Origin of the sequence: Aquibacillus sediminis, from assembly GCF_005870085.1 — a bacterium.
Lineage (GTDB): Bacteria > Bacillota > Bacilli > Bacillales > Amphibacillaceae > Aquibacillus_E > Aquibacillus_E sediminis.
Genome location: NZ_SZNM01000019.1, coordinates 1 through 57671, shown reverse-complemented (window position 1 = coordinate 57671; position 57671 = coordinate 1). Strand labels below are relative to the sequence as shown.

Annotated in this window: 51 protein-coding genes and 1 tRNA gene (1 of these 52 running past the window's edge); 46 read left to right on the top strand and 6 right to left on the bottom strand. The window is 36.6% G+C overall.

Going from position 1 to position 57671, the window contains the following annotated elements:
* From FCI53_RS15770 to FCI53_RS15645, 26 genes are all read left to right on the top strand, one after another.
* A protein-coding gene (locus FCI53_RS15770; protein ID WP_138420014.1) for a resuscitation-promoting factor crosses the window boundary here: on the top strand, nucleotides 1-1032 show its 3' portion. It extends 159 nt beyond the left edge of the window; the window shows 1032 of its 1191 coding nt (coding positions 160-1191); its start codon lies beyond the left edge, outside the window; its stop codon occupies nucleotides 1030-1032.
* A gap of 778 nt (nucleotides 1033-1810) precedes the next feature.
* Complete coding sequence (gene rnmV, locus FCI53_RS15765) at nucleotides 1811-2368, top strand: ribonuclease M5 (RefSeq protein ID WP_138420013.1); 558 nt, start codon at nucleotides 1811-1813, stop codon at nucleotides 2366-2368.
* Nucleotides 2365-3243, top strand: a complete 879-nt coding sequence (gene rsmA, locus FCI53_RS15760; protein ID WP_138420012.1) for a 16S rRNA (adenine(1518)-N(6)/adenine(1519)-N(6))-dimethyltransferase RsmA — start codon at nucleotides 2365-2367, stop codon at nucleotides 3241-3243. Before rnmV ends, rsmA begins: the two co-directional genes overlap by 4 nt.
* A 122-nt stretch (nucleotides 3244-3365) precedes the next feature.
* Complete coding sequence (yabG, locus tag FCI53_RS15755) at nucleotides 3366-4238, top strand: sporulation peptidase YabG (RefSeq protein WP_138420011.1); 873 nt, start codon at nucleotides 3366-3368, stop codon at nucleotides 4236-4238.
* Nucleotides 4239-4582: 344 nt separating this feature from the next.
* On the top strand, nucleotides 4583-4837 hold the full coding sequence (veg, locus tag FCI53_RS15750) for a biofilm formation stimulator Veg (RefSeq protein WP_138420010.1): 255 nt from the start codon (nucleotides 4583-4585) through the stop codon (nucleotides 4835-4837).
* Between the two features lie 153 nt (nucleotides 4838-4990).
* Nucleotides 4991-5170 (top strand): small, acid-soluble spore protein, alpha/beta type, encoded by a 180-nt coding sequence (locus tag FCI53_RS15745; protein ID WP_138420027.1) that lies wholly within the window; start codon nucleotides 4991-4993, stop codon nucleotides 5168-5170.
* 130 nt (nucleotides 5171-5300) lie between these two features.
* A complete protein-coding gene (gene ispE / locus FCI53_RS15740) occupies nucleotides 5301-6170 on the top strand; it encodes a 4-(cytidine 5'-diphospho)-2-C-methyl-D-erythritol kinase (RefSeq protein ID WP_138420009.1) in 870 nt (289 codons plus the stop codon).
* Nucleotides 6171-6225: 55 nt separating this feature from the next.
* Nucleotides 6226-7038, top strand: a complete 813-nt coding sequence (gene purR / locus FCI53_RS15735; protein WP_138420008.1) for a pur operon repressor — start codon at nucleotides 6226-6228, stop codon at nucleotides 7036-7038.
* Between the two features lie 736 nt (nucleotides 7039-7774).
* On the top strand, nucleotides 7775-8059 hold the full coding sequence (gene spoVG / locus FCI53_RS15730) for a septation regulator SpoVG (protein ID WP_138420007.1): 285 nt from the start codon (nucleotides 7775-7777) through the stop codon (nucleotides 8057-8059).
* A gap of 360 nt (nucleotides 8060-8419) precedes the next feature.
* On the top strand, nucleotides 8420-9799 hold the full coding sequence (glmU, locus tag FCI53_RS15725; RefSeq protein ID WP_138420006.1) for a bifunctional UDP-N-acetylglucosamine diphosphorylase/glucosamine-1-phosphate N-acetyltransferase GlmU: 1380 nt from the start codon (nucleotides 8420-8422) through the stop codon (nucleotides 9797-9799).
* Between the two features lie 15 nt (nucleotides 9800-9814).
* Nucleotides 9815-10768, top strand: a complete 954-nt coding sequence (locus FCI53_RS15720; RefSeq protein WP_138420005.1) for a ribose-phosphate diphosphokinase — start codon at nucleotides 9815-9817, stop codon at nucleotides 10766-10768.
* Nucleotides 10769-10846: 78 nt separating this feature from the next.
* The gene (locus tag FCI53_RS15715) at nucleotides 10847-11485 is read left to right on the top strand and encodes a 50S ribosomal protein L25/general stress protein Ctc (protein ID WP_138420004.1); all 639 of its coding nucleotides are present in this window, start codon (nucleotides 10847-10849) and stop codon (nucleotides 11483-11485) included.
* Between the two features lie 943 nt (nucleotides 11486-12428).
* Complete coding sequence (pth, locus tag FCI53_RS15710; RefSeq protein ID WP_138420003.1) at nucleotides 12429-12989, top strand: aminoacyl-tRNA hydrolase; 561 nt, start codon at nucleotides 12429-12431, stop codon at nucleotides 12987-12989.
* A 70-nt stretch (nucleotides 12990-13059) separates the two neighbouring features.
* Nucleotides 13060-13290: an anti-sigma-F factor Fin gene (gene fin / locus FCI53_RS15705; protein ID WP_138420002.1), complete on the top strand. Its 231-nt coding sequence runs from the start codon at nucleotides 13060-13062 to the stop codon at nucleotides 13288-13290.
* Between the two features lie 98 nt (nucleotides 13291-13388).
* On the top strand, nucleotides 13389-16916 hold the full coding sequence (mfd, locus tag FCI53_RS15700; RefSeq protein WP_138420001.1) for a transcription-repair coupling factor: 3528 nt from the start codon (nucleotides 13389-13391) through the stop codon (nucleotides 16914-16916).
* 875 nt (nucleotides 16917-17791) lie between these two features.
* Nucleotides 17792-18328 (top strand): stage V sporulation protein T, encoded by a 537-nt coding sequence (gene spoVT, locus FCI53_RS15695; protein WP_138420000.1) that lies wholly within the window; start codon nucleotides 17792-17794, stop codon nucleotides 18326-18328.
* 201 nt (nucleotides 18329-18529) lie between these two features.
* Nucleotides 18530-19372 (top strand): glucose PTS transporter transcription antiterminator GlcT, encoded by an 843-nt coding sequence (gene glcT / locus FCI53_RS15690; protein WP_138419999.1) that lies wholly within the window; start codon nucleotides 18530-18532, stop codon nucleotides 19370-19372.
* Between the two features lie 159 nt (nucleotides 19373-19531).
* Entirely contained in the window at nucleotides 19532-21475 is a 1944-nt protein-coding gene (gene ptsG, locus FCI53_RS15685) for a glucose-specific PTS transporter subunit IIBC (RefSeq protein WP_138419998.1), read from the top strand.
* 420 nt (nucleotides 21476-21895) lie between these two features.
* Nucleotides 21896-23470, top strand: a complete 1575-nt coding sequence (locus FCI53_RS15680; protein WP_138419997.1) for a putative polysaccharide biosynthesis protein — start codon at nucleotides 21896-21898, stop codon at nucleotides 23468-23470.
* A 55-nt stretch (nucleotides 23471-23525) separates the two neighbouring features.
* Entirely contained in the window at nucleotides 23526-24983 is a 1458-nt protein-coding gene (gene yabN / locus FCI53_RS15675) for a bifunctional methyltransferase/pyrophosphohydrolase YabN (protein WP_138419996.1), read from the top strand.
* 17 nt (nucleotides 24984-25000) lie between these two features.
* Nucleotides 25001-25258, top strand: coding sequence for an RNA-binding S4 domain-containing protein (locus FCI53_RS15670; protein ID WP_138419995.1), 258 nt, complete (start codon nucleotides 25001-25003; stop codon nucleotides 25256-25258).
* An 87-nt stretch (nucleotides 25259-25345) separates the two neighbouring features.
* A complete protein-coding gene (yabP, locus tag FCI53_RS15665; RefSeq protein ID WP_138419994.1) occupies nucleotides 25346-25651 on the top strand; it encodes a sporulation protein YabP in 306 nt (101 codons plus the stop codon).
* On the top strand, nucleotides 25648-26247 hold the full coding sequence (gene yabQ / locus FCI53_RS15660; protein ID WP_138419993.1) for a spore cortex biosynthesis protein YabQ: 600 nt from the start codon (nucleotides 25648-25650) through the stop codon (nucleotides 26245-26247). The genes yabP and yabQ overlap by 4 nt, the downstream gene beginning before the upstream one ends.
* 10 nt (nucleotides 26248-26257) lie before the next feature.
* On the top strand, nucleotides 26258-26635 hold the full coding sequence (locus tag FCI53_RS15655) for an FtsB family cell division protein (RefSeq protein ID WP_425457188.1): 378 nt from the start codon (nucleotides 26258-26260) through the stop codon (nucleotides 26633-26635).
* A 75-nt stretch (nucleotides 26636-26710) separates the two neighbouring features.
* Nucleotides 26711-27118, top strand: coding sequence for a S1 domain-containing RNA-binding protein (locus FCI53_RS15650; RefSeq protein WP_138419991.1), 408 nt, complete (start codon nucleotides 26711-26713; stop codon nucleotides 27116-27118).
* 890 nt (nucleotides 27119-28008) lie between these two features.
* Nucleotides 28009-28545, top strand: coding sequence for a hypothetical protein (locus FCI53_RS15645; RefSeq protein WP_138419990.1), 537 nt, complete (start codon nucleotides 28009-28011; stop codon nucleotides 28543-28545).
* Between the two features lie 274 nt (nucleotides 28546-28819).
* On the opposite strand, the gene FCI53_RS15640 is transcribed toward FCI53_RS15645, so the two are convergent.
* The 5 genes from FCI53_RS15640 to FCI53_RS15620 form a co-directional block, all read right to left on the bottom strand.
* Nucleotides 28820-29599, bottom strand: a complete 780-nt coding sequence (locus tag FCI53_RS15640) for a glycine betaine ABC transporter substrate-binding protein (protein WP_246050130.1) — start codon at nucleotides 29597-29599, stop codon at nucleotides 28820-28822.
* A gap of 395 nt (nucleotides 29600-29994) precedes the next feature.
* Nucleotides 29995-30975, bottom strand: a complete 981-nt coding sequence (locus FCI53_RS15635; protein WP_138419989.1) for a polyprenyl synthetase family protein — start codon at nucleotides 30973-30975, stop codon at nucleotides 29995-29997.
* A gap of 26 nt (nucleotides 30976-31001) precedes the next feature.
* Nucleotides 31002-31532, bottom strand: a complete 531-nt coding sequence (locus FCI53_RS15630) for a Gx transporter family protein (RefSeq protein ID WP_138419988.1) — start codon at nucleotides 31530-31532, stop codon at nucleotides 31002-31004.
* A gap of 147 nt (nucleotides 31533-31679) precedes the next feature.
* On the bottom strand, nucleotides 31680-32096 hold the full coding sequence (locus FCI53_RS15625) for a NusG domain II-containing protein (protein WP_138419987.1): 417 nt from the start codon (nucleotides 32094-32096) through the stop codon (nucleotides 31680-31682).
* 26 nt (nucleotides 32097-32122) lie between these two features.
* Nucleotides 32123-34042 (bottom strand): FAD-dependent oxidoreductase, encoded by a 1920-nt coding sequence (locus FCI53_RS15620; protein WP_138419986.1) that lies wholly within the window; start codon nucleotides 34040-34042, stop codon nucleotides 32123-32125.
* A gap of 465 nt (nucleotides 34043-34507) precedes the next feature.
* Between FCI53_RS15620 and FCI53_RS15615 the strand changes: the two genes are divergently transcribed.
* From FCI53_RS15615 to FCI53_RS15595, 5 genes are read left to right on the top strand one after another with little or no spacing between them, the layout of a single operon-like run.
* Entirely contained in the window at nucleotides 34508-35569 is a 1062-nt protein-coding gene (locus FCI53_RS15615; RefSeq protein WP_138419985.1) for an FAD:protein FMN transferase, read from the top strand.
* A gap of 16 nt (nucleotides 35570-35585) precedes the next feature.
* Nucleotides 35586-36536: a 1,4-dihydroxy-2-naphthoate polyprenyltransferase gene (gene menA / locus FCI53_RS15610; RefSeq protein ID WP_138419984.1), complete on the top strand. Its 951-nt coding sequence runs from the start codon at nucleotides 35586-35588 to the stop codon at nucleotides 36534-36536.
* A 56-nt stretch (nucleotides 36537-36592) separates the two neighbouring features.
* The gene (locus FCI53_RS15605; protein WP_138419983.1) at nucleotides 36593-37405 is read left to right on the top strand and encodes an energy-coupling factor transporter ATPase; all 813 of its coding nucleotides are present in this window, start codon (nucleotides 36593-36595) and stop codon (nucleotides 37403-37405) included.
* A complete protein-coding gene (locus tag FCI53_RS15600) occupies nucleotides 37396-38253 on the top strand; it encodes an energy-coupling factor transporter ATPase (protein ID WP_138419982.1) in 858 nt (285 codons plus the stop codon). Before FCI53_RS15605 ends, FCI53_RS15600 begins: the two co-directional genes overlap by 10 nt.
* Nucleotides 38250-39062 (top strand): energy-coupling factor transporter transmembrane component T family protein, encoded by an 813-nt coding sequence (locus FCI53_RS15595; protein WP_138419981.1) that lies wholly within the window; start codon nucleotides 38250-38252, stop codon nucleotides 39060-39062. The genes FCI53_RS15600 and FCI53_RS15595 overlap by 4 nt, the downstream gene beginning before the upstream one ends.
* Nucleotides 39063-39121: 59 nt before the next feature.
* Here the strand turns inward: FCI53_RS15595 and FCI53_RS15590 are convergent.
* Nucleotides 39122-39194, bottom strand: a tRNA-Met gene (locus FCI53_RS15590).
* A 784-nt stretch (nucleotides 39195-39978) separates the two neighbouring features.
* Here FCI53_RS15590 and spoIIE point away from each other — a divergent pair.
* From spoIIE to lysS, 15 genes are all read left to right on the top strand, one after another.
* The gene (spoIIE, locus tag FCI53_RS15585) at nucleotides 39979-42426 is read left to right on the top strand and encodes a stage II sporulation protein E (protein WP_138420026.1); all 2448 of its coding nucleotides are present in this window, start codon (nucleotides 39979-39981) and stop codon (nucleotides 42424-42426) included.
* Between the two features lie 272 nt (nucleotides 42427-42698).
* Nucleotides 42699-43439, top strand: coding sequence for a vWA domain-containing protein (locus tag FCI53_RS15580; RefSeq protein ID WP_138419980.1), 741 nt, complete (start codon nucleotides 42699-42701; stop codon nucleotides 43437-43439).
* The gene (locus tag FCI53_RS15575; RefSeq protein ID WP_138419979.1) at nucleotides 43408-44382 is read left to right on the top strand and encodes a serine/threonine protein kinase; all 975 of its coding nucleotides are present in this window, start codon (nucleotides 43408-43410) and stop codon (nucleotides 44380-44382) included. The genes FCI53_RS15580 and FCI53_RS15575 overlap by 32 nt, the downstream gene beginning before the upstream one ends.
* Nucleotides 44383-44622: 240 nt before the next feature.
* A complete protein-coding gene (tilS, locus tag FCI53_RS15570) occupies nucleotides 44623-46017 on the top strand; it encodes a tRNA lysidine(34) synthetase TilS (protein ID WP_138419978.1) in 1395 nt (464 codons plus the stop codon).
* A 12-nt stretch (nucleotides 46018-46029) separates the two neighbouring features.
* Complete coding sequence (gene hpt / locus FCI53_RS15565; RefSeq protein WP_138419977.1) at nucleotides 46030-46575, top strand: hypoxanthine phosphoribosyltransferase; 546 nt, start codon at nucleotides 46030-46032, stop codon at nucleotides 46573-46575.
* A 133-nt stretch (nucleotides 46576-46708) separates the two neighbouring features.
* Nucleotides 46709-48658, top strand: coding sequence for an ATP-dependent zinc metalloprotease FtsH (ftsH, locus tag FCI53_RS15560; protein ID WP_138419976.1), 1950 nt, complete (start codon nucleotides 46709-46711; stop codon nucleotides 48656-48658).
* 660 nt (nucleotides 48659-49318) lie between these two features.
* Complete coding sequence (locus FCI53_RS15555; protein ID WP_138419975.1) at nucleotides 49319-50098, top strand: type III pantothenate kinase; 780 nt, start codon at nucleotides 49319-49321, stop codon at nucleotides 50096-50098.
* A gap of 16 nt (nucleotides 50099-50114) precedes the next feature.
* Nucleotides 50115-50984: an Hsp33 family molecular chaperone HslO gene (gene hslO / locus FCI53_RS15550; protein ID WP_138419974.1), complete on the top strand. Its 870-nt coding sequence runs from the start codon at nucleotides 50115-50117 to the stop codon at nucleotides 50982-50984.
* 13 nt (nucleotides 50985-50997) lie between these two features.
* Nucleotides 50998-51900, top strand: a complete 903-nt coding sequence (locus FCI53_RS15545) for a peptidylprolyl isomerase (protein ID WP_138419973.1) — start codon at nucleotides 50998-51000, stop codon at nucleotides 51898-51900.
* Nucleotides 51901-52101: 201 nt separating this feature from the next.
* Nucleotides 52102-53025, top strand: a complete 924-nt coding sequence (gene cysK / locus FCI53_RS15540; protein WP_138419972.1) for a cysteine synthase A — start codon at nucleotides 52102-52104, stop codon at nucleotides 53023-53025.
* Nucleotides 53026-53302: 277 nt separating this feature from the next.
* Entirely contained in the window at nucleotides 53303-54136 is an 834-nt protein-coding gene (gene folP, locus FCI53_RS15535; protein WP_425457187.1) for a dihydropteroate synthase, read from the top strand.
* Complete coding sequence (gene folB / locus FCI53_RS15530) at nucleotides 54137-54511, top strand: dihydroneopterin aldolase (protein ID WP_138419970.1); 375 nt, start codon at nucleotides 54137-54139, stop codon at nucleotides 54509-54511.
* Nucleotides 54504-55016: a 2-amino-4-hydroxy-6-hydroxymethyldihydropteridine diphosphokinase gene (gene folK, locus FCI53_RS15525; RefSeq protein WP_138419969.1), complete on the top strand. Its 513-nt coding sequence runs from the start codon at nucleotides 54504-54506 to the stop codon at nucleotides 55014-55016. Before folB ends, folK begins: the two co-directional genes overlap by 8 nt.
* Nucleotides 54986-55198, top strand: a complete 213-nt coding sequence (locus tag FCI53_RS15520) for a helix-turn-helix domain-containing protein (RefSeq protein ID WP_138419968.1) — start codon at nucleotides 54986-54988, stop codon at nucleotides 55196-55198. Before folK ends, FCI53_RS15520 begins: the two co-directional genes overlap by 31 nt.
* A 468-nt stretch (nucleotides 55199-55666) precedes the next feature.
* A complete protein-coding gene (gene lysS / locus FCI53_RS15515; RefSeq protein WP_138419967.1) occupies nucleotides 55667-57148 on the top strand; it encodes a lysine--tRNA ligase in 1482 nt (493 codons plus the stop codon).
* The last annotated feature ends 523 nt before the right edge of the window (nucleotides 57149-57671 follow it).

The following is a 57671-nucleotide window of genomic DNA, read 5'->3' as shown; positions in this document are numbered from 1 at the left end:
ACACATGCAGATACGGTCGAAGAAGTACTTACTGAACTAGATATAGAAGTAAATGAACATGATGATTTATCACACGCATTAGATGACTCGATTTCATCAGGAATGGAAATAAACTATAAACAAGCAAATAATGTAACAGTTTCAAGAAATGGTGAAACTAAAGAATATTATACGACCAAAGAGACTGTACAACAATTTTTAGATGAGGTTGATATTCAAGTAACAGAACACGACGACTTATCTGTTGATCAAGATACAGCAATTACAGCGGGATTATCCATTAATTTAGATAAAGCGTATCAAGTGGATATTAACGACGGTGGCGATGTGAAAACGGCTTGGACTACTGGTGGAACTGTTGAAGATGTATTAGAGGAGCAGGAAGTATCTTTAGGAGAGCTAGATCGCATAGAGCCAGAACAGTCTGAACAGGTCACCGAGGAGACATCAATTAATATTACAAGAGTTGAGAAAGTAACAGATATTGTTGAAGATACGAAAAGTTATTCTGTTGTGAAAAAGAATGACAACTCGCTTGCTAAAGGAGAAGAGAAAGTTATATCTTCTGGTCAAGAAGGTTTAGTTGCAAAACACTATGAAGTTACATTAGAAAATGGTGAGGAAGTAAACCGTGAGTTAGTAAATGAAGAAGTAAAACGTGAGAGCGAACAGCGCGTTGTAGCAGTAGGTACCAAAGATGTTGATTACAACGTTTCTCGTGGTGATGATGGAGAAGAAGTGAAAGAATACGTAATGACTGCAACCACATATACGGAAAAATGTAATGGTTGTAGTGGCGTCACCTATACTGGGCGGGACCTTAGAAATGATCGTGATGCAAAAGTCGTTGCTGTTGATCCAAATGTAATTCCATTAGGCTCACGTGTATGGGTAGAAGGATATGGCTATGCTACTGCTGCAGATATTGGTGGTGCAATTAAAGGAAACAAAATTGATCTATTCCAACACTCTAGTAACTATAATGGTGGATATGGCCATAAGAAGGTAAAAGTAAAAGTATTTTCAAATTAATATAAAACCCTTTGCCTAACCAGGTGAAGGGTTTTTTGTTGCCCTCCATTGCGCATTTGCTATATTATACGCAATAACCTTTTTAATTTTGCTTTCTTCTATTCTGATTGAAATAAATGTATTATATCATCGCTACGGCAGAATACTCCGCTTTCCATGGGCACGGCCTCAGCCTCCTCGTGAAGACCGCACTGCGGGGTCTTCGGACGCGTGCTGTTCCCATAGGAGTCTCCGTATTTTGCCTTCGCTGGTATCATTTTTCTGATTAATAGTAAGTGTTTGCCAATTAAAATCAACACTTTGTGGTGTTTCTTCGCCATGAACAGAAAGCTTATAAGTTTTTCTGTAACATTTTAGCTGCGTATATTAAGCAAAAAATAACTTTTCTCATAAATGCGAATTTGCTTTAACCAAGTAATAAATCGTACAAAATTCAATGCACTCTAACAGCGTAGGAAATACACGGAGACTCCTATGGGACTAGTGGCATCGGTGAGACCCCACAGTGAGGGACGAACGAGGAGGCTCACCAGCCCCCCATGGAAAGCGCAGTGTATTTCCGAAGCGACCTATTAGCACTCACTTTATAAAGGACAGTAGAGGTTATTGCGTATAATATAGCTTATATGCAGTAATAACAACTTTAAAAATATCTTATGGTTTTATGTATAAAAAAGAAAGGTTAATGGGTTGCTTTGTTTGCTATACTATTAGATAGTGAATTATTGGTGCATGGTAACTTATTGCTTTGCTAATGATAATGATGGAGGAGTAGAACTTGAAAATAAAAGAAGTAATTGTGGTTGAGGGAAGAGATGATACCTCAAAAATAAAACAAGCAGTTGATGCAGATACCATTGAAACAAATGGATCTGCTATAAATGATGAGATACTTAGACAAATCAGACATGCAAAAGAAAAAAGAGGAGTTATTGTTTTTACAGACCCTGATTATCCTGGACAAAGAATTCGGTCCATTATTGATCAACATATACCAGGTTGTAAGCACGCCTTTTTATCTAAAAATGAAGCAAAGGCTAAACATAACAAAGGTATTGGAATTGAACATGCCTCATTTGAAACCATTCAAAGAGCATTAGCAAGTGTTTACGAGCTAGAGAATGAATTTGATAGTATGATTTCACGGGAAGATTTATTAGCATATGGATTGTTAGGTGGACCGAAGGCAAAGGCTAGAAGAGAGCAATTAGGATTAAGATTAAGAATTGGTTATACAAATGCAAAGCAATTACTAAAGAGATTAAATATGTTTCAGATATCAAGAGAGACATTCATAGAAACAATGAATATGATTATACAGGAGGAAAAATCGTGACGGATCAAAAGGCAATTGCAAGTCCTAAAAAAACAAAAGAGATCTTAAATAAATATGGTTTTTCATTTAAAAAAAGTCTAGGACAGAACTTTTTAATTGATGTAAATATATTAGAAAAAATTATGCATTTTGCTGGTATTGATAAAGAAACAGGTACAATCGAAGTAGGACCGGGGATGGGGGCACTGACAGAGCAATTAGCAATTCATTCCGATAAAGTGGTTGCATTTGAAATTGATCAACGGTTAGTTCCAATTTTACAAGATACATTGTCAGCATACTCCAATATAGAAATAGTAAATAAAGATGTGCTAAAAGCAGATATTCATCAGGTGATTACTTCCCAATTTAAGCCTGACCAAGAAATTATAGTAGTTGCTAATTTGCCTTATTACATAACAACCCCAATTTTAATGAAATTATTAATGGATCGTTTACCTGTATCAAGTTATACGGTAATGATTCAAAAGGAAGTAGCAGAACGAATGGCAGCAGAACCAAATAGTAAAAGTTATGGATCCTTAAGTCTTGCCGTTCAATATTATACAAAGGCTAGTATTGTCATGAATGTTCCAAAAACAGTCTTTATGCCACAACCAAATGTTGATTCGAGCGTCTTGCATTTGGAAATGAGAGAAACACCACCTGTTACGGTGGAAGATGAGCATTTCTTCTTTGATGTTGTACAAGCAAGTTTTGGGCAACGGCGAAAGACACTTCGAAATAATTTATCAAGACATTTTAAAGATAAGTTGAATAAAGAAACAATTGAACAATATTTGAATCAAGCAGGGATTGATGGGACAAGAAGGGGTGAATCCTTATCAATGGAGGAATTTGCTAACTTAGCTAATACTTTTTGTAAGGCTATTTAAAAGTTATTAAAGAGCTAAAAGTAAGCTTATCACAGTAAACTGACACATTTTCCACACAATTTCATAGGCTATAACGGTAAATCAATTTAGATTATGGAACCGGCCAAGTGAGAGGTGGAAATATGGAATTTCATACTGGTGATTTAGTGACACGCTCCTCTTATAATAACGATATTTTGTTTCGAGTTGTTAATATTATAAACAAGGATACCGTAATTCTTCATGGTGAGGATATTCGGTTGGAAGCAGATGCTACATTAGATGATTTAGTTAAGGTAGAAGATCGAGAACTGGAAACTAGAAGAAAGAAGATAAAAGAGAAGGAAGATTATTCTTTTCGTTTATTTCGTCAAGATTATCAGTTGATGAAGGAAAAGCGAGAGTATGAATCAACAGCTGGTTACCATCAACCTGCAAATTACTTTCAAATTCCAGCTCGTGTCCTGCATATGGATGGCGATCGTCTTTATTTAAAGAAGTGTATCGATTTGTACCAACGGATTGGCTTGCAGGTTCATGGTGTCCATGTAAATGAAAAAGAGATGCCAAACGAAATCGGTTCGTTAGTAAAAAAAATTCAACCTGATATTATTGTGATAACTGGACATGATGCTTTTTCAAGAAATAAAGGAAGTAAATCAGATATTCGAGCATATCGTCACTCGAGATATTTTGTCGAAACTGTTCGAGAAGCAAGGAAGGTTGTCCCCAACTTGGACCAATTAGTTATTTTTGCTGGTGCATGTCAATCACATTTTGAATCATTAGTGCGAGCGGGCTCAAATTTTGCTAGTTCTCCTGCTAGAATAAACATTCATGCCCTTGATCCAGTATACATTGCAGCAAAAATAGCATTCACCCCATTTATGGAAAAAGTAGGGGTTTATGATGCGCTTAGAAACACATTGACCGGTGAAAAAGGATTAGGTGGTATTGAAACAAAAGGATTATTAAGAACAGGAATGCCGTATATCGAAGACCAGAATGATTTTTAAGATATATAAAAGGTGCTTATCAAACATCGATAAGCACTTTTTAATTATACCTCTGTGAATTCCCATGTCGACATATCTAGACACATCCGCTCCAGTATTCAACGACTAGTGCAACTTTCCTCACTCGCTCTGTCCAAACCACATGCTTTGAGCCTTTGTTCTTACCACATGTATCACAAAATTTCAATTATATTGCAGAAATAATACATAATTTTAATGGATAGGGAGAAAATACTAGTAAATAGCTTTTTATTTATTGACATCAAATTTGCTATACTGTTATAATATCATGTTTGACTATTATAAGATATTGTGGTATAGTGAACATAGTGAGGTGGAGTGTATTGGCTAAAACATTAGTGGAAATTAAACAAGGTCTTGATGATCAAATTGGTAAACGCTTGAAGCTAAAGGCTAATGGCGGAAGAAGAAAAACCGTTGAACGTTTTGGGACACTTGCTGAAACGTATCCCTCTGTTTTTATTGTTGAGTTAGATCAGCAAGAAAATGCGTTTGAACGTGTTTCCTATAGCTATGCTGACATTCTAACAGAAACGGTTGAATTAAATTTTATCGATGATATAAGTAAAGTAATGTAATACTTAGGGAGCAGTGAACAACAATGGTTTGCTGCTTTTGCTTTTTCGTCCTATAGTATTTCCTTTTTAGCTAAACTTTAACACTTATTATTTACGATGTATGACAAATAATAAGTGTGTCGTAAAAGCTAATAAGGAAAGGGGTTGTTCTTTCTGGGTAGACGAAGAGGAATGATGTCGAACCATATGAAAGAAGAAATTGCGAAGGAGTTAGGTTTTTACGACACAGTGCAGAAAGATGGCTGGGGCGGAATACGATCGCGTGATGCTGGTAATATGGTGAAAAAGGCTGTTGAAATGGCTCAACAGCAGTTAAACAGGGAAAAATCCTAACATAGTTAGGTTTTTTCCCTGTTTTTTGTTTTTTGTCAATCATATGGTAATATTTAAACTAGTCATTAGAAAACGGTAGATTTCATCGGTTCAATTTAATGGAGATAATGTTAAAAGTAGGTGACACGGCATGTACGTATTGGAAAAAGCTCCAGCAAAAATTAATTTAAGTTTAGATGTGCTATACAAGAGACCTGATGATTATCATGAAGTATCTATGGTTATGACAACCATTGATTTAGCAGATCGAATAGAGCTACGTCATTTAAATTCTGATCAAATTATTATAGATTCAGAAAGTCGCTTTGTTCCAAATGATGAACGGAATTTAGCCTATCGAGCAGCAAAACTTGTTAAGGATACATATGGCCTATCAAATGGGGTGAAAATTTTTATTGAAAAGCAAATACCTGTTGCTGCTGGTCTTGCGGGCGGAAGTAGTGATGCGGCAGCGACTTTAAGAGGCTTAAATCGCCTATGGTCTTTAGGGCTATCTATTGAAGAGTTAGCTGCTTTAGGGGCTAAAATTGGATCAGATGTTTCTTTTTGTGTGTATAATACTACTGCCCTTGCTCAAGGAAGAGGTGAACGTATAACTGAATTACCACCACCACCTTCTTGTTGGGTGGTATTAGCTAAGCCATCCATTGGCGTTTCAACACAAACGATCTATCAAAACCTTCAACTTGATCATGCAGAGCATCCAAATACAAAGGCAATGATCGAGGCAATTAAAGAAAATAAATATAATCGCATGTGTCATAACGTTGGTAACATTTTGGAGTCGGTAACTATTTCTAAGTATCCACTCGTTAAGCAGATAAAAGAACAAATGGAACAATCAGGTGCAGATGCTGTTCTTATGAGTGGTAGTGGCCCTACTGTTTTTTCTCTTGTTCAAAAGGAAACGAGAGCGAATCGAATTTACAATAGTTTACGCGGTTTTTGTGATCAAGTATACATGGTTAGAATGTTAGGCTACCATTCCCCACTTGATTAAACACGTATAAAATGTTATGTTTAGTTAAATATTATTCGGATTTTGAGGTGCGGACATGAAAAGAAGTGATCGACTAGTAGCGATAACGAACTATTTAGTGGATAATCCAATGGAATTAACATCATTACCATTTTTCTCCAGTACTTATAATGCAGCAAAGTCTTCGATTAGCGAGGATTTGACGATTATAAATAAAATGCTTCAACAAGAAGGGATTGGCTATTTAGAATCAACTTCAGGAGCCTCTGGAGGAGTGAAATATGTTCCATCCTATTCAAAAGAGAATAGTGAACGGTTTATTCAACGACTTCGTACACAACTAGAGGATCCTAACCGTCTTTTACCAGGTGGTTATTTATTCATGAGTGATTTACTCGGAGAACCGAGTACTGTTCGTGCTATTGGACGGTTATTTGCTACAGCATTTTCAGATATGGAGATTGAAGTCGTTGTTACTGTTGCTACAAAGGGGATACCAATAGCATATGCAGTAGCTTCTTTTTTGAATGTTCCTGTTGTTATTGTAAGAAGAGACCCGAAAGTGACGGAAGGTTCGTCTGTTAGCATCAATTATGTTTCTGGGTCTTCGAGAAAAATACAAACCATGGTACTACCGAAGAGAAGTTTGCAAGAAGGTGCAAAAGTTTGTATTGTAGATGACTTTATGAAGGCTGGAGGAACGATTAACGGGATAAGGGATCTCTTAAGTGAATTTAATGCTGAAGTAAAAGCAATTGGTGTGTTAGCAGAAGCGGAAGATGAGGAAGAGGAAAGAGTTGTTGAACAATATACGTCATTAGTGAAAATATCAAATGTAGACGTAAAAAATAAACACATTGAGGTTAGTAAAGGTAACTTGTTCGAATAAGATCTTTACTAACCTATTTATAAAGTTTTTTAAGTTATGCTGTTATTGCAAGTCTTGCACATTAGCTATTATGCGACATAACTAGGCTCTATCTAATTTCTTACATTCTGATTGAAATAAGTGCTTTATCATCTTTATGGCAGAATACTGCGCTTCCCATGGGCACGGCCTCGGGCCAACAGGATATTGGACACGCAGGCGTTGCTCGCGTGTCCGTGGCGACCTTATCCTGTGTTCCTTTATTCACTGTGGGATCTTCAGCTCGTGCTGTTCCCATAGGACAAAGAGGGATTTCCACAGCGACCTATTAGCACTCATTCTTTAGAGGAAGTTGCAAGTGATGTCGTATAATACAGCTTTTGTGCATTAACAAAAATGTTAAAAAAATAGTCTATGTAAAGATTACTAAAAAATAACCTGTTATCCATATACCTATTCGACAGAATATTAAATTTAAGGGAATTTGTTACTAAAAAAAGCACAACTTTTGTCGAAAAATAGCGTATTGCTATTTTTTTGTTGATAGTGTATGCGTTTCCATGATAGAGTGGGAATAGACGTAATAGGTTATGAAGTGTAAGAGTTTTCATTACTAATTTCTAGCTGTTTAGCAGTAAGGCTACTAGTTTTAATCCTTTTTTCTTAAAAATTTATTTTTTTTGAAAAAAAGAAGGATTTCAATAAAATTTGTTGAATTAGATAATAAGTTCTATATGGGAAAAGGTGGTGACACATAATGGAGGTAACAGACGTTAGATTACGCCGCGTTAATACCGAAGGAAGAATGCGTGCAATTGCTTCTATTACGTTAGATCAGGAGTTTGTCGTTCACGATATTCGTGTGATTGACGGTAACAATGGTTTATTTGTAGCAATGCCTTCGAAAAGAACCCCTGATGGGGAATTTAGGGACATAGCACACCCTATTAACTCTAATACACGTGCCAAAATACAAGAGGCAGTATTAGGCGAGTATCACCGTGCTGGAGAAGTAGAGTATGAAGAGGCAGGAGCTTCTTAAAAAAGTAATACACCAGGAGTCTAATCTAATAGATTAGACTCCTTTTTTGCTATTAACGTGTTAAAATGAAGCTACAAAATAAATTGAGGTGCGAATTAAATTTTGTTGAAATACCATGGTGTTTAAGATATATTCGTAAATGGAAAAGTAAACATGATACATATTAAAAGTGTGTGTTCAAAAAGGAAGATAAAAGGCTGAGAAATTCGGAGTGCTGTAGCTCTAGAAGGCTCGAGCATATGCTTGCGAATCCGTACGGACGGGAAAGCAAACTAACGATAACACCAATTATGTATTTTTACCGGACTTTTTGAACATACACTAAAAAGAAAAAATAGACATCTGAATGGAGGCTTCTTCATGACCAATAGGTATGCGGTAGTACTTGCTGCAGGGCAAGGTACGAGAATGAAATCTAAGCTATATAAGGTTTTACACCCAGTAATGGGAAAGCCGATGGTACAACATGTGGTGGATCAATTAAATAGCCTAGCGTTAGAAAAAGTTATAACGGTTGTCGGTTATGGAGCGGATAAAGTACAGGATGTATTAGGAGAGGAATCTCATTTTGTACTTCAAAAAGAACAATTAGGAACAGGGCATGCGGTTTTACAAGCTGAAGAATTATTGAAAGATCAAGAGGGTACTACCATTGTTGTTTGTGGAGATACTCCATTATTAACAGCAGAAACGTTAGAAGCATTACTTGATCATCATGATAATGAAAAGGCGAAGGCTACTGTACTGACTGCGAAGGCACCAGATCCAACTGGCTATGGTAGAGTAGTGCGTAATAATATTAATACGGTAGAGAGAATTGTAGAACATAAGGATGCAAATGAGCAAGAGTTAACGATTGATGAGATCAATACTGGTACGTATTGTTTTGATAATAAAGCCTTGTTTGAAGCACTGCAACAAGTGTCTAATAACAACGCTCAAGGTGAATACTATCTGCCAGATGTCATCGAAATTTTGAAACAAGACAATGAAAAAATTGGTGCTTTCCAAATAATGAATATGGATGAAACAATTGGTGTGAATGATCGTGTAGCACTTGCACAAGCAGAAAAGTTAATGAAAAAGAGAATAAATGAGCAACATATGAGAAATGGAGTAACGATCATTGACCCAGACCATACATACATTGCTCCGAATGTACAGATCGCTTCAGATGTTGTCATCGAGCCGGGTTGTGTCTTAAAAGGTGAAACAAGTATTGGAAGTGACGCTGTAATTGGTCCTTATACTGAAATTAGCGACTGTGTTATTGGATCTGAAACAGTTATCCGCCAAAGCGTGGCCAAAAATAGCGACATCGGTGATCGCGTACAAATTGGACCATTCGCTCATATTCGTCCTGAGGCTAAGATTGCAGATGAAGTGAAAATAGGTAACTTTGTTGAAATTAAAAAATCAACACTTGATCAAAATAGTAAAGTATCTCATTTAAGTTATATTGGTGACGCTGAAGTAGGAAAACGAGTTAACATTGGTTGTGGGACAATAACGGTTAACTATGATGGTGAAAATAAATACTTAACAAAAATTGAAGATGATGCCTTTGTTGGGTGTAATTCCAATTTAATTGCGCCTGTCACCATTGGAAAAGGTGCTTACGTAGCAGCCGGATCAACTATTAATAAAGAAGTTCCTGAAGAAGCTCTATCTATTGCGCGTGCTAGACAAACAAATAAAGAAGATTATGTCAAAAAAATCAAAAATGGAAATAAAGAATAATTGGAGGGTCACCACATGTCGACTGGTTATAACGATTCATCCCTAAAGGTATTTACTTTAAATTCTAATCAACGTTTAGCGGAAGAGATTGCAGCACATATTGGAACGGAACTAGGAAAAAGTTCGGTTACGACGTTTAGTGATGGAGAAATTCAGATTAATATTGAAGAGAGTGTACGGGGCTGTGATGTTTACGTTGTTCAATCCACTTCCGAACCAGTGAACCAACACATTATGGAATTACTAATTATGATTGATGCTCTTAAACGAGCATCTGCGGCAACCATTAATGTTGTTATTCCGTATTATGGTTATGCTAGACAAGATCGTAAAGCACGTTCACGTGAACCAATTACATCAAAGTTAGTTGCGGATTTATTTCAAACTGCAGGTGCCTCTCGTGTGATTACACTTGATTTACATGCGCCACAAATTCAAGGTTTCTTTGATATCCCTGTTGACCAATTAGTTGGCGTCCCTATTTTAGGTGATTATTGGCAGCAACAAGGGTTAGAAGACATTGTTGTCGTTTCTCCTGACCATGGTGGAGTGACTAGAGCAAGACAGTTAGCAGATCGTTTGAAAGCACCAATTGCAATTATAGACAAACGTAGACCACGTCCGAATGTTGCAGAAGTAATGAATATTGTTGGAAATATTGAAGGGAAAACAGCTATTTTAATTGATGATATTATCGATACAGCTGGGACTATTACATTAGGTGCTAATGCTTTAATCGAAAGTGGTGCCAAAGAGGTGTATGCATGTTGTACACACCCTGTTTTATCTGGACCTGCCATTGATCGAATTCATAACTCAAAAATTAAAGAATTAGTTGTTACCAATACGATTTTTCTTAAAGAAGAAAAACAAATCGAAAAAGTAACTCAACTGTCGGTTGCACCGCTTATTAGCGAGGCGATTATTAGAGTGCATGAGTTAGAGTCTGTAAGTGTACTGTTTGACTAAAAATGTTTAGAAGCGCCAAGTATTGGAAATGATAGAACAATAAAATTGTTTTTTTAATTTTCATGGAGGGTGATGAACTTGGCCGTAAAACTGAAAGCAAATCAACGACAGGACTTAACGAAATCCTATACAAAACAAGTGAGACAAGCTGGTCAAATTCCCGCAGTTGTTTATGGGAAGGATAATGAATCAAAGACTGTATCAGTTGACAGTATGGAATTACTTAAAACATTGAGGGATGAAGGCCGTAACTCAATAATTTCTCTAAATGTAGAAGGTGATTCAGCCGTTGATGTCATGCTACATGACTATCAAACTGATCCAATTAAGGATGAGTTAATACATGCTGATTTCTTTGTGGTAAATATGTCTCAAGAAATGGATGTTGAGGTTCCAATCCGTTTAGAGGGTGAAGCTCAAGGGTCTAAAGATGGTGGTGTATTACAACAACCATTGTATAATTTAGCAGTACGTGCAAAACCTGCTGACATACCAGAAGAGATATCGATTAATATCTCTGAATTAGGAATTGGGGATACCCTCACTGTTTCTGATTTAAAAGAAGGTCGTCATTATGAAATAATGGAAGAAGAAGATACAACAATTGTTACGATTTCTGCACCTGATGCTGCACCATCTGAAGATGAGGCAGAAGAAGCTGGGGACGCAGAACAGACAGAAGAGAATGCAGAAGAGGCGGAGTCAGACGATGCATAATAATAGGACGTAACCATATCGGTTGCGTCTTTTTGCATTTGAATCTTTTCAAAAATTTTGTTGCACTTTAGTGCGTATTAGCTGTATTATTTTGTTTAACTTAGTTACGTTTACACTGATTGAAAAGAGTGCTATGATATCGCTGCGACAGAATACTCCGCTTTCCGCGGGCACGGCCTCAGCCTCCTAGTGAAGACCACACTGCGGGGTCTTCGGACTCGAGCTGTTCCTGCAGGACAAGGAACGCTACGGCAGCGGTGCATCGAACGAAGAAAATTGAACTTTATTTTCGAGGAGTCTCCGTATTCTGCCTTCGCTGGTATAAGTTTTCTGATTAGTAATAGATGAGATTATAAATTCAAAAATAACGAACTGCAAGATTGTGTTAAAACATTCCAATTAACATAAAAAAGCATATTATATGATTTGTTTTAAGCAATGCACTATAAAACTTCAAATTACTGGAATAAGCGGAGGAACTACACGGAGCTCCCGAGGCCTGACAAGGGTCATGCAGGCGTTGTCCGACAAGGGCGGTTTTAGCCTGTGGTCCTTAATTTATCATCGGTGAGACCCCACAGTGAGGTGCGAACGAGGGCAAGGAAGGCTACGGCAGCGTTACATCGCACGCAGAAAAATGTTCTTTATTTTCAAGGAGGCTCACCAGCCCCCACAGGAAAGCGTACTGTATTTCCGTAGCGGTTTATTAGCACTCACAATATATAGGGAGATTGAGTTATTGCACATATTACAGTTTTTGTGCAGCAACAATCTTTAATTAAGTGAGCTTTGGTTGGAACTCGTTTATTTCACATAATTTCGTGACATAATGAAAAATTCGTATCATTCAGTTACATGTCCTCTGCTTTATTTTTTAAATTAAATTGAGTACAATAAGTGAAGGTATTTAAACATATTATAGTAAAAGGAAGTCGTGAACATAATGAAGTGTATTGTTGGACTTGGAAATCCTGGAAGAAGGTTTGAACAAACAAGACACAACGTAGGTTTTATGGTTATTGATGAGCTTTTGAAGAGGAATAATTGGAAGCTTTCTAATAAAAAGTTTTCGGGAAAATATGCTTTAGAAACGTATAATCATGAGAAAGTGATTTTATTAAAACCGCAAACGTACATGAATTTATCTGGCGAATCACTTGGACCATTAAAGGACTTTTACCAAATGGATGACAGTGATATCGTTGTTATTTATGATGACTTAGATTTACCACCGGGAAAAATACGCCTTCGTCAAAAAGGTGGCCATGGTGGACATAATGGTATAAAGTCAATGATCCATCATTTAGGTACAAAGGAGTTTAATCGCCTTCGAATTGGGATTGGCCGTCCACAAACACCAATTCCAGTTCCGGATTACGTGTTAGGTAAGTTTGCAAAAGAAGAACAGCAATTGGTTTCAGAAAGTATTGAAAAAGCTGCAGATGCGTGTGAGTCATGGTTAGACAAACCTTTTCAAGAGGTAATGAACGATTACAATCAATAGTTGGGTAGTATAAAATATATCTTTTCGGACAAACTAGAGATGAAATTATGTTTGCCCGAGGAGGTATTACATGTCAGTTGTATACACATGTAAACATTGTGGTAATATTGTAGGAGAATTAAATCAACAAATGGTTGATACCAAATTATTAGGGTGGGATCAACTAACAAGTGAAGACAGAAAACAGATGATCCACTATCAAGATAATGGTGATGTAAAAATAAAAATTATTTGTGAAGACTGTCAAGATTCTTTGGAAAGAAATCCGCACTACCATGAATTAGATAATTTTATTCAATAGGTACAAAATAGCTTTGGTTCAAACCAAGGCATTTTTGTATTATTGCTAACGTTTTCTTCTTTTAAAAGGGTTTTGGCAAGTTTTAGGGGGAGACATAAATGAAAGGGATCAAGGAATATTTAAAATCACAAGATGATATCCACTCCGTTATTAGTGGGGTCTCCTCTGGTATAGAGGAACAATTGGTTGCAGGGTTATCAGGCTCTGCTAGAGGGTTACTTACGTCCATTATTAATGAATCTACGAACAAACCAATCCTTTTAGTAACCCATCAATTGATGCAAGCGCAACAGCTGTATGAAGATTTGGTGGAAATTTCAGATAGTTCTACTGTTCATTTGTACCCTGTTAACGAATTAATAGCATCAGAAATTGCATTTGCAAGTCCAGAATTAAGAAGTCAACGAATTGATGCACTTACAAATTGGATGAATAACCAATCCGGTATATTGATTGCACCTGTAGCGGCTTTAAAACGAGTGTTACCTCCCAGTCACTATTGGGGACGTTATCAACTTCCTTTTCAAGTAGGGCAAGAAATCGTTATTGATGATTACCTTCAACTTCTAGTGGAGATGGGTTATGAACGGGTTGAAATGGTATCAACACCAGGTGAATTTAGTATTCGTGGTGGTATTATGGATATTTACCCTTTAACAGAGTCGAATCCTATTCGAGTGGAACTCTTTGATGTAGAAGTAGATTCTATTCGTTATTTTGATTCAGAAACCCAACGGTCGTTAGAAAAGATTGAGCAAGTTACGGTTGTTCCTGCACAGGAGCTACTATTAACTCCAGAAGATATGATGGCAGGTTCTCAGAGAATAGAGAAAGAGCTTGCGGCTTCATTAAAAAAACTAAAAAAGTCAGAAGATAAAGAAGAGTTACTAGAAGTTATTGGACATGATGTAGAACGATTAAAACATCAAGAACGTTTTGCAGAAATGTATCGATATGGTTTTTATTTTTATGATGAACCTGCTAGTTTATTAGATTATTTACCGAAAGATAGCTTAATTATTCTTGATGAAATGAGTAGAATCCAAGAAACAGCTACTCGATTAGATGAAGAGGAAGCAGAATGGTATCAAAGTGTGCTTGTGGCAAATCAAATACTTAGAGATATGTCGATTTCCTATGATTGGCATGATGTATGGGCCAAAATGAAGCAACCAAGGCTATATTTATCTGTATTTTTACGTCATATTCCAAATACGAATCCGCAAAATATTGTCAATTTGTCCTGTCGTCCTATGCAACAGTTTCATGGGCAAATGAATTTATTGCAAAATGAACTAGCGAGATGGGAAAAGAGTGACTTCTCTGTGTTACTTCTTGCTCCCAACCAAAAAAGGGCAGAAAAAGTTCAATCTGTTTTGGAAGATTATGACATGGAAGCTTCTATATCTAAAGATCCTAATATAGAACTACCAGTAACAAAACCGACCATTATTATTGACAATATTAGTAGCGGTTTTGAATTTCCGATGCATAAGTTGGCCATTGTTACCGAAGGTGAATTATTTAAAAAGAAAACTGCCCGACCAAAAAGAAAACAAAAAATTTCCAATGCAGAAAGAATTAAAAGTTATCAAGAATTAAAAGTAGGAGATTATGTTGTCCATGCCAATCATGGGATTGGCCGTTTCTTAGGTATTGAAACGCTTGAAGTTAGTGGGATACATAAAGATTTTATGCTGCTTAAATATTCTGGTGATGACAAGTTATTTGTACCAATTGACCAAATTGATTTAGTACAAAAGTATGTGGGCTCAGAGGGAAAAGAGCCGAAACTTTATAAACTTGGTGGTAGTGAGTGGAAGAAAGTAAAACGGAAAGTTCAGTCAACGGTTGAAGACATAGCTGATGATTTAATAGAACTTTATGCAGAACGGGAAGCAACAAAAGGTTATGCATTTTCTGAGGACACGGTTATGCAACGTGAATTTGAGGATGCTTTTCCGTATCAAGAAACAGAGGATCAGTTAAGGTGTATAGAGGAAATCAAAAAGGATATGGAACGAATTCGTCCAATGGATCGGCTGTTATGTGGGGATGTCGGTTATGGAAAAACAGAAGTTGCCATTCGGGCTGCCTTTAAAGCAATTGCAGATGGAAAGCAAGTGGCGATTTTAGTCCCGACGACCATTTTAGCACAACAACACTATGAAACGATTATGGAGCGCTTTCAGGATTATCCTGTAAATATTGCTTTACTAAGCCGTTTTCGTACACGTAAACAACAAAAGGAAACGATGGAAGGTCTGAAAAAAGGTCTAGTAGATGTAGTAATTGGTACACATCGTTTGTTATCAAAGGATATAGAGTATAAAGATCTTGGTTTACTTATTGTCGATGAAGAACAACGTTTTGGTGTGAAACATAAAGAAAAAATCAAACAACTGAAAACAAATGTGGATGTACTTACATTGACAGCAACACCAATTCCACGAACATTGCATATGTCGATGTTAGGAGTACGAGACTTATCGGTCATTGAAACACCGCCAGAAAATAGATTTCCTATTCAAACCTATGTGTTAGAATATAATCCAGTTTTTCTAAGAGAATCGATTGAAAGAGAAATGGCTCGTGGTGGACAAGTGTTTTTCTTATATAACCGAGTGAATAATATTGAACAAATGGCGCAAGAGATTGATGCCCTTGTAGATGATGCACGGGTAGCATACGCACATGGACAAATGAATGAAGCGGAACTTGAAAATGTAATGTTTTCCTTTTTAGAAGGTGAGTTTGATGTTTTGGTCAGCACAACGATCATTGAAACAGGAGTAGATATTCCAAACGTCAACACATTAATTGTCTATGACGCGGACCGAATGGGATTAAGTCAGTTGTATCAACTACGAGGAAGAGTTGGTCGTTCGAACCGTGTTGCCTATGCGTATTTCACTTACCAAAAAGATAAAGTATTAACAGAAGTAGCGGAAAAGAGACTACAAGCTATTAAAGATTTTACAGAATTAGGTTCTGGATTTAAAATTGCCATGCGTGACTTATCGATCCGTGGGGCTGGTAATTTATTAGGGGCGCAACAGCATGGATTTATTGACTCTGTTGGGTTTGATATGTACTCGCAAATGTTGACAGATGCGATTGAAGCACGTAAGGAAGGGAAAACTGTCGAAGAAGCAAAACCATTTGAAGTCGAGTTGGATTTAGATCTTGATGCCTATATTCCAGACACATATATTGAAGATGGAAAACAGAAAATTGATATGTATAAACGTTTCCAGGCAATAGCATCTCAAGAAGATATTTATGAATTACGTGAGGAGTTAATCGATCGTTTTGGTGACTATCCTGAAGAAGTAGCAAACCTTATTCATGTAGCAAGCATAAAAGTGCGTGCGAAACAAGAAAGAATCGAATCGATTAGTGAGAAAAAGCGAAAAACAGAGCTCCTTATGGAAGGTAATGCAAGTCAAAGCATCGACGGAGCCAAACTGTTTGAGTATGCCAACCAATACGGAAGAATGATTCAATTAGGGACGGAAAATTCAAAGTTAAAAGTAGTATTCCAATGGGATAAGCAAGCCTATTTGCGTAGATACGAAATTATAGAAGATTTTATTGATGCATTAAAAGATATGAAAAGGGATTAATATGCTTTAAGCTAAACGCTCTTTTCACAAGCCTTATTATTCTTTAATGCGCATTCGCTGTATTATGCGACATAACCTTCTTAATTTTAAGTTGTACTAATCTGATTGAAATAAGTGTTATATCACCGCTACGGCAAAATACTACGCTTTCCATGGGCACGGCCTCAGCCTCCTCGTGAAGACCGCACTGCGGGGTCTTCGGACTCGTGCTGTTCCCATAGGACAAGGAACACTTCGACAGCAATACATCGCACGAAGAAAGTTGCACTTTATTTTCGAGGAGTCTCCGTATTTTGCCTTCGCTGTTGTGAGTTTTCTGATTTATGATAGTGTAGATACGTATAAATATTAATTTAAAAATGCTAACTGAATTCAATGCACACAAATTAGCGGAGGAAATACACGGAGCCTCCTGTGGGACTAATGGCATCGGTGAGACCCCGCAGTGAGGTACGAACGAGGACAAGGAAAACTACGGCAGCGTTACATCGCACGCAGAAAATTGGTTTTTATTTTCAAGGAGGCTCACCAGCCCCCCACCGGAAAGCGTAGTGTATTTCCGCAGCGATCTCTTTTAGTACTCATCCTTTAAAGGAAGTTGGAAATTATGTCGCATAATATAGCTTTTATGCAATAACATTAATTTGATGTAATATATTAAATTTTACAAGGCAAATTGAAAAGGTTTATGTGTTCAAAGTACCGTGCTTATGCGTGACTAGCGATGGATATTAAATAAAAATAATTGATAAAATGTATAGTTCTGGCAGTGTGATTTATACTAATAGCCACAACTGGTTATTTCTGCTTTTACTAAATAAAGGTGGAAATCCATCAACCAGAAAGATCATCAAAGAAAGTGAGGCTACGTAGTAATGAAAGCAACAGGAATTGTACGTCGAATTGATGATTTAGGTAGAGTAGTAATCCCAAAAGAAATAAGAAGAACGTTACGCATTCGCGAAGGAGACCCATTAGAAATATTTGTTGACCGAGAAGGCGAAGTTATTTTAAAGAAATATTCACCAATAAGTGAGCTAGGTGATTTTGCAAAAGAATATGCTGATGCACTATTTGATTCATTAGGTTCCCCCGTACTTATTTGTGATCGTGATGAATTTATTGCGGTATCAGGAGAATCTAAAAAAGATTACTTAGGCAAAAATATTGGTAAACAAATGGAAAAAGCGATGGACAATCGTTCTGCAATTGCTGAAATGGAAGAGATAACAGTAGAACTAGTTGAAGGTAATGAGGAGTCTATTGCATCTTATGTACTTAGTCCAATTATTGCAAATGGAGATCCTATTGGTTGTGTCATGATTCTGTCTAAAGAAGATAAGAGTATCGGAAATGTAGAGCAGAAGGCTGTAGAAACAGCAGCAAGTTTTTTAGCAAGACAAATGGAATAAAATAGTAAATATTAATGGGCTGACGTGGGGACCTTAATCTCACCTGTCAGCTCTTTTTTCTTTCCTTGAAAACAATGGTTAATAGATATATGATGAAAGTAAATGTCTTATCTTAAAGTGTATAGTTTATGTGCAATTAGCATTTGTTTATACCAAAGGGGTTAGGTCTAGCTAATTTGAAAAGGGCAGTTGGAGGAACTTATGGAACAAGAAGTTATAATAAAGAAGGCTTTGAATAATAATGTCATTATTGCAGAACATGAGATTTATGGTGAAGTAATTCTTATTGGGAAAGGTATTGGTTTTAATCGAACCAAAGGGGACCTTGTTTCTTTTAATAAAGCAGACAAAACATTTTTATTAAAAGATGAAAAAGAGAAAGAACAATATGTAAATTTGTTATCACAGATTGATAAAGATTTTGTTGAATTCATGAATGAAATAATGCTATATATTGAAGAAAGTATGGGACAAAGTTTAAATGAGCATATTCATGTTGCCTTAACAGACCATTTAACTTTTGCGGTTAAACGAGCGAACCAACAGTTGCAATTTGCAAACCCTTTCTTATATGAAATTGAAACATTGTATCCAAAGGAATTTCAAATAGCCAGGGAAGTAGTTGCGAAAGTGGAAAAAAAGTTTGCTGTTCAATTTCCAGCAGGCGAAATAAGTTTTGTTGCACTACATATTCATAGTGCAGTAACCAATAAGTCTGTAACGGATATAAATCAACATCATAAGCTAATCAAGACGTTGATAAATGTGGTGGAAGAAAACCTCCATACCCAATTAGACCACGACCGTGTGAACTATAATAGGTTCATCCAACACTTACATCGAGCAATAGAACGAGCGCATTATGGTGAAAAGCTTGGAGATGAACAAACCTTAAAAGAAATGTTGAAAATGACTTATCCTGTGTGCTATAATCTCTCTTGGAAGTTGATTAAAGTCATGCAAAAAGAATTGAATAGACCTGTCGATGAATCGGAAGCGTTATATTTAACCATTCATCTGCAACGGTTAACCAATAAACTTTAGTACGTGTAACTGATTCGATCAGGCATGAGTAAGAAAAGATTTTTAGGTTACCATAAGGGATACGTATATACCTTTGGAACCAGTAAAATCTTTTCTACTCATGTCTTTTTTTGTTGGATTTAAAACAACTTCCATTCAAATAGTTAAGGAGGGAAATATATGTTTAAACAATTATTTGGTTTATTACAACGTATTGGTCGCGCATTAATGCTACCAGTATCTGTATTGCCAGCTGCCGGGTTATTACTTGGGTTAGGGCATGAAAACGTTTTAGATATTGCGGTAATGTCTCAAGCTGGTGGAATTATTTTTGATAACTTACCATTACTATTTGCAATTGGTGTTGCAATCGGTTTATCAGATGGTGATGGTGTAGCAGGTTTAGCGGCCGTCATAGGTTTCTTAACTATGAATGTGACGCTAGGTATTATGGCAGAAACTATAGGTGCAGACACTGTCGAAATGTTAGGTATAACCACCTTACAAATGGGTGTGTTTGGCGGTATTATTATGGGTATTGTCGCATCCATACTGTATAAGCGATTCTTTAACATTGAGTTGCCGAGATTTTTAGGTTTCTTCGCAGGAAAGCGTTTTGTTCCGATTATAACAGCAGCAACTGGTGTTGTATTAGGTATGATCTTTGTTTTCGTTTGGCCACCAATTCAAAATGTAATTGATTGGTTCTCTGTACTTGCAACGGAAACTGGTTCAACAGTTGCAGCATTTATCTTTGGTGTTGGTCAGCGTGCGTTAATCCCATTTGGTCTACACCATATTTTCTACCAGCCATTCTGGTATGAGTTTGGTACGTTTGTAAATGATGCAGGTGAAACTGTTCGTGGTGATATGACTCGTTACTTTGCGGGAGATCCAACAGCTGGAACATTTATGGCGGGTTTATTCCCATTTATGCTGTTTGGTCTACCAGCAGCAGCATTAGCAATTTATCATGAGGCAAAACCAGAAAATAAAGCAAAAGTTGCTGGTATTATGGGTTCTGCAGCGTTAACATCTTTCTTGACTGGTATTACTGAACCAATTGAGTTTGCGTTCTTGTTTGTAGCACCAGTGTTATTTGCTATTCATGCTCTGTTTGCGGGACTATCATTCGTTGCAATGGATTTACTAAATGTAAAAGCAGGTTTCACATTTTCTGGTGGGTTTATTGACTACATTCTATACTGGAACTTATCAACCAATGCATGGTTAGTTATTCCAGTCGGTATTGCATTTGCATTCCTTTATTACTTTGGTTTCCGTTTTGCTATTCGCAAATGGAACTTAGCTACACCTGGTCGTGAAGATGAAGAGGATGATACAGATGGTGAAGGAAGTGGAGAAGTTGGAGACCTACCTTACGAAGTGTTAGAAAGCTTAGGTGGACAAGAAAACATTACACACTTAGATGCTTGTATCACAAGATTACGTGTTTCGGTAAATGATAAAGGTGAAGTCGATAAAGGACGTCTGAAAAAATTAGGTGCATCAGGTGTAATGGAAGTCGGCAACAATATTCAAGCAATTTTTGGGCCTCAATCAGATTCGATTAAGGGGCAAATTCAAGACATTATTAGTGGAAAAACACCTCGTCCTAAAAAAGAAACAACAAACGATGATAAAGTTGCAGAAACGCCTGCAGTTGAAGGTGAGTTGGATTTCGTAAGTCCGATAACAGGTAAAATTATGCCTATTACCGAAGTGCCTGATCAAGTATTCTCACAAAAAATGATGGGTGATGGTTTTGCTATTGAACCGGCGGAAGGTAAAATTGCGTCACCTGTTAACGGTAAAATAATTAATATCTTCCCTACTAAACATGCGATAGGGATTCAAGCTGAAAATGGAACAGAAATTTTGATTCACATTGGTATTGATACGGTTAACCTTAAAGGGGAAGGCTTTACAGCTAAAGTAGAAGATGGAGCAGAAGTGAAACAAGGTCAAGTATTAATGGAAATTGATCTTGATTACATCTCAGAAAATGCGCCATCAACTGTGACACCTGTTATCTTTACGAACTTACAGGAAAACCAGTCGATTGAGGTTAAAGCTGAAGGCCAAGTGAAACAAAATGATACCAACATTATTGAAATTAAGTAATTGATCAATACACCATAAAAAAACGATTCACTGTCAGAATTACTCTGAAGTGAATCGCTTTTTTTATAAGCTTTTCTTTATTGCCAATCCACTTGATAAAAACTCCGACGTAGAAATACACTACGCGCATCCTAAGGTGGCTGATGAGCCTCCTTGAAAATAAAAACCAATTTTCTGCGTGCGATGTAATGCTGCCGAAGCCTTCCTTGTCCTCGCTCGTCCCTGAATTATACTTTTTCCTGATTTAAATTGAATGCAATACGATCGCTTCGGTAGAATACTCCGCTTTCCATGGGCACAGACTCGGGCCAACAGGATGTTGGTCACGCAGGAGTGCTAGCTACAACGTTCATCTTCCGAATCAAAGGGACGAGTATGTTATAATAACAACAATGTCATATAGGAACGAAAGGGTACATCATGGAGAAAGGTCAGTCAACAAAGCAACTGTTCAAAGGGGCATTATTGCTTACTTTAGCAGGATTAATCAGTAAAGTGTTTAGTGCGGGGTACCGAATCCCATTACAAAATATAACTGGAGATGTAGGGTTTTACATTTATCAACAAATTTACCCCATTTTAGGTATTGCTACTATGCTAGGGCTATACGGGTTTCCAGTTGCGATATCTAGAGAGGTTGCAAAACAAAAAGAACAGGATGGCCATTTAACAACCAATATGTTCAATATGTTAATTTTGCTAATCATCTTTAACGGTTTACTTTTTATAGGTATGTATCTCAGTGCTTCTAGCATTGCCGTTTGGATGGGGGATCTTAATTTAGTAGGTCCAATAAAAGTAGCGGCATTTATCTTTTTGCTAATCCCATTTCTTTCTTTTTTTCGTGGTATGTTTCAAGGTTTAAATAATATGAAACCGACAGCACTTTCCCAAGTTGCAGAACAACTAATACGAGTTGGCATCATTATATTTATTGCTATTTTTTTAGTGAAACAAGGTTATAATATATATTGGGTAGGGACTGGAGCTGCGCTCGGTTCTATATTGGGAGCATTCTTTTCAACACTTGTTCTTTTTTACATATGGAAAAGAAAGAAGACAATACATGTACAGAGGTTTGATTTCAATGTATTTTCTTTTATGAAGGCAATTATTATATATGGTTTAATTATTAGTATTAATCATATGATCCTTTTATTATTTCAATTTGTAGATGCATTTACACTAGTTCCAAATCTCATAACATTTGGAGAAAGTATAGAGGAAGCGAAGGTGTGGAAAGGTATTTTTGACCGTGCGCAACCACTAATTCAATTAGGTGCGGTACTTGGCTCTTCATTTGCATTAGCACTTGTCCCATCGGTAACAGAAAAAAGGATGAAACAGTTTCCAAACCTTTTTCATTCGCATTTACAAAGTGCTATTAAGTTTAGTTTCCTTTTGTCGGTAGGTGCAACAGTAGGACTAATTACTATTTTTCCTTATGCCAATACCTTATTATTCCTAGATAATAAGGGTAGTGGTAGTCTAGAGTTATTAACTATCACAATCTTTTTTGCATCATTGGTGATTACGACAGCATCTATTTTGCAAGGTTTGGGCTATGTAAAAGCAACAGCCGGATCGATTATAGTTGGAGTCCTTGTAAAGTGGATACTCAATATAAGTTTGATTCCAACACTACATATTAATGGAAGTGCTATAGCCACAGTCTTAAGTAGCTCGATTATTTTATTATTGAATCTAATTATTTTGAAGAAGGTTTTGCCAAGTACGAAACTTTTTGTTATTCCTTGGAGAACTTTTTTACTATCTATCAGTGGAATGGTTATTTTTTTATTTATCATGAATGGGTTAGTTACTAAAGTGGTAGTATTAACAACACGCTTGGATTATTTAGTTTATGTTTTATGTGTGTCAATAGTAGGGGCACTTATTTATCTTTTTCTACTTGTTAAATATAATGGGTTTACAAAAGAGGAATTGCGCGCCTTACCTTTTGGAGAACAGTTATCCCGTCTTAACAGACAGTAACCCTCACTGGTGGGAGTTTCACTATAATAATGTTACATATAGGGGAGGAAAAATAATGTCAAATACGATAGAAGTCATAGGGCTTGGAGCAGGAGATATAGATCAGTTGCCGTTAGGGTTATATCGCAAATTGAAAGCATATCAAGGCAATATTCATGTTCGTACCCTAGACCATCCAGTCGTATCTTCTTTACAAGAAGAAGGGGTGTCCTTTTTTTCATATGATTCCGTCTATGAATCATTTGACGATTTCCCATCTGTCTATGAAGAAATTGTTCGACAGTTAAAGGAGCAAGCAGCACAAGAATACATCATTTATGTTGTGCCGGGACATCCGATGCTCGCTGAAAAAACAGTCCAACTATTACTGGAACAACAGGACATCGAAGTAAACATCCTAGGGGGGCAAAGTTATTTAGATGACTTGTTTACTGTATTAGGGATTGATCCAATTGAAGGCTTTCAGTTTGTAGATGGTACATCGTTTAAGAGAAATGAATTACAATACCGACAACATATTGTTTTTTGTCAAGTGTATGATGGATGGATTGCATCAGAAGTGAAGCTAACCTTATTAGAGGATCTCCCGCCGGAATATCCGATTACCATTGTAGAGGCTGCCGGAAGTAAACAAGAATCAATTAAGACGATTCCCTTAGTTGAGCTGGATCAAACGGCTAAATTAAGTAACTTAACAAGTATCTATGTTCCACCAGTTGCCGATGATCAACTAAATCATCAGTTTTCACGTTTACGAGAAGTGATTGCCATATTACGAAGCCCAAATGGATGTCCATGGGATCGAAAGCAAACCCATGAATCATTAAGGAAATATTTATTAGAAGAGGCTTACGAGTTTATTGAAGCAGTGAACAAACAAGATGATGATGGGATGATCGAAGAAATCGGGGATGTACTACTACAAGTCATGTTACATAGTCAAATTGGAGAAGATGAGGGATTTTTCACCATTGATGATGTAATTAAAACACTGACGGATAAAATGATTCGCCGCCATCCACATGTTTTTGGTAATGTAGAAGTTGACACATCAAATGACGTCATCACAAATTGGGAACAGATTAAACAACAAGAAAAAGGGGAACAAACACAATCCCTACTTGATAAGGTCCCATCGGAATTACCTGAATTATTAAGAGCTGAGGAGTTACAGAAAAAAGCTGCAAAAGTTGGGTTTGATTGGAATGATTCGACACCAATTTGGAATAAGATTAAAGAAGAGATGGACGAGGTACAAGAAGCATTAGAAGTGGGCGAACAAGATGAAGTGGAAAAGGAATTTGGAGACGTACTATTTGCTATTGTTAATTTAGCTAGGTACTATAAGGTGAATCCAGAAATTTCCTTGCAGAGAACAAATGGAAAGTTTAAAGCAAGGTTTCAATATATTGAAGAACAATTAAGCAAACAAAACCTATCATTTGATCAACTAACGTTAGATGAGTTAGATGTGTATTGGAATCAAGCAAAAGAAAAGAACATTGATTCATAAAGGAGCGGGATTGGAATATGAGGTTAGATAAATTTTTAAAAGTTTCAAGGTTGATTAAAAGAAGAACTTTGGCGAAGGAAGTAGCTGATCAAGGACGAATAACGGTTAATGGTAATCAAGCCAAATCATCAACGAAGATAGCTGTTGGCGATAAACTTTCGATTCAATTTGGTCAAAAATTGTTAACCATTCAAGTTGATTCTGTAAAAGAAACTGTAAAAAAAGGTGAAGCAGCATCTCTATACACAATCCTTAAGGAAGAAGCGGTTAATTAACTAGAAATTGGTGTTCGGAAAACGAACATTTATGTTCTAATTTACTCCCTATCGACATAGATTGTAACGATAAGGGAGGGTTGTCCAATGAATCACTATGAAAAAAATCAAACTTCTTCATTAAGACCACAGGCAGATCACCATGTTACCATGCATAATAGAAGAAATTTAGAGATTAGTGGTGTGAAAGAAGTAGATAGCTTTGATAATGAGGAATTTCTTCTACAAACGGTAATGGGTTATTTAATCGTGCGTGGTGAGAATTTGCAAATGAAAAACTTAGATGTAGAGCAAGGGAATGTGTCAATTAAAGGTAAAATTTATGAGCTTTCTTACTTAGACGAGCAACATGGGGAGAAGGCTAAAGGACTCTTTAGCAAGCTTTTTAAATGACACTAACAGTTCAATTCGTCACCATTATTTCAATGGTTGCTGGAGGTATTTATTTAGGCGGAGCAATTGAAACGTTCAAACGGTTTGAGTTTTTTTGGAAAAGAAAAACGATACTTTCTTATGTGATAGAAATTAGTTTTTGGTTGTTACAAGCGCTAATATTATTTTATATTTTATACTTGGTCAATCAAGGAGAACTCCGTTTTTACATCCTACTGGCGCTAATTTGTGGATATGCTACGTATAAGAGCTTGTTTGAAAACACCTATAAACGGTTATTGGAACGTGTCATTAACATTAGTATATCAATCTATTTATTTATCTATCGATTATTACAATTAGTAGTAGTGAAACCAATTAAATTACTAATTAAGTTTACGATAGGTTTATTGGTAACCGTTTGGGGTATGTTACTTTCAGCCTCATGGTTGTTGGTTAAAGTTGTATGGTATCCAATAAAATTGATTTTTGCTCTTATTTGGCGCTTGCTGCCGCAAATTGCGAAAAAATATATTTACCAATTAGCAGGATTTTATAGTAAAATAAAGAATAAAGTAGTTAGTTGGTGGAAATATTTGATAAACAGAAGGAGGTAGCCAGTCGGTGATGAAGAAAGATAAAAATGTAGCAAGAATAAAATCAAATTATATGCAGCAATATGATGTCTATATGGAAAGGCAACTTAATAAGAAAAAACGCCTTTATCGCCGTCTAGCGCTATTTTTCATCATCGTTTTAGTAACCATTGGAAGCTTAACGACATACCATGTAAAACAAAGAGCCCTTCATGCTGAAAAGCTAGAGCAATATGAACATCTTGAAGAGGAATTGGCTTCCCTTAAACAAGAGGAAAAAGATTTAAAGCAGGAAGTTGAATTATTAAATGATGAAGAATACATACTACAAATTGCAAAAACAAATTATTTCTTTTCAGAAGAAGGAGAAGTTATATTTAAACTACCAGAAGAAGAACAATCATATTGACACGCTTTTTAAAGCTTATATATAATATATAAGTAGTACATCTTTTTTAAATTTTTAAGGAGGAGCATTTTTTTTATGTCAATCGAAGTAGGCAGCAAGTTGCAGGGTAAGGTAACAGGGATTACTAATTTTGGAGCTTTCGTTGAATTGCCAGGAGGTTCAACAGGTTTAGTTCATATTAGTGAAGTTGCCGATAACTATGTTAAGGACATTAATGAACATTTAACTGTAGGAGATGAAATTACAGTAAAAGTTATTAATGTTGAGAAAGATGGAAAAATTGGATTGTCTATTAAGAAAGCAAAAGATAATCCTAATGCAGGACGTCGTAAATCAAACCAGTCAAAAAGTAATAATCGAGAACGCACAGAATCATTTGAAGCAAAGATGAATCGTTTTCTTAAAGATTCAGAAGATCGTCTAGCATCATTGAAAAAGCACACAGAATCTAAACGTGGAGGTCGAGGTGCTAAAAAGGGCTAAACTTGCTGTCTAATGGAGAAGTCGTCTACAGTATACCTGTTATCATATAAAAGTAGCTGATATTGTTTAACACAATATCAGCTTTTTATTTGAACTAAAGTTTTATTGGGATTTAATGAACATAAGCTGTATTATATGCATTAACTAGAATTTACTTTCTTGCATTCTGGTTGTAATAAGAGCGAATATACCGTTCCTGCAGAATACTACGCTTTCCATGGGCACGGCTTCAGTTAACTTGGTAAATAAAACCGCTTTACCAATTGGATCTTCAGCTCGTGCTGTTCCCATAGGACAAGGAAGGCTACGGCAGCGATACATCGCACGAAGAAAATTGGTCTTTATTTTTGAGGAGTCTCCGTATTCTGCCTCCACTAAATTAGGTTTTCTGATTAGTGATGATGCAATACTCTATAAATTCAAAATAACAAATTTCCTGTAAGCTTGTATTGCAGCATGGCAATTATTATTAAAGGTATTTTATATAATTTTTATTAAGCAATGCACTATAAAATTTCGGAGTACAGGAAACAGCGAAGGAAATACACGGAGACTCCTACGGGAGGAAAGGCCTAGGTGAGACACCGCAGCGAGGGACGAGCGAGGAGGCTCATCAGCCGCCCGTGGAAAGCGGAGTGTATTTCCGTAGCGTCCTATTAGCACTCATCCTTTAGAGGAAGTTGGAAGTTATGTCACATAATACAGCTTATGTGCACTAATAAAAACCTCTACATTCTAAGATAAGTGTTAACTACGTTATATAACAAACTTTTCCAACTTAAATGTATGATCAATATTTCACAAAATCTACACAGACTACCTATATTTATTAGTATGAATTTATGATAAAATTGTATGTGAAATAAATCACAACATAGGAGGAATACAAAATGAAATTCAAATTAGCGATAGCATTAGGAGTTTCTATATCCTTACTAGCAGCCTGTGGTGCGGAAGAAGAACCGGCAGCTCCAGATGCAAGTGCAGAAGAAACAACAGATGTAGTAACAACAGCATCAATCGTCGATGAAGCAGATGCATTTGTAGAAGCAGTAAGTGAAGATGGTACATGGATTGTTGCAACGCTAAATGATCTAACAATTGACGAAGATGTAGTTATAGCAGGTGAGTTTCATGATAAGGGAGATGAAGCAAATGATGTTTATAGAAAAATTGCTCCATATACCCAAGATGATGACCACAACATCACAGATTCATTCACAATTACTGTACCAAAGCTAACGATTCAAAGTGAAAACTTAAACTTCCAAGGTGGAACACTTGAAGGTGATGTAGTTGTTGAGGCAAATGGCTTTAATCTGGATGCATCATCAACAATAGACGGAAACATATACTTTGTTAATGAAGAAGTAGAAGAATCTGCTACGATTGATGGTGAAGTAACAGGAACTGTAGAAGTACAATAATATATGATTGATCTAATAATTAGATAAAGAAAAGGCTCACCAAAGGTGATATGTTTCCCCTTTGATGAGCCTTTATTTAAATAAACTAACAATATTTGAATTGAAAAAAACAAACGTAATACGCCCTTTTAAAAGGGATAGCATTACGTTTAGTGTTCTGTTCCTATTCTGCAGGCTCAAAATCTTCAAGGGAGTCAACTTCCATATATGCTGGTACAGCTAATCCAATTTTAGTTCCTTCATAGCTTGGTCCTAAATCAATAAACTCCCCTTCCTATTCTTCATATAACGCACCATGCGTTGAAGGCAGCCATGGTGAAAGAGATGCATCTGCATCGCCGGTTGAAATGGATTCAAATAAAACAGCAGGATCAATAGAAGTAAGTGTAACGTTAAATCCTTGTTGTTCTAATACTAATTTAGCTATATTTGCTGTAAATAACTCAGAATCCCAAGGAGTAGAAACTAATTCTATTGATGAACCATCTGCAGGATCGACTCCTTCTGTCCATGTTGTAATGGTGTCTTGATTTTCATCAACCCATTGCTGTGCTAACTCACTCATCTCTAATTCTTCTTCATGAGCTATTAAAAGGGCTGATTCTATATCAGATACTTCCCAATGGAATCGGTCAAGAATGGTATAAGCATTTGGTAGTTCCTCTTCTAAGCCCTTTCTAACAACTGTTGCAGCATGTTGTTCCTCTCCAAAGATATCTTCAGGATCCTCTAGATACTTCAGATCCCATTTGGCAAACTTATAATGAGGAGACCAAGCTGTAACCGTAATAGGCTCTTGATTACTTATTGCTTTATCTAAAGCTGATAACATTGCTCCTGTCGAGGAAGTTTCTTGTTGCCAACCACTAAGGCTTTCGTACTCAGCTATTGCTTGGTTGTTCAGCTCCGTTTGTCCGGCGCCGGGTTCAAGGCCGGTAATTGTATAATCCATTTCTTCACCGACGCTTTGCGGTTCCTCTTCTTGTCCACAACCAGCTATTACAAAGGATAATGATAATCCCATAATGACCCCTAATTGTTTCCAATTAAACATATGTGTTACACTCCTTTAGTTGTGATTGCTACTTTTTATAAGATCGTAGCAAACTCCTAAGTTGTCTTTAATGTTTTATACTATTAGGCATCAGTAAAAACATTTAGAAAGTCTTAAAAACAATCTATTTAACATGTTATAGTTTATTTATCTATTATACAGAGGCGGATAGGCTGTTTATTATCTATATAGTACGTATATTTTATGATTAATTATTATATAAAGTAGGTAATGTAAAAATCTACATCTACCTACGTTTTTCGCCATTTTATGCAAACTTCAATAAATATGAATCAGAATTTTGGGGAAGTTAAAAATGAGAGTTAAATGCAAACAAAAAAGGCTTAGTAATAAAACTAAACCTTAGAGAATTAAAAGATAGGAAGTAGTAAAATTTAATAATTTCGTTGTAGTAGATTTGTTGTTATGTCAAAGAGTTTATGTTTATAGTCACCATCTGGTAACTTATTTAGTTCTTTCAATGCTTTGTTTGTATAACGTTCTGCTAATTTGCGTGCTTTTTCTACACCTTTATAATGATTTATTAATTCCATCAGTTGTTCCAAGTCATGATCCGTAAGGGCTTCTTTTTTCTTTAAAATTTTATGAAAAGCACTTTTGTTTGCTTGCATGGCAAAGATCAAAGGCAAATTGTAAAGGCCTTGTCGGATATCGGCCATTATTGGTTTACCTAATGTTTCACTGTTTCCTTGATAATCTAGTATATCATCGATAATTTGAAAGGCCATTCCAATATGATGACCCATATTCCATGCATTCATTATTTGCCTTCGAGATGCTTTGCTTTCTAGAGCACCAGAGTAACAACTAACAGCAAATAATTGTGCCGTTTTTCCAGATATACGGGTTAAGTAGTCTTTAACTGATACGGCTTCTCTGTAGCGTGAATTTAACTGATCTAGTTCTCCACTCAATATCTTTTCCATGCTCCTAGCATTAAACTCTAAATGTGCTAGTGAAGCTGCGTGTCGTGAAAGGATCGTAAAAACGATACAAAATAGGTAGTCACCAGAATAGATCGCATATTTATTATCATGTTTTTGATGGATAGTAGAAATGCAATGGCGAGTATTCGCTTCATCAATCACATCATCATGTACTAATGTAGCCATATGCAATGTTTCTAATGCAGCAGCAACCGCAATGGCTTTTTCCTTATCTTGTTCAGGTCCAATCTGGGCACATAATAAGGAGTAGGTGGGTCGAAGTAATTTTCCGCCAAAGTGAATTAAATGTTTAATGGTAGATTCAACCGTTTTATCACGGACACGAACATGCGAATCTATTAAATGGAGTACTTTAGATAAATCATTTTTAATCGTAGGATAGTCATTCCACATATGGTGTACACGCATTGTAAAAACCTCTTTCTATCTATAAATTAATCTAATTCATGTAAAAATTTATAATAATGTAACTTTTCAACATGTGTTAGTAAGTAGTTAGCAGCAATACCTATTGCTATTCCTGACAAGATCCCAACGAATGATAGTACAGGTAAATAAAGTAGAACTGTCCAAGTTTGTGCGATCCAACTAGCCACAGCAAGTTGCCCAACATTATGCAGTATTGCTCCGGTTGTACTGACGCCGATGAGACTAACACGCGAGGGGCCTAACCTTTTAACAGACCACATTCCTATGAAACTTAAGATCGCTCCTGATGCGCTGTACATAAATGTTGAAATCGTACCACCTAACAATGCTGCGAGAACTAGGCGAATAGCAACTACTTTACAAGCATCCTTGGTTGAAAGGGTGTAGAGCGCCATACAAGTAATAATGTTAGCTAATCCCAACTTTGCACCTGGTGCAACAGCAAAAGGAAATGGAATTGCTCGCTCCAGTAAACTGATGATTACCGCTTGAGCTGCTAATAAGGCAATATAAACAAGACGTTGATTTTTTGTCATAAACGCTACTCCCAATCTCTATAAACTAATACAAAAACGTAAGTGCCCGGGTAGAGACGTATGGAGGGAAGTCTTTTTACAACTTTAGTACTTCGTGGACATGGCTAATCCTGCAAACCCTTTATCCATAGCCGGGACAATAGCTGATTAAGAACTAATAATTAGATCGTCCGTATCGTCATTTTCTGTTTGTATTTCAATGATGACTTTATGTGGTAAACAAACAATGGTTTCTCCTGGTTTTGAGATGTAACCTGTTCGGACACAAACTTGGTCAGAACAAGTTGCAGATTTCATTCGTATTCGGTCATCATGTACTTCAACTGTATTAATATGTGAACCTGACTCTTGTATATCAAACACATCTGTACCTTCGTTTCCAGTAAGCGTGACCCGTTCCACTTCTTCGTTGTCAATGGAAATAACAGCAACACGACTAGAATCTGCACTAACATTTTGAGCCTGTTGCATACTAAAGATGACATAAGGTAATAAAGAGAGTAGGACAAGTAAGATAATAAGAATAATATCCCAACGTTTTACCATGTTGTAATACTTTTTCATGTCTACTCTCCTTTTTCTGTGAAAATTTAGGATGCTTTTCTATTTTGCTTTTTATCTGATGCTAATCCATTGCCATCTTTATAAATGGCTTGTTCTTTTCCGTACCACCAATTTCCAACTGTTTGTTGAAGATATGGTACTACCCAGTAATCTAAACCAAATGTTCTTCCAGATCCATTCATTAAAGCAATGGATGCAGGTAGAGCCCATACTTTATTCCATCCTAGCATTGCGGATAATGTAAACATTACTAAGAATCCAGCACTTGCAGCACTTGCTAACCAAGTAAATAAACCCGCTAGTATTGCTAAACCAATTCCAAGTTCGACAAAAACCATAAATTTTTGCATGAACACGGCCATTTCAGGTGTAGGAAGAACGATTTGCATAAACCATTCGAAAATTCCAGGCATTTCACTTAATATAGGTGTTGCCCATTCTGTTTCGCCACCACCAGCTGCTGCTTCACTCGCACCACTTGTTGCCTCTTGTAACCATTCAAATGGCATTCTAACGGTTGATCCGACTAACCAAGAATCTTCACCTAATCCAGTAAATAATTGAGGGATATTAGACCAACTAGATGTTATTTCACTCCACTTGGTGTGACCGTATATTTTCGCTCCAGCTTCTGCTAACCAGAATCCGGCTACAAATAGACGTAAAGGTAAACTCCATAAAACATTGCCATAGCGCGTAGGGAAATCTCGGAAAATATTACGTTTATCCTTCGTTTGGAAAAATTCATGCATAATATAATGGAACATATAATAGCCACTACGTATACCAAAGAAGTAATAAAGGTTAACCATATGTTTCATAAAGTTAGCAAACCAGCCACTTAAACGAATTCCACTTAAGTTTGCAACTCCGTATCTTGCGCCAATGGAAACCATCACACCGTGATATTTCCCGTTGTATGCTTCTTTTTCTCCACCACTAATATCAGCAATAATGCTTTTGGCTGCTGTCATACCTGTTTGTTCGGCAGCTTCTACAATTTGTGGGGTGGGTTTTCCTTCCTCTTCTTCATAATAAGCAAGGTCACCAATCACATAAACATCTTCATAGTCTTCAGATTCCATATATTCATTTACTTTTAAGCGACCAGCACGGGCTGTAGACATACCGTAGTCTTTTGTATCTGAATTGGCCTTCACACCTGCAGTCCAAATTAATGTATGTGTCGGTACTTCTTCACCAGATTTTAAAACAATTGATTCTGGCTTAACTTCGACAATAGGTGAATTTTTTAAGATTTTCACACCTTTTTTAACAAGATAAGATTCTGCTTTATCCGCATCTTTCCGGTCTAGCATATTTAAAATAGTTGGTGCAGCTTCTACTACATATAAAGAAATTTCTTCTACGTTAAGTTTATGCTCTTTGGCAAGGCGTTCTTTCCATTCAATTAGTTCCCCGACCATTTCAATTCCAGTAAAACCTGACCCACATACTGTGAAGGTAAGCATGGCTCGACGAGTTGCTTCGTCATGTTCTAATGCTGCAAGTTGAACTGTTTTTTCGATATGTTCGCGTAATTGAACAGCATCTTCCCATGACCATAAAGTAAACGCATGTTCTCCTACACCTGGTGTTCCAAAATCATTCGGTTCACCACCCATACCAAGGATCAGGTAATCATAATCAAATGCGCCATGTTCGGTTTCTACCTTTTTTTTGTTGTGATCTACATGTGTAACATTATCTGTTACTAAATTAACCTTGGTACGATTAAATAAACGACGTAGATCGAATTGAATTGCATCAGGTTCAACGCGATGTGCCGCAACCTCATGTAGTTCCGTCATCATGGTATGGTACGAATGACGATCAATTAAAGTAATATTGACAGATGGATCTTTTTTATATTTTTTTGCAAGTTTTTTTGCAGCATGGACACCAGCATAACCGGCACCAATAATAACAATGTTCTTGTCTGCCATATTCATTCACTCCCTTTTGTGTACTTTCAAGAATTCATGTGAAATCTTGAACAATGTATTTTTTATTTTAATGCTTCTCTTTGGCTCTGTCTACAGTTTTCATAAATTAGAAATAAATTAATTTGTTAAGTGTTCACGAAATAGTAACAAAACATAGTAAACCTAAAAGTTTATTGTTATATAAGGCATTTAAAAGGTTTTATTCAGTAAATAAGGAGTAAAATATTATAGACATAATGCTGCCGTAATGCTAGAATGAAAGTGAATAATGTGAATGGTTTCACATTTATTTTATTTGGAATTATAGTGAATTTATTCACAAAATTCAAAGCGATTCATACCTATTTAACAAGACTTGTTTGAGGACTATAGAGTTACTCTAAGTCCTTTTGTTTTATAGACATTATAAACATATAGAGATTGATAGTATGAAAATGAAGATTAGGTCGAAGGGATTTGATTATGATGAGAAAGAACAGTTTTTTTTTAGTATTGACGATCGTCCTTTGTGCGTTCTTATTTATTTCTGGTTGTGCAAATCAAAAACAAAAGCATGAAAGTGAAGTTAACAAGTCACCTGCCAAACAAACAGATTTTCTATTAGGAACAGTTGTGACTGTTAAAGTATATGACAAAGGTAAGGATGAAGTATTAGATAAAGTATTTAATCGTATTAAAGCGTTAGATGAAAAAATAGCAGATACGGACGGTTCTGAAATTAATCAGATAAATGATAAGGCGGGCATTGAACCAGTTAAAGTGTCAGGAGATATTTATAGACTCGTTGAGGCGGGAAAATCATATAGTGCGAATGCCAATGGCTCATTTGATATTTCAGTTGGCCCTTTAACAAGTCTTTGGCGTATTGGGTTCGATGATGCTAGGAAACCAGGAGAGTCTGAAATAGAAGAAGTGCTTCCACTAATAGATTATAAACAGGTTAAATTAAATAATGAAGAACAAACGATCTACTTACAACAAAATGGAATGAAATTAGATTTAGGTGCAATTGCTAAAGGGTTTATTGCAGATGAAGTTATAAAAGTATTAAAGGAAGAGGATGTAACGACTGCTATTATTGATTTAGGTGGAAATATCTATGTCCTGGGTAATAATCCAACAACAGAAAGTCCGTGGACAGTTGGTATTCAAAATCCCTTTCTAGACCGAGGAGAAATTGTAGGTAAATTGAAAGAATCAAATAAATCTATTGTTACCTCGGGAATATATGAGCGATATTTAGAGGTGGACGGTGTCAAATACCATCATATATTGAATCCTAAAGATGGTTACCCTTATTTTAATGAAATAGCAGGGGTTTCGATCATTTCAGATCAGTCTATTGATGGAGACGCATTATCAACGATCCTTTTTTCAAAAGGGATTGAAGGTGGTTTGGAATATATTAATAACATTGAAGATGCTGAAGCGATCTTTATTAGTATGGATCAGCATGTTTATCTAACAGATGGACTTAACCAAGCGTTTGAGTTAACAAATAATGAGTTTAAGCTAAAACAGTTTTAGGAGGGAGGGCTAATATATGTCGTTTCGTACATTTCTGAAATTAGTTGAGATACAAACCAAGATAGCAAGTATATTTCCTTTCTTAGTTGGAAGTTTGTTTGTGTATTATCGATATGAAACATTTAACCCATTAAATACGATGATCTTTTTTATGGCTATGCTATTATTTGACCTAACCACAACAACGATTAACAATTATATGGATTACCGCAAGGCTTCAAGCCAAACCTATCGAGAGCAGCGAAATATTATTGGACAAAAGGCTATACCAGAAAAGGTTGTTATTCTAACCATTTTTACAATGCTAGCCATAGCAACAGGTTTAGGGCTTTGGTTAGTGTTTCGCACAGACTTATTAGTATTATTAATAGGAATGATTTGTTTTGCTATTGGGATCTTTTATACATTTGGTCCGATTCCATTATCTAGAATGCCGTTAGGAGAAGTATTTTCCGGGGTGACGATGGGTTTTGGTATTATCTTTTTAATTATTTATGTTAATGGTTTCGATCAAGGGATTGCGTCTATTACAATAGCTGGTTGGGAAGTTCAATTACAAGCTAATGTGCGGTTATTAGCGGAGATTTTATTAATTTCCTTACCATGTGTTTTTACGATCGCTAATTTAATGTTAGCTAACAATATTTGTGATTTGGAAGAGGATATTAACAATCACCGTTACACGTTGCCTTATTATATAGGTAAACGCTATGCAATTATGTTATTTAACGTACTTTATGCAACTACTTTTGTATCAATTTTAACAGCTGTGCTATTTAATATATTACCTATCATAATGCTCTTGTCATTAGTCGTCACATATCCAGTTTTTAAACATGTACATCAATTTAATCAGAAGCAAATCAAAGAAATAACCTTTCCTTTAGCCGTGAAAAACTTAGTGATTGTTAATAGTGCTTCAGTTGTGATGTTAGCAGTTTCTATATTAAGTAGTATTAGTCACTAAAAGCATTATTTAGACAATGGTCTTATTAACATCAAGTGAAAAAGGGGGTATTTAATATGAAGGAACCAATTGTACAAATGGATAACATAGTATTTCGTTATGATCGGCGTATTCAACAGGAAACAATATCCAATGTTTCGCTTGCGGTTGAGGAAGGGGAAGGGCTTGCAATTGTAGGCGATAATGGTTCGGGAAAGTCAACCTTAGCACAAATGTTGGTAGGACTGTTAACCCCACAACAGGGTTCCATTCGTATTTTAGGTAAGGTATTGAATGATAATACGAAGTGGGAATTAAGACGTCAGATAGGGTTAGTATTTCAAAACCCTGATAACCAATTTGTGGGAACAACGGTTCAAGATGATATTGCATTTGGACTCGAAAATTTAAATATGCCCTTGCAAGAGATGAGGAAAAGGGTGGAACAAGCATTAGAGATGGTAGATATGCTTGAATACCGATTCCACGATCCTTCAAGATTATCTGGTGGACAAAAGCAACGGGTAGCAATTGCGGGGATCCTTGCTTTAAATCCTTCTATATTAGTATTAGATGAGGCACTCGTTATGTTAGATCCTAAGAGTCGTAGATTACTTTTATCCACCTTACATGACTTGAAACGAAACAATGGTCTTACGATTATCTCGATTACGCATGATATGGATGAGGCAGCAGCTGCCGATCGTATGGTAGTGTTGAAAAAAGGTAGGGTGGAAATGGAAGGATATCCATCAGATGTTTTTGTGAAAAAACAAGAGCTAGAAGCGCCTTTCGCTGAACGGATAAGAAGGATTTTAGCACAACATGGGTGTGGGGTGCCTAATAAATATATGACGGAACAAGAAATGGTGCAATGGTTATGGAAATAAAGTTAGATAAAGTGACAGCTGATTATCAATTGGGTCCGATGCGGACACCTAGAGTTTTAGATGCGGTTGATATAAATCTAAAGCCAGGTACATTTACTGCAGTGGTAGGTCATACTGGTGCAGGGAAATCGAGTTTATTAAAAGTGTTAAATGGACTATTACTACCAAACAATGGACAAGTGATGGTTGGTGATACAGTAATTAAACAAGATGATAATAAAAAAGCATTGAAAGCAATCCGAAAGCGCGTAGGGATGGTTTTTCAATTTCCAGAAGCACAATTGTTTGCGGAAACAGTTGAAAAAGACATCTGCTTTGGACCGTTGAATTTTGGTGTTTCGCTATCTAAGGCAAAAGAGATTGCAAGGGTCGCCATTAAACAGGTAGGATTGGATGAATCACTATTAAGTAAATCGCCATTTTCTTTGTCAGGTGGGCAAAAACGCAGGGTTGCAATTGCAGGTGTATTAGCAATGGAACCGGATATATTAGTGTTAGATGAGCCAGGGGCTGGTTTAGATCCAACAGGAAAAAAAGAAATATTATCGTTAATCTCTTCTTGGAACCGCACAAAACAATTAACAACTGTTTTAGTGACGCATGATATGGACGATGTTGCGCGTTTTGCAGATGATGTTGCAGTGATGGAAAAGGGCCAGGTTGTCTCTCATGATACGGTTAGAAACACATTTTCAAATCAAGACCAATTAGATAAGTGGCATATTGACCTCCCAAGTGCTCGACGTTTTCAATTGAAATTGGAACAGACAACTGGCTTAATACTAGCTGCTACTTGTCTTACAGAAGAGGAATTAGCAGATGCCTTAATTAAGGTGGGACTTGTATGAATAAATTAATATTAGGAAGGTATTTACCTGGAGATTCTTGGCTACATGATCTTGATCCACGAGCTAAACTTGTAGCAGGTGTGTATTTTATTTTGATACTTTTTATAGCTAACAACTGGCAAACATATGCATTGCTATGGTTATTTACATTGTTAGTGATGAAACTATCAAATATACCTTACCGTGTCTATATTCGAGGTGTTCGCCCGCTAATATGGCTAATATTGTTTACGGTGTTTTTACAAATATTATTTACTGCTGGTGGTACAATTTATATTGATTGGGGAATTATTACTATCTCTGAATTCGGACTTATTAATGGCGTATATATTTTCTTCCGTTTTGTTATGATTGTCTTTATATCAACGGTCGTCACGCTAACAACTAAACCAATCGATTTAACAGATGGAATAAATGCATTATTACGACCATTAAAGAAGTTTAAAGTTCCGGTGGATGAATGGTCCTTAATGTTATCGATCTCGTTACGCTTTATTCCCAATTTATTGGATGAAACACAAAAGGTAATGGATGCGCAGCGTGCACGTGGTTCCGAATTTGGGGAAGGTTCATTGGTGAAACAAATGAAGACATTGGTGCCAATCTTTCTACCTTTATTTGTAAGTTCACTGAATCGAGCTGAAGAATTAGCGAATGGAATGGAAGTAAGAGGGTATCAGGCTAGTGGTACGCGTTCTACTTTTCGACAATTAAAATGGAAATTTCAGGATACAATATGTTTGATGGCCATGATTGGATTGACAATTGCATTAGTTATATTACGAACAAGTGGTGTAGCTTTTCATTAACCAATAAAAAAAACGGATGCTCTCTTGAAGAGGGCATCCGTTTTTTTTGGTATAGAAGATAGCGGCGGAGGGGATCGGCCCCCGACCTCACGGGTATGAACCGTACGCTCTCGCCAGCTGAGCTACATCGCCATATAGTGAAGCATGTCATTTAGGCACAAATAATTTTAAACAATTACCCTATTTAGCTGTCAATCTACTTTTTGGCAGTTCTGAAAAAGTATTATTGCGTCGTAGCTATATTATACGACATAACTTTATTATTACTTTTGACCATTCTTAATCACGTGAGTGCTGGACTGCGCTGCGGAAATACACCTACGCTTTCCGTGGGTGGCTGATGAGCCTCCTCGTTCGTCCCTCACTGCGGGGTCTCATCTAGGCCATTCCTCCCACAGGAGTCTCCGGTGTATTTCCTTCGCTAATTGGGGACTCTGAATTTTTGTAGAAAATGGCTTAATAAAAATTAAACAATAGACATGTTCTTCTTATGGTTAATTAACACTTTTATAATAATTGTTGAACTAACAATAAATTTTTTAATGAATGTCCTTATAGGGCACAATCTTTTATCCCAATCAGAATAGTAGAAAGTAAACTTCAGGGTTATGTCGTATAGTATTACTACTACGTGATAAAAAAAGTTTTTTGCAGTTTTCGCCAAAATATATGAAACGAGTGGTGAGGGGGATAAGGTCTAAAAAGTATGATAGCGAGGCTTGTCCATTAAATATTAATAGAAGAAATTATTTTTCACCCTGTCGAAAGGTTTTTGTAATAATTAGTTTAAAATGTTGAATTAGGTGAACAGGCCGTGAATACCGTCGAACATTTTTGAACGACTCTCTTCTTGTTTTGACAAAAAAATTTCACATCATGTGCTTTAATAATCAACAAGAAGGAGTGGTGTAGGATGATGGAGTCAGCTACAAGTAATGAATCTAAGTCAATGGTAGTTGATAATAGAAGTATGGACTCGTGGAAGCGGAAGTTGGGGGAGAAGACGAAACTATTCTTCTTAGAGAAGGGATGGCTACTACTGATCGTCGGCTTTTTATTAGGACGAGCAATTGTACTTTCCACGCTATCGCCTTTTGCCCTTTCTTTTCTCGCTTCAGTATGGTTTCTAAGGAAGGATAAATCGTTTAGAGTGATGCTCGCTACTTTAGCTGGTGCGTTAACCTATCAATTACAACACGGATTATACATAGTAGCAGCTATGCTGCTTTTTGTCGTTGTTGCTTCCTTATGTAAACGTATGAACCATCAACAACAAATAATACCAATTATTGTGTTTTTTACGAGTGCCTTGACAAGAGTTGCTCATTATTATTGGTTTGAACAACTTACATCCTATGAATGGATGCTAGCAGCTGTTGAAGGTGTATTAAGTGCTGTGTTAGTACTCATCTTTATGCAAAGTATTCCATTATTATCACCAAAAAGGTATAAACCTACGCTAAAAAATGAAGAAATTGTTTGTATGATCATTTTATTGGCGTCTGTTTTGACTGGAACAATTGGATGGCAGATCCAAGGAGCTTCGATTGAACAAATATTGTCGCGGTATTTAGTGCTTTGGTTATCTTATGTTGGTGGGGCGGCAATTGGTTCGACCGTAGGTGTTGTAGCAGGGTTGATTTTAAGCCTTGCTAGTGTTGCTAGCCTTTATCAAATGAGTTTGCTAGCATTTTCAGGTTTGCTTGGTGGACTTTTAAAGGATGGTAAGAAAATAGGCGTCAGTCTTGGACTGTTTGTCGGGACATTACTAATTGGTGTTTACGGACGTGGAATAGCAGAATTATTGCCATCAATGGTTGAATCAGCTATGGCAGTCATTCTATTTCTGTGTACACCGGAAAGTTGGATTAAAAAAGTCTCTAGATATATTCCGGGGACAACAGAGCACTCAAAGGAACAGGAACAGTATTTGCAAAAGGTTCGTGATGTAACAGCCAGTCGTGTAGAACAGTTTTCTAATGTGTTTCAAGCGCTATCGAAGAGTTTTACGTTAGAACAGCAGACACAGTTGGAAGAAGAAAAGGATCGTCAAACAGATTACTTTTTAAGTAATGTAACGGAAAAAACATGTCAAAGTTGCTTTAAAAAGGAATGGTGCTGGGCCCAACAGTTTGATAAGACGTATGATATGATGGCTGATTTAAAAGGAGATTTAGAAGAAGGGAACCATCCGAATAAGGTATTGCAATCAAACTTCGAAAACCATTGTGTTAAATCGAAAAAAGTTATTGATACGATGAAACAAGAGTTATCTTTTTTTGAAGCAAATCAGAAGTTAAAAAAGCAAGTAAGTGAGAGTAGACAGTTTGTTGCGGATCAATTACATGGTGTATCAGAAGTTATGGGTGATTTTGCAAAGGAAATCTTAAAAGAAAGAGAGAATCATGAACAACAAGAGGTTGAAATTGTCGCGGCTTTAAAACATATGGGAATGGAATTGGAAAAATTAGATATCTATAGTCTGGAAAAAGGAAACATAGATATTGAAATGAATCTATCTTTCTATAATTATCATGGAGAAGGTCCAAAACTTATTGCGCCAATGTTATCAGACATCTTAAAAGAAACAGTGGTTGTGAAGGAAGAGGAAGTATCTCCAATCCCAAATGGATATTGTTATTTATCGTTTGGCTCAGCGAAAAAATTTGTTGTCGAGATGGGAGTTTCTCATGCTGCTAAAGGAGGAGGTCTCGTTTCTGGTGATAGTTATTCGACAATGGAATTAGGTGCTGGTAAATATGCAATGGCGATAAGTGATGGAATGGGGAATGGTCAACGAGCCCATGAGGAAAGCATGGAAACATTACGGTTACTACAACAAATTTTACAGTCAGGCATCCAAGAACAAGTTGCAATCAAATCGATTAATTCTATTTTATCACTACGAACGAGCGATGAAATTTTTTCTACATTGGATTTGGCAATGATTGATTTGCACAATGCCGCAGTACGGTTTCTGAAAATTGGTTCAACTCCAAGTTTTATTAAAAGGGGAAATCGCATTCATAAAATTGAAGCTAGTAATTTACCAATTGGAATCATACAAGAATTTGATGTGGAAGTGGTAAGTGATCAATTAAAAGCCGGCGATTTATTAATCATGATGAGTGATGGAATTTTTGAAGGTCCAAAAGATGTTGAGAATGTGGATATGTGGTTGAAGAGAAAGATTAATGAGATGGAAACAGATGACCCACAGGATATGGCAGACTTGATCTTAGAAGAAGTGGTGCGAACAAGAGCAGGAAAAATTGAGGATGATATGACGGTGTTAGTTGCCAGAGTAGATAAAAATAATCCGAAGTGGGCAGCTATTCCGATCACGCATAAAGAAGCGAAGTGATATTGGGCTGATTATTGCTCATCAGTCACCCACGGAAAGCGGAGTGTATTCCCGTAGCGGCTGACTAGCACTCATCTTTTAAAGGACGGTGGGGAAATCATTTAAAGTTACGTCGGATTCTATGTTTAATGTGTAAAAAAGTTGTTTTTAGAAAAAAGCCAACCGAAAGCGTCATATAGGTATAATTTTCCTCATTATCGTCGATGATGATACCAGTAAGTATTCACTCATCATTAGGGAGTGAATCGGGAAATGGAGGAGGAGTTATACCGATGAAAAAAGGAACGTTAAAACAAATTCTATTAATTACAGACGGTTGCTCAAACAAAGGGGAAGATCCTTCAGCGGTGGCCGCCTTAGCAGCTCAACAAGGAATAACAGTGAATGTGATAGGCGTACTAGAAGATGAACAAACGGAAGATCCAACGGGGTTACAAGAGGTCGAAGAGATTGCAATGTCAGGTGGAGGCGTTAGTCAAATTGTTTATAAACAAGCACTATCACAAACCGTACAGACAGTTACTAAACAAGCAATGACGCAAACTTTACAAGGTGTGGTTAATCAGGAATTAAAACAAATATTAGGACCTAAGCAAGACTTAGAAGAGTTACCGCCAGAACAACGTGGAGAAGTAATGGAAGTAGTAGAGGATCTAGGAGAAACTAGTGACCTAGAGGTATTAGTATTAGTTGATACAAGTGCTAGTATGCATAATAAGTTGCCAACCGTTCAAGAATCATTAATTGATTTATCGGTAAGTATGAATGCTCGAATTGGACGAAACCGATTTTCTATTTTTTCCTTTCCGGGTAAAAGAAAGGATATTGATAAAATATTTGATTGGTCACCTAAACTAGATTCAATTTCATCAGTTTTTCCTAAATTAACGAGTGGTGGGATTACACCTACTGGTCCTGCACTAAAAGCAGCGATGTACCAATTCGGAAAGAAAAGCTTAAAAAGGAGCTTCTTAAGAAAAGATGAGACAAGCATCGAAGAAACAGGGGATTAACCTCCGACCGGGTAACGTCATAAGCGGAAAATGGCATCACAGAAAGTATGTAATCAAGAAACAATTAGGATCTGGTGCGATTGGATCTGTTTACCTATGCGAACATAACGGAAAATATGCCGCGCTTAAAATAAGCGATAAAAGCTCATCCATCACAATGGAAGTAAATGTGCTGAAAACATTTCAGAAGGTCCAGGGAAATCGCCTTGGGCCTTCTTTGTTAGATGTTGATGATTGGGTGGATTTTCAAGGGAATCGTTGGTCATTTTATGTGATGGAATATTTAAAGGGGAGTTCACTAGCTGATTTCCTTCAACGTCACGGGGACGAATGGCTAGGTATATTAATGTTGCAAATACTCGATGATTTGGAAAGCCTTCATCAAACTGGTTGGGTGTTTGGAGATTTGAAAAGTGATAATTTAATCGTTACACACCCACCTGCAAGATTGCGTTGGATTGATGTTGGTGGGACGACACAAATAGGAAGATCCATAAAAGAGTATACGGAGTTTTTTGATCGAGGATACTGGCAAATGGGTTCGAGAAAAGCGGAGCCTTCTTATGACCTATTCGCATTAGCAATGGTGATGATTCAATACTATTATCCCAATCGGTTTGAACGTGGAAATTCGCCAGAACGTACGCTGATGAATAAAGTTAAGCAAATACCACAGCTTCAAAAATATCAACCCACATTAAGAAAGGCCCTAACAGGTCAATATTCATCGAGCGAACAAATGAAAAATGAACTTGCTACTATTCTAATGGGACCAACTACAAAACAAACACAGTACCGAAGACCAACCAAAACTACTACAGCCAAACCTAAGACACAGTACCAAGCAAGAAATGATGATGGACAAGGGCATCCTATATTAGAAAGCGTAGGTATATGTATCGTAGTCCTGTTTTTCTACTTTTGTTATCTATTCTTGCTATAACAACATTAAGTAGAGCCTCACTGTAGGGTTTTCAAACTCGAATGAGACCCTGCAGTTAGGGGTGAAAGAGGATAAGGAAGACCTCGGCATCAATCTATTACATATGTATTCTAACGTTCGAAAAGTTTTAGGTGTTTATTCTCGCTAATTTCTTTTGTTTAGGGAAAAGAAAATGGTAGGATAGAAAGGTAGTATAAACTATATTTTAAGGTAGCGAAGTATGTTAAAGTAGGGTTGTTCATGAATGGAAAAGTAAATGATTTTATTAGAAAACATCAATTGTTTCATAAGAATGCCACGGTATTAGTAGGAGTTTCTGGTGGACCTGATTCCATGGCGTTGCTCCATTTTCTGAATGGTATTAAAACAGAATGGGGGTTTCGCTTAATCGTAATAACAATTGATCATGGATTAAGAGGGAAGCAATCACGTGCAGATGTTGACTACGTTAAATCTATCTGTAATCAGTGGGATTTAGAGTTTGTTGAAACCTTTCTAGATGTTCCATCGTATAAAAAAGTGGAAGGTAAAAGTACACAACTTGCTGCAAGAGAATTAAGGTACCAATATTTTGAAGAACAGATGAAAGTAAACGACGGTGATTACTTGGCATTAGCACATCATGGGGATGATCAAGTAGAGACAATGGTCATGAGGTTAATCAGAAGTTCCAATCCTTCCGCATTAAAAGGGATTCCTATTCAAAGAGATATTGCAAATGGGAAATTAGTGCGACCATTACTTTGTATTACGAAACAAGAGATTGAAGTATATTGTAGCGAACATGGCATCGTTCCAAGAAGGGATCCATCCAATGAGGAGGATACATATACACGAAATTATATAAGACATCAGGTTGTTCCACTTTTAATGGAGCAGAATCCACAAGTTTATGCTAGTATGCAAAGGTTAAGTGAGAGAATGACACAAGACGAAGCATACATAAATACAAAGGTGGAAGAATTTGTAGAACAAGTGATTACGTTTAAACATGATAAGAAGGAAATTACTTTTGAAATTGAATTATTTACTTCATATCCATTTGCTTTACAAAGACGGGCCTATCATCTAATATTAAACTATCTATATGATGCTATTCTAAGTGGATTGAATTACGCCCACGAAGACCATTTTTTCAGTTTGATACATAGTGAAAGAGCGAATGTAATGATGGATTTACCACATAATTTAAAAATGTCTAAATCATACCGTACTATTTGTTTTCACTTTCAGAAAACGAAACCTAAATCTTTTTTAAAACATTTGAATGTCCCTGGCAGTGTTGTGTTACCTGATGGTTCAAGCATCCATGCTAGGTTTACGACAGAAATTAATGGGAATACAAACGATGTCATGTATTTTCCTGTTCATGATGATTTAATTCATATTCCTTTAACTGTTCGAACAAGACAGCCAGGAGATAAAATGAAGGTCAGGGGACTAAATGGAAGCAAAAAGGTAAAAGATATTTTTATTGATGAAAAAATTCCTCTACAAAAAAGACAGGAATGGCCACTTGTGGTAGACCAACAGGGGACAATCTTATGGTTAGTAGGTCTTAAAAAAGGAACGGCAGAACATAGCCATAACAGTACAAGATGTTATCTTGAATTACAATATAATAAAGCCAACTAGGAGGAACAAAAGATGCACAATGATATAGAAAAAGTACTAATCTCAACGGAAGAGATTCAGGAAAAATGTCAAGAAATTGGTAAGCAATTGACACAAGAGTATGAAGGGAAATTTCCATTGGCTGTTGGTGTTTTAAAAGGTGCGATGCCATTCATGTCAGATCTTCTCCGTTATATTGAAACATATCTAGAAATGGATTTTATGGATGTTTCAAGTTATGGTGAAGAATTTCGTTCATCTGGAGAGGTGAAAATTGTAAAAGATTTAAACACGAAAGTTGAAGGAAGAGACATACTCATTATTGAGGATATTATTGATAGTGGATTAACACTAAGTTACCTTGTAGATCTGTTTAAATATCGAAAGGCAAATTCCGTAAAAATTGTAACGTTACTCGATAAGCCTGAAGGTAGAACAGTAGATATTAAAGCTGACGTATCTGGCTTCATCGTGCCAAACGAATTTGTCGTTGGTTACGGGTTAGATTATAAAGAGGCATATCGAAATCTTCCATATGTTGGAGTGCTAAAACCAGAGGTGTATGGAGGGAATTCGTAATTTGAATAAATAATCAGTAGCATTAAATCATATAATGAAAACATATGTATATGAATAGTTGTAATTAGTTGTAAACCCTTGATTTGATATGGTACCATTTACTATAGTTTTCTCGCTTGGGAGGAGGTAGGCAATGAATCGTGTATTTAGAAATGTGATTTTTTATTTTCTAATATTCCTAGTAATTATAGGAGTTGTCAGTGTATTCACTGATCAAAATAATCAAACAGAACAATATAATGTAACACAATTTTACCAAGCTCTTAATAATGGTGAAATTGAAGAGATGACCATGCAACCTTCACACGGTATTATGCTTATTACTGGTGAATTAGCAAATGAAAGTACATTTTCAGCAAAAATCCCCAACAATCCGGATATTGTTAAAGATGTGACAGAAACTGGAACAGAACAAGGGAATCTACAATTTGATGAAGAGGAACAGCCTAGTGGATGGGTGACATTCCTTACCACAATGATTCCGTTTGTTATTATATTTATCTTATTCTTCTTCTTGCTTAACCAAGCACAGGGTGGCGGAAGCAAAGTAATGAACTTTGGTAAGAGTAAAGCGAAGATGTATAGTGAAGAGAAGAAGAAGGTAAGATTTAAAGATGTTGCCGGTGCAGATGAGGAGAAACAAGAACTTGTAGAAGTTGTTGATTTCTTAAAAGATCCTCGTAAATTCGCAACAATCGGTGCAAAAATTCCAAAAGGTGTTTTACTAGTGGGTCCTCCAGGTACAGGTAAAACATTACTTGCTCAAGCAGTAGCGGGAGAAGCAGGCGTTCCGTTCTTCTCGATCAGTGGTTCTGATTTCGTTGAAATGTTCGTAGGTGTAGGGGCATCTCGTGTTCGTGACCTATTTGAAAACGCCAAAAAGAATGCACCTTGTATTATTTTCATTGATGAAATTGATGCTGTAGGTAGACAACGTGGTGCTGGTGTTGGTGGTGGACATGATGAACGTGAACAAACACTAAACCAGTTACTAGTTGAGATGGATGGTTTTGGTGAGAATGAAGGGATTATCATTATCGCTGCGACAAACCGTCCAGATATTTTAGACCCTGCATTGCTTCGTCCAGGTCGTTTTGACCGTCAAATTACAGTCGATCGTCCAGACTTAAAAGGTCGTGAAGATGTACTTAAAGTTCACGCTCGAAACAAACCGTTAGCAGAAGATGTTGAATTGAAAACCATCGCAATGCGTACACCAGGATTCTCGGGTGCAGACTTGGAGAACCTGTTAAATGAGGCTGCATTAGTGGCAGCAAGACATGATAAACAAAAGGTTGAAATGGAAGATATCGATGAAGCGATTGATCGTGTCATCGCTGGTCCTGCTAAGAAGAGTAGGGTTATATCTGACAAAGAACGAAATATTGTTGCATATCATGAAAGTGGACATACTATTATTGGTATGGTACTTGATGAAGCGGATATGGTACATAAAGTTACTATTGTTCCGCGGGGGCAGGCAGGTGGTTATGCTGTCATGTTACCGAAGGAAGATCGTTACTTTATGACAAAACCAGAATTGTTTGATAAGATTACCGGTTTATTAGGTGGACGTGTGGCTGAAGAAATTATATTCGGAGAAGTAAGTACTGGAGCAAGTAATGACTTCCAGCGTTCCACAAACATTGCTCGTAAAATGGTTACAGAATATGGTATGAGTGATAAAATTGGTCCACTACAATTCGGCGGTGGTGGTGGTCAAGTGTTCTTAGGTAGAGATATGCAAAACGAACCTAATTACAGTGACTCCATTGCTTATGAAATTGACCAAGAAATCCAGAACTTTGTGAACTATTGTTATGAACGTGCTAAAACAATCTTAACGGAAAATAAAGATAAGTTAGAATTGATTGCACAAAAATTGCTTGAAGTAGAAACGCTTGACGCGTCGCAAATAAAGTCATTGTTTGAAGAAGGAAAAATGCCTGATCCAGTTGTTTCCGAACAAGATGGTGAAGGAAATAGACAAGAAACAGTATCTTCATCAGAAGATAGTGACGATGTTAAAGTAAATATTAACAAGAAAAATGAAGATGAAACGGAAGATGACACGAAAGAATAAGTCTTCCTATGCTAAACAACCTTCCTGTCGCACAGGAAGGTTGTTTTATGTTTAGTCTTTTTTAGCATGGTTGCTCTTTTGAGTGTCGTAGTAGATAGTAATTCCGACGTAATTGATTTTTGTAAATTACTTTTTCCTGATTTAAATTGAGTGCTAAAAGATCGCTTCGGTAGAATACTCCGCTTATGGGCACGGCCTCGGTCCAACACGATGTTGGTCACGCAGGCGTTGCCACAGGACGTGGCGATGTTAGCCTACGTTCCTTAATCCAAGTGGATCTTCAGCTCGCGCTGTTCCATAGGACAAGGAACGCTACGGCAACGATACATCGCACGAAGAATTTGGCTTTTTATTTTCTTCGTATTCTACCTACGCTATAGTGATGTTCTGACGTCAGATAAGATACTTAAGCAATAGCTGAGTCTGAGTGTATTTCCGCAGCGGTAATTTAGCGCTCATTTTATTAAGAAAGGAAGAAAGCTTAATAAACTTACGTTGGGGTCTATATTTATTGTGACAATCAAAACAGTCAATGCTTAAATGAATAAGGTTGTTTTACTTGATAACAATCGTGTATGTTGTATAAAATAACCTAGATATTGTCGATAGCTTAAATATGATATGATGAACGTGGAATACTAAAAAGAACGGTGGATCGCGATGATTTTTGTATTAGATGTTGGAAATACCAATACAGTGTTAGGTGTTTTTGAGCAAGGTGAATTAACCTACCAATGGAGAATTCACACGGATAGGCATAAAACAGAAGATGAATTTGCGATGGTAATAAAATCGTTATTTGAACACGAGGGACTTACCTTTTCGGATATGGAGGGTATTATCATTTCTTCGGTTGTACCTCCAATTATGTATGCTCTAGAGAGAATGTCTCACAAATACTTCAGAAAAAAACCACTGATTATAGGAGATGTTCATGTAAATTCATTTTTAAAAATGAATTATCCGAGCCCTAGTGAAATAGGTGCTGACCGAATTGTTAATGCAGTTGGGGCAATTAAAGAGTACGGTTCTCCAGTTATTATCATTGATTTTGGTACAGCGACAACATTTTGTTATATCAATGAAAAGGATGAATATGAGGGTGGCGTGATTGCACCAGGTATAAATATTTCTCTTGAAGCATTGTATTCAAATGCAGCAAAATTACCAAAGATAGAAATAAAAAACCCTGGTGATGTTCTAGGTAAGTCAACTGTAACAGCAATGCAATCAGGAGTGTATTTTGGATATATTGGACAAGTAGATGAAATCGTTAGACGGTTAAGTTCACAATCACAGAAGGAACCAAAAGTGGTAGCAACAGGAGGTTTGGCATCATTAATTGCCAAAGATTCAAAAACGATTGATCAAGTGGATCACGCCCTAACATTAAAAGGGCTACATCTTATTTATCACAAAAATATCAATGAACATAAATAAAGGAGAAGGGTACACCATGGAAGATTATTTAATAAAAGCAACAGCCTTTAAAGGAACGGTAAGAGCTTATGCCGTGCAATCAACAAACACTGTTGAAGAAGCAAGAAGACGTCAAGATACATGGGCAACGGCCTCTGCAGCTCTTGGAAGAACAATTACAATTACAGCGATGATGGGAGCAATGTTAAAAGGGAAAGATAATTTAACGGTGAAGTTAGAAGGAAATGGACCAATTGGAGCTGTTGTCGCTGATGGGAATGCGAAAGGGGAAGTAAGAGGATATATTTCCAATCCGCATGTAGATTTTGATCTGAATGAAAAAGGCAAATTGGATGTGGCGAGAGCTGTTGGGACTCAAGGGAACTTAAGTGTTGTAAAAGACTTAGGATTGAAGGATCATTTTACAGGACAGGTTCCAATTGTATCGGGTGAAGTAAGTGAAGATTTCACGTATTATTTTGCAACGTCTGAACAAGTCCCTTCTGCAGTTGGTGCGGGTGTATTAGTTAACCCTGACCATACGATTCTTGCTTCTGGTGGGTTTATACTCCAAGTGATGCCAGGTGCACAAGACGATACAATTGATCAAATTGAAAAAAGAATTGGTTCCATTCCTCCAATCTCTAGGTTAATTAAGGAAGGAAACTCCCCTGAGGAAATTTTAACTAAATTATTAGGAGAAGATGTTAAAATTCATGATAAAATGCCTGTGCAGTTCTCATGCCGTTGTTCTAAAGAAAGAATCGAACAGGCTATTAAAGGACTAGGAAATGAGGAAATAGACAAAATGATTGAGGAAGATCATGGAGCAGAGGCGACTTGTCACTTTTGTAACGAGATATATTCGTTTAATGAAGATGAGTTACAAGAATTAAAATCCGAATAGGGAGAGAGAATGCATGACGCGGAAGTACTTATGGGGAGTTATTATCCTTCTGCTTCTCACTAACTTGATTACTATTGCGATATGGATGAATGAAAGAACAGGAACTCACCAACAAGGTACGTTGCCAAAAAATGTTGATAAAAATGAATCGGTTGCTACGATTGATGATCAAACGATATCCTATGAAAAGTGGATGAGCAGCTTAGAAAGCGATCGTGGCAAAGAAGTGTTAAAAGATTTAATTAACCAAGAGGTTGTCTTTCAATTAGCAGATCAAGAAGGAATTGAAATTCAAGATAAACTGATTGAGAGAGAACTTTCCTTTTTATTTACCATGCAGGACAGGTTGGATCAGCAAGAAATAACCAAACATGAACAACAGTGGAGAGAAGAAATTAGGTACCGTTTATTGTTAGAAGAATTGCTCACAAAAGATATTTCAGTTTCTGAAGATGAGATCGTTGATTATCACACCAAATTTAGTGAACAATATGAGTTTGATGAGTCAATTCAACTGTCACATATTGTTGTTAGTAACATGGATACTGCTGAAAGAGTAATAAGTGAACTGGAATCAGGTGCTAGCTTTGCATCTTTAGCAAGAGAATATTCGGTTGATGAAGACACTAGAAATAGTGGTGGGTATTTAGGCTTTTTTGCCAGTGGAAGTAACTATTTATCGACCGAGTATTATAATCAGTCACAAGAAATGGAAGAGCATACGTATAGTAAACCAATTGAAGTTGGTAATAATGTAGCGATTATTTATTTGCACCGTTATTTGCCTGCTATTACCTTTTCGTATGAAGAAATCAAACCCCAAATCAGAAGAGAAATTGCACTTGAAGAGATGGGAGAAGTCATTTCAGCTGAACAATTATGGGACCAGTTTGATATTGATTGGGTGTATGAATAAAATTAAAAGCTAAGTATCCGTGGGATGCTTAGCTTTTTTGATTGTCCTTGAAAAGGCGGATTGTGTCATAAATTAAAAATTTGTCGATTTTTTTATATAAAATCTTCTAAAAATTCCGAGTAAATCGGTTGATTTTTTTAGGATTATAGCGTACTCTATTATTAAATCCAACAAAAATACTAGGAATTAGGGGTGGATAAAATGAAAGTAGCACAATCTATTGCAGAATTAATCGGTAATACACCAATTGTTAAACTAAACCGTACAGCCGAAGCAGACAGTGCAGAAATTTATGTAAAGTTAGAGTTTTTTAATCCAGGGAGCTCTGTGAAAGATCGTATTGCGCTTGCCATGATCGAAGCTGCTGAAAAAGAAGGAAATCTAAAAGAAGGCGATACCATTATCGAACCAACAAGTGGAAACACAGGTATTGGTCTTTCGCTTGTAGCCGCAGTTAAAGGGTACAAAGCTGTGTTGGTAATGCCGGACACAATGAGTATGGAACGTCGTAATTTACTTCGTGCATATGGAGCAGAACTTGTACTTACGCCGGGGGCAGAAGGTATGAAAGGTGCGATTAAAAAAGCGGAAGAGCTTCAGCAAGAACATGGATACTTTATGCCGCAACAATTTAATAATGAAGCAAACCCTGAAGTTCATGCACGTACGACAGGTAATGAGATTGTGGAACAAATGGGCGATCAATTAGATGCCTTTGTATCTGGTATTGGAACAGGTGGAACGATCACTGGTGCAGGTAAAGTTCTAAAAGAAAACTATAAAGATATTAAATTATATGCTGTTGAACCAGAGGATTCACCAGTTCTATCGGGTGGAAAAACAGGACCACATAAAATTCAAGGTATTGGAGCAGGTTTTGTTCCTGAGGTATTGGATACAGATCTTTATGACGAGGTTATTCAAATTAGTAATGAACAAGCATTTGCTGCATCTCGAGAAGCAGCTCGTAAGGACGGATTGCTAGGTGGTATTTCTTCAGGTGCTGCTATTGAAGCAGCCAAGCAAGTTGCTAAAAAATTAGGAAAAGGTAAGAAAGTATTAGCAATAATTCCTGACAATGGAGAAAGATACCTTTCTACACCGCTCTATCAGTTCGACGATTAATAGACTTAGCTAGGCTCCTACATATTGTGGGGGTCTTTTTTTATGGTAATTCGATGACACAGAATAATCTGCGTTTACAAATTGGTAAAGCTACAATTACTCACCTCTTACCTTTGAATCTTCGATGATGACCACTGCTCCTAAACAATAATAACAAACCACCTCATGTGTAAAAGTAATTCATATGTCGCTACGCTACATTATGTTGTTATTGCATATGAAATGAACTACAAGTGAAAAAGGTGTAAAATAAAGACTGACTTTAAGATAAGGCGGGATTTTGATGACATTCCAATTAGCGACAAAAGAAGGTAGTTTGAACTTAAATGAAAAAACTTATGTAATGGGAATCCTAAATGTAACACCAGATTCATTTTCTGACGGCGGCAAATATAATCAGTTAGATATTGCTGTGGAAAAGGCAATAGAATTAGAAAAAGCAGGGGCAGACATGATTGATATTGGGGGAGAATCTACTCGTCCAGGGTTTGAACCTGTATCAGAAGAGGAAGAAATAGAACGTGTGGTTCCAATTATTAAAGCAATCAAACAAGCAGTAGGTGTACCTCTTTCTATTGACACGTATAAAGCGGAAACGGCTAAACAAGCACTTGAAGCAGGTGTGTCGATTATTAATGACGTATGGGGTGCGAAGTATGACCCTAAAATGGCTAATGTGGCAGCAAACTATCAAGTTCCAATTATATTGACGCACAATCGAAATAATCGAGTATATACATCACTGATTGATGATGTGATTGCAGATTTGGAAGAAAGTATCGATATCGTACAAAAAGCAGGCGTGAAAAAGGAAAATATAATTTTAGACCCTGGAATAGGTTTTGCTAAAACGGCTGATGATAATTTAATGGTAATGCGACAAATGGAGAAAATAGCGGATATGGGATATCCGATTTTACTTGGTACCTCGCGTAAATCAATGATCGGAAAAGTATTGGATGTGCCTGCCGATCAGAGGGATGAGGGAACAGGAGCTACCGTTTGTTATGGTATTACAAAAGGGGCAAATATTGTAAGAGTACATAATGTTGATTTAACAGTTAAAATGACGAAGATGATGGATGCAATGATCGGCAAAGGCGGGAAGTAAATGGATAAAATATATTTAAATAAGATGGAGTTTTATGGATTTCACGGCCTTTTTCCAGAAGAAAATAAGCTGGGGCAACGATTTTACGTTGATTTAGTCCTAGAAACAGACTTAAAACAGGCAAGTATATCTGATAAGATGTCGGATTCGATTGATTATGGACAGATTTTTCAAGTTACAAAGGAAATTGTAGAGGGGCGCCCGAGGAATTTGGTTGAAGCTGTTGCAGGCGATATTGCTGAAAAACTACTTGAAACATTTAAACAAATAAACGGCTGTTGGATTAAAGTATATAAACCAGATCCGCCGATAGCAGGGCACTATCAATCAGTTGCCGTGGAGATTTATAGGGAGCGGGAGGATCATCATGAATGAAGTCTATATTGCGCTTGGATCCAATATTAGCCCTAGATATTCGTATTTAGAAAAGGCGATTGATTTGCTAACGGAATCGAAGCAAGTTCATGTTGAAGCAAAGTCCTTCATATATGAAACAGAACCAGTTGGTTTTACCGACCAAAAAAATTTTCTGAATATGGTAGTGAAGATTGCAACAAATCTAAAACCATTGGAACTACTTGATTGGTGTCAGTCTATCGAACGAAAACTTGACAGAAAAAGGGTAATAAGATGGGGTCCCCGTACAATAGACCTTGACATATTGTTGTACAATCAAGAAAATATTAAAGAAGAGCGATTAATTGTTCCGCACCCACGAATGCACGAGCGTGCTTTTGTATTAATACCTTTACAAGATATAAACCGATCGACCATCGTCCCTACTGTAAACAAAAGCGTTTCAACTATACTTAATCAGACTTCAGTAAAAGAAAAAAAGGGAGTAATCAAATGGACACCAACGATTGGGGAAGAAGAATAAGAGCGTTCAGAAAATTAAAAGGTTATACTCAAGTACAATTTGCTAAAGGTGTAGGGATTTCAGTCTCTGTTTTAGGTGAAATAGAGAGAGGGAACAGAAAGCCAACAGAAAATCAACTAGAATATATGGTTGATGTGTTAAATATATCGATTGGCGAACTATATCCAAGTTCGAAAAAATAATATGACCGGTCGAGAGCATTATGAAATCTATCGAATTATTATTGTATAGCCTAGTATTTTGAAACAAGAGAATGAGTGAATGATCCATCTCCAACGGATAAAGTGAACTTCATGCAGATAGTTTGATCCGTTGAAAAGGAGAAAAGTAGCTATAATGGGAATGAGAAAGTACGAATAAAATTAACTACATGGAAGCAAGAGAAGCATTTGAAGATGTTTTGTTCTCATACATTTAGCAACTAGAAGCTCAAATAAAAGTTTCGTAAAGGGTTGGACGTTGACACGTTGACACTCATTTTCTATACTAAAATATAAGTGAATGGCTGCCAGTGGCTTCTGGCAGTCTTTTAAATATTGTTTTCCAAATGAGACCTTTTATTGTACGACAAGTACATATAATAGAGTGATTAGTTATTCGTATTACCTCCAGTTGCTAACTGGTGCAAATTCATAATTGGAGTGAAAACTATGACGGAAGAACTAAATGATCATATGCAAGTCCGACGAGAAAAGCTTGAAGGGTATAAACAGAAAGGTGTTGACCCATTTGGTGATAAGTTTGAACGTACGCATATGGCAGAAGAGTTAAAACAAGCGTATGATGAATTTACGAAAGAAGAACTTGAAGAAAAACAGATTGAAACCACTATTGCAGGTCGAATTATGACAAAGCGTGGTAAGGGTAAAGCAGGATTTGCTCATGTTCAAGATTTAAGTGGTCAAATTCAATTATATGTACGAAAAGATACAGTTGGTGAAGATGCCTATGATCTATTTAACACAGTCGATCTAGGAGATATTGTCGGTGTGACAGGTGTGGTTTTTAAAACCAAAGTTGGCGAATTGTCTGTTAAGGCAAAAGAATTTACGATGTTAACCAAATCATTACGGCCACTTCCTGAAAAATTTCATGGTCTAAAAGACGTTGAGCAAAGGTATCGTCAGCGTTACCTTGATTTAATTACAAATCCAGACAGTAAAGATACTTTCATTACACGTAGTAAGATCATTCAGTCCATGCGACGCTACTTAGACAGCAAAGGGTTCCTTGAGGTGGAAACACCTATGATGCACGGAATAGCTGGCGGTGCATCAGCAAGACCATTTATAACACATCATAATGCCTTAGATATTGAGTTGTATATGAGAATTGCAATTGAGTTGCATCTTAAACGATTAATTGTAGGTGGAATGGAAAAAGTTTATGAGATAGGTCGAGTTTTTAGAAATGAAGGTGTGTCTACTCGTCACAATCCTGAGTTTACCATGATTGAGTTATATGAAGCATATGCTGATTTCCACGATATTATGTCATTAGTAGAAAACATGGTTGCTCATATTGCTAAAGATGTAATTGGAAGTACTACGGTTGTTTATGGGGAAGAGCAAGTAAATCTAGAGCCGCAGTGGACAAGACTACATATGGTTGACGCGGTAAAGGAATATACAGGTGTTGATTTTTGGAAGCATATGACTGATGATGAAGCGAAGGCTCTAGCGAAAGAACATAATATCGAGATTCAAGATACGATGACTTTCGGCCATATTGTTAATGAATTCTTTGAGCAAAGAGTAGAAGAGAAATTAATACAGCCGACGTTTGTTTATGGGCATCCAGTAGAGATATCGCCACTTGCTAAGAAAAATCCAGAAGATGCTCGTTTTACAGATCGCTTTGAATTATTCATTGTTGGTCGTGAGCATGCGAATGCGTTCTCTGAGTTAAATGATCCAATTGATCAAAGAGAACGTTTTGAAGCTCAAGTAAAAGAAAAAGAACAAGGTAACGACGAGGCGCATGAAATGGATGAAGATTTCTTAGAAGCGTTAGAATACGGTATGCCGCCGACTGGTGGTTTAGGTATAGGGATTGATCGATTGGTTATGTTATTAACAAATTCACCATCGATTCGTGATGTTTTATTATTCCCACAAATGAAAAATAAGTAATGGTAGAAAGATAACGGGATCTTGTTGTTGTAGACAAGACCCCGTTATCAAAATAAACAACAAATCGACGAAGAATATTGTTACTAGTTTTAATAATGGCATATTATACGTTTAAAAATCGTTCATATGTGAAACTATAAATAAAAAAGACTAAAATAGTTGTTGCAATTAATAATAAAACATGATAAATTATAAAACGTTGTTAAGGGAATCACTGATGAACGAAATAGTTGATTAAAAAACATTTCAAAAAAGTTGTTGACCCATAAACAACAACGTGGTATATTAATTGAGTCGCTTTGATGACGAGGCGATAACGCATTAAAAAAAGTTGTTGACACAACAACGATAACTTGATATACTATAAAAGTTGTTGCGAAACAACGCTTTAACTATTTTGATCTTTGAAAACTGAACAAAACAACCAGTATGAAACAGATCAGGTAAAACGTTTCATTTATTTGAAACAGACTACCCTGAATCAATTTTTAAAAGCTAGTTTTTGAAACGAGCAAGCAAGCTC

What these genes read in the sequence shown, in the direction of transcription:
- FCI53_RS15520 (WP_138419968.1), top strand. Translation starts at nt 54,986, where the DNA reads ATGGACACCAACGATTGGGGAAGAAGAATAAGAGCGTTCAGAAAATTA.
- yabP (WP_138419994.1), top strand. Translation starts at nt 25,346, where the DNA reads ATGAATCACTATGAAAAAAATCAAACTTCTTCATTAAGACCACAGGCA.
- FCI53_RS15605 (WP_138419983.1), top strand. Translation starts at nt 36,593, where the DNA reads ATGAAGGAACCAATTGTACAAATGGATAACATAGTATTTCGTTATGAT.
- lysS (WP_138419967.1), top strand. Translation starts at nt 55,667, where the DNA reads ATGACGGAAGAACTAAATGATCATATGCAAGTCCGACGAGAAAAGCTT.
- menA (WP_138419984.1), top strand. Translation starts at nt 35,586, where the DNA reads ATGTCGTTTCGTACATTTCTGAAATTAGTTGAGATACAAACCAAGATA.
- FCI53_RS15630 (WP_138419988.1), bottom strand. Translation starts at nt 31,532, where the DNA reads ATGACAAAAAATCAACGTCTTGTTTATATTGCCTTATTAGCAGCTCAA.
- FCI53_RS15640 (WP_246050130.1), bottom strand. Translation starts at nt 29,599, where the DNA reads ATGTTTAATTGGAAACAATTAGGGGTCATTATGGGATTATCATTATCC.
- yabG (WP_138420011.1), top strand. Translation starts at nt 3,366, where the DNA reads ATGGAATTTCATACTGGTGATTTAGTGACACGCTCCTCTTATAATAAC.
- FCI53_RS15555 (WP_138419975.1), top strand. Translation starts at nt 49,319, where the DNA reads ATGATTTTTGTATTAGATGTTGGAAATACCAATACAGTGTTAGGTGTT.
- spoVG (WP_138420007.1), top strand. Translation starts at nt 7,775, where the DNA reads ATGGAGGTAACAGACGTTAGATTACGCCGCGTTAATACCGAAGGAAGA.
- FCI53_RS15580 (WP_138419980.1), top strand. Translation starts at nt 42,699, where the DNA reads ATGAAAAAAGGAACGTTAAAACAAATTCTATTAATTACAGACGGTTGC.
- FCI53_RS15720 (WP_138420005.1), top strand. Translation starts at nt 9,815, where the DNA reads ATGTCGACTGGTTATAACGATTCATCCCTAAAGGTATTTACTTTAAAT.
- purR (WP_138420008.1), top strand. Translation starts at nt 6,226, where the DNA reads ATGAAAAGAAGTGATCGACTAGTAGCGATAACGAACTATTTAGTGGAT.
- fin (WP_138420002.1), top strand. Translation starts at nt 13,060, where the DNA reads ATGTCAGTTGTATACACATGTAAACATTGTGGTAATATTGTAGGAGAA.
- spoVT (WP_138420000.1), top strand. Translation starts at nt 17,792, where the DNA reads ATGAAAGCAACAGGAATTGTACGTCGAATTGATGATTTAGGTAGAGTA.
- spoIIE (WP_138420026.1), top strand. Translation starts at nt 39,979, where the DNA reads ATGGAGTCAGCTACAAGTAATGAATCTAAGTCAATGGTAGTTGATAAT.
- FCI53_RS15625 (WP_138419987.1), bottom strand. Translation starts at nt 32,096, where the DNA reads ATGAAAAAGTATTACAACATGGTAAAACGTTGGGATATTATTCTTATT.
- FCI53_RS15680 (WP_138419997.1), top strand. Translation starts at nt 21,896, where the DNA reads ATGGAGAAAGGTCAGTCAACAAAGCAACTGTTCAAAGGGGCATTATTG.
- mfd (WP_138420001.1), top strand. Translation starts at nt 13,389, where the DNA reads ATGAAAGGGATCAAGGAATATTTAAAATCACAAGATGATATCCACTCC.
- yabQ (WP_138419993.1), top strand. Translation starts at nt 25,648, where the DNA reads ATGACACTAACAGTTCAATTCGTCACCATTATTTCAATGGTTGCTGGA.
- pth (WP_138420003.1), top strand. Translation starts at nt 12,429, where the DNA reads ATGAAGTGTATTGTTGGACTTGGAAATCCTGGAAGAAGGTTTGAACAA.
- ftsH (WP_138419976.1), top strand. Translation starts at nt 46,709, where the DNA reads ATGAATCGTGTATTTAGAAATGTGATTTTTTATTTTCTAATATTCCTA.
- glcT (WP_138419999.1), top strand. Translation starts at nt 18,530, where the DNA reads ATGGAACAAGAAGTTATAATAAAGAAGGCTTTGAATAATAATGTCATT.
- FCI53_RS15650 (WP_138419991.1), top strand. Translation starts at nt 26,711, where the DNA reads ATGTCAATCGAAGTAGGCAGCAAGTTGCAGGGTAAGGTAACAGGGATT.
- FCI53_RS15655 (WP_425457188.1), top strand. Translation starts at nt 26,258, where the DNA reads ATGAAGAAAGATAAAAATGTAGCAAGAATAAAATCAAATTATATGCAG.
- FCI53_RS15670 (WP_138419995.1), top strand. Translation starts at nt 25,001, where the DNA reads ATGAGGTTAGATAAATTTTTAAAAGTTTCAAGGTTGATTAAAAGAAGA.
- cysK (WP_138419972.1), top strand. Translation starts at nt 52,102, where the DNA reads ATGAAAGTAGCACAATCTATTGCAGAATTAATCGGTAATACACCAATT.
- folB (WP_138419970.1), top strand. Translation starts at nt 54,137, where the DNA reads ATGGATAAAATATATTTAAATAAGATGGAGTTTTATGGATTTCACGGC.
- FCI53_RS15600 (WP_138419982.1), top strand. Translation starts at nt 37,396, where the DNA reads ATGGAAATAAAGTTAGATAAAGTGACAGCTGATTATCAATTGGGTCCG.
- FCI53_RS15575 (WP_138419979.1), top strand. Translation starts at nt 43,408, where the DNA reads ATGAGACAAGCATCGAAGAAACAGGGGATTAACCTCCGACCGGGTAAC.
- ispE (WP_138420009.1), top strand. Translation starts at nt 5,301, where the DNA reads ATGTACGTATTGGAAAAAGCTCCAGCAAAAATTAATTTAAGTTTAGAT.
- hpt (WP_138419977.1), top strand. Translation starts at nt 46,030, where the DNA reads ATGCACAATGATATAGAAAAAGTACTAATCTCAACGGAAGAGATTCAG.
- FCI53_RS15635 (WP_138419989.1), bottom strand. Translation starts at nt 30,975, where the DNA reads ATGCGTGTACACCATATGTGGAATGACTATCCTACGATTAAAAATGAT.
- hslO (WP_138419974.1), top strand. Translation starts at nt 50,115, where the DNA reads ATGGAAGATTATTTAATAAAAGCAACAGCCTTTAAAGGAACGGTAAGA.
- FCI53_RS15645 (WP_138419990.1), top strand. Translation starts at nt 28,009, where the DNA reads ATGAAATTCAAATTAGCGATAGCATTAGGAGTTTCTATATCCTTACTA.
- glmU (WP_138420006.1), top strand. Translation starts at nt 8,420, where the DNA reads ATGACCAATAGGTATGCGGTAGTACTTGCTGCAGGGCAAGGTACGAGA.
- FCI53_RS15620 (WP_138419986.1), bottom strand. Translation starts at nt 34,042, where the DNA reads ATGGCAGACAAGAACATTGTTATTATTGGTGCCGGTTATGCTGGTGTC.
- folK (WP_138419969.1), top strand. Translation starts at nt 54,504, where the DNA reads ATGAATGAAGTCTATATTGCGCTTGGATCCAATATTAGCCCTAGATAT.
- ptsG (WP_138419998.1), top strand. Translation starts at nt 19,532, where the DNA reads ATGTTTAAACAATTATTTGGTTTATTACAACGTATTGGTCGCGCATTA.
- yabN (WP_138419996.1), top strand. Translation starts at nt 23,526, where the DNA reads ATGTCAAATACGATAGAAGTCATAGGGCTTGGAGCAGGAGATATAGAT.
- FCI53_RS15615 (WP_138419985.1), top strand. Translation starts at nt 34,508, where the DNA reads ATGAGAAAGAACAGTTTTTTTTTAGTATTGACGATCGTCCTTTGTGCG.
- FCI53_RS15595 (WP_138419981.1), top strand. Translation starts at nt 38,250, where the DNA reads ATGAATAAATTAATATTAGGAAGGTATTTACCTGGAGATTCTTGGCTA.
- tilS (WP_138419978.1), top strand. Translation starts at nt 44,623, where the DNA reads ATGAATGGAAAAGTAAATGATTTTATTAGAAAACATCAATTGTTTCAT.
- FCI53_RS15545 (WP_138419973.1), top strand. Translation starts at nt 50,998, where the DNA reads ATGACGCGGAAGTACTTATGGGGAGTTATTATCCTTCTGCTTCTCACT.